52 protein-coding genes, 2 pseudogenes and 1 riboswitch (2 of these 55 only partly in view) are annotated in these 57,671 nt (G+C 53.3%); of the genes and pseudogenes, 17 read left to right on the top strand and 37 right to left on the bottom strand.

Features of this window, described 5'->3' with window-relative positions; translation table 11 throughout:
- Together EBA31_RS17085 and EBA31_RS17080 are read right to left on the bottom strand one after the other, a co-directional pair.
- Positions 1-1,047, bottom strand: the 5' portion of a protein-coding gene (locus EBA31_RS17085) for a heavy metal sensor histidine kinase (protein ID WP_122079814.1). Its footprint begins 411 nt before the window's first position; only the first 1,047 of its 1,458 coding nucleotides appear in the window; the start codon lies at positions 1,045-1,047; its stop codon lies off the left edge, out of view.
- Entirely contained in the window at positions 1,044-1,751 is a 708-nt protein-coding gene (locus tag EBA31_RS17080; RefSeq protein ID WP_020827675.1) for a heavy metal response regulator transcription factor, read from the bottom strand. The genes EBA31_RS17085 and EBA31_RS17080 overlap by 4 nt, the downstream gene beginning before the upstream one ends.
- A gap of 288 nt (positions 1,752-2,039) precedes the next feature.
- On the opposite strand from EBA31_RS17080, the gene EBA31_RS17075 reads away from it, so the two are divergent.
- The 3 genes from EBA31_RS17075 to EBA31_RS17065 are packed head-to-tail and all read left to right on the top strand — an operon-like array spanning position 2,040 to position 7,808.
- Positions 2,040-3,242, top strand: coding sequence for an efflux RND transporter periplasmic adaptor subunit (locus EBA31_RS17075; protein ID WP_122079813.1), 1,203 nt, complete (start codon positions 2,040-2,042; stop codon positions 3,240-3,242).
- Positions 3,235-6,408, top strand: a complete 3,174-nt coding sequence (locus EBA31_RS17070) for an efflux RND transporter permease subunit (protein WP_122079812.1) — start codon at positions 3,235-3,237, stop codon at positions 6,406-6,408. The genes EBA31_RS17075 and EBA31_RS17070 overlap by 8 nt, the downstream gene beginning before the upstream one ends.
- Positions 6,405-7,808 carry an efflux transporter outer membrane subunit gene (locus EBA31_RS17065; RefSeq protein ID WP_122079811.1) on the top strand — a complete coding sequence of 468 codons (1,404 nt, stop codon included), beginning with the start codon at positions 6,405-6,407 and terminating at the stop codon, positions 7,806-7,808. Before EBA31_RS17070 ends, EBA31_RS17065 begins: the two co-directional genes overlap by 4 nt.
- A gap of 49 nt (positions 7,809-7,857) precedes the next feature.
- Here the strand turns inward: EBA31_RS17065 and EBA31_RS17060 are convergent, their stop codons facing one another.
- The 3 genes from EBA31_RS17060 to opgB all read right to left on the bottom strand — a co-directional run bounded on the left by EBA31_RS17060 (position 7,858) and on the right by opgB (position 13,233).
- Positions 7,858-8,775 carry a bestrophin family protein gene (locus tag EBA31_RS17060; RefSeq protein ID WP_041415501.1) on the bottom strand — a complete coding sequence of 306 codons (918 nt, stop codon included), beginning with the start codon at positions 8,773-8,775 and terminating at the stop codon, positions 7,858-7,860.
- A 530-nt stretch (positions 8,776-9,305) separates the two neighbouring features.
- Positions 9,306-10,766: an AMP nucleosidase gene (locus EBA31_RS17055; protein ID WP_046373160.1), complete on the bottom strand. Its 1,461-nt coding sequence runs from the start codon at positions 10,764-10,766 to the stop codon at positions 9,306-9,308.
- Positions 10,767-10,929: 163 nt separating this feature from the next.
- Positions 10,930-13,233, bottom strand: a complete 2,304-nt coding sequence (opgB, locus tag EBA31_RS17050; RefSeq protein ID WP_046373161.1) for a phosphatidylglycerol--membrane-oligosaccharide glycerophosphotransferase — start codon at positions 13,231-13,233, stop codon at positions 10,930-10,932.
- A 291-nt stretch (positions 13,234-13,524) separates the two neighbouring features.
- On the opposite strand from opgB, the gene EBA31_RS17045 reads away from it, so the two are divergent.
- Positions 13,525-14,256, top strand: coding sequence for an ABC transporter substrate-binding protein (locus tag EBA31_RS17045; protein ID WP_122079810.1), 732 nt, complete (start codon positions 13,525-13,527; stop codon positions 14,254-14,256).
- 52 nt (positions 14,257-14,308) lie between these two features.
- Here EBA31_RS17045 and EBA31_RS17040 read toward each other — a convergent pair whose 3' ends face one another.
- The 4 genes from EBA31_RS17040 to tenA are packed head-to-tail and all read right to left on the bottom strand — an operon-like array spanning position 14,309 to position 17,469.
- Positions 14,309-15,244, bottom strand: a complete 936-nt coding sequence (locus tag EBA31_RS17040; protein ID WP_122079809.1) for an ABC transporter substrate-binding protein — start codon at positions 15,242-15,244, stop codon at positions 14,309-14,311.
- A 28-nt stretch (positions 15,245-15,272) separates the two neighbouring features.
- Positions 15,273-16,040 carry an ABC transporter permease gene (locus tag EBA31_RS17035; RefSeq protein WP_122079808.1) on the bottom strand — a complete coding sequence of 256 codons (768 nt, stop codon included), beginning with the start codon at positions 16,038-16,040 and terminating at the stop codon, positions 15,273-15,275.
- Positions 16,037-16,792, bottom strand: coding sequence for an ABC transporter ATP-binding protein (locus tag EBA31_RS17030; RefSeq protein ID WP_116690190.1), 756 nt, complete (start codon positions 16,790-16,792; stop codon positions 16,037-16,039). The genes EBA31_RS17035 and EBA31_RS17030 overlap by 4 nt, the downstream gene beginning before the upstream one ends.
- Complete coding sequence (tenA, locus tag EBA31_RS17025) at positions 16,789-17,469, bottom strand: thiaminase II (RefSeq protein WP_116690191.1); 681 nt, start codon at positions 17,467-17,469, stop codon at positions 16,789-16,791. The genes EBA31_RS17030 and tenA overlap by 4 nt, the downstream gene beginning before the upstream one ends.
- Before the next feature lie 65 nt (positions 17,470-17,534).
- Positions 17,535-17,637: riboswitch (TPP riboswitch) on the bottom strand.
- 157 nt (positions 17,638-17,794) lie between these two features.
- On the opposite strand from tenA, the gene EBA31_RS17020 reads away from it, so the two are divergent.
- The 3 genes from EBA31_RS17020 to gap all read left to right on the top strand — a co-directional run bounded on the left by EBA31_RS17020 (position 17,795) and on the right by gap (position 20,949).
- The gene (locus EBA31_RS17020; RefSeq protein WP_046373166.1) at positions 17,795-18,817 is read left to right on the top strand and encodes an LLM class flavin-dependent oxidoreductase; all 1,023 of its coding nucleotides are present in this window, start codon (positions 17,795-17,797) and stop codon (positions 18,815-18,817) included.
- Positions 18,818-18,885: 68 nt separating this feature from the next.
- Positions 18,886-19,860 carry a GlxA family transcriptional regulator gene (locus EBA31_RS17015; RefSeq protein ID WP_041415496.1) on the top strand — a complete coding sequence of 325 codons (975 nt, stop codon included), beginning with the start codon at positions 18,886-18,888 and terminating at the stop codon, positions 19,858-19,860.
- 78 nt (positions 19,861-19,938) lie between these two features.
- Positions 19,939-20,949, top strand: coding sequence for a type I glyceraldehyde-3-phosphate dehydrogenase (gap, locus tag EBA31_RS17010; RefSeq protein WP_044552338.1), 1,011 nt, complete (start codon positions 19,939-19,941; stop codon positions 20,947-20,949).
- 238 nt (positions 20,950-21,187) lie between these two features.
- Here gap and EBA31_RS17005 read toward each other — a convergent pair whose 3' ends face one another.
- From EBA31_RS17005 to EBA31_RS16990, 4 genes are all read right to left on the bottom strand, one after another.
- Entirely contained in the window at positions 21,188-21,976 is a 789-nt protein-coding gene (locus EBA31_RS17005) for an inositol monophosphatase family protein (RefSeq protein WP_046373168.1), read from the bottom strand.
- Positions 21,977-22,000: 24 nt separating this feature from the next.
- Positions 22,001-23,062, bottom strand: a complete 1,062-nt coding sequence (locus EBA31_RS17000; protein ID WP_122079807.1) for an ABC transporter ATP-binding protein — start codon at positions 23,060-23,062, stop codon at positions 22,001-22,003.
- Positions 23,059-25,287, bottom strand: coding sequence for an iron ABC transporter permease (locus EBA31_RS16995; protein WP_122079806.1), 2,229 nt, complete (start codon positions 25,285-25,287; stop codon positions 23,059-23,061). Before EBA31_RS16995 ends, EBA31_RS17000 begins: the two co-directional genes overlap by 4 nt.
- Before the next feature lie 106 nt (positions 25,288-25,393).
- A complete protein-coding gene (locus EBA31_RS16990; protein WP_020827657.1) occupies positions 25,394-26,422 on the bottom strand; it encodes an ABC transporter substrate-binding protein in 1,029 nt (342 codons plus the stop codon).
- 219 nt (positions 26,423-26,641) lie between these two features.
- On the opposite strand from EBA31_RS16990, the gene EBA31_RS16985 reads away from it, so the two are divergent.
- Entirely contained in the window at positions 26,642-27,682 is a 1,041-nt protein-coding gene (locus EBA31_RS16985) for a LacI family DNA-binding transcriptional regulator (RefSeq protein ID WP_020827656.1), read from the top strand.
- A 288-nt stretch (positions 27,683-27,970) separates the two neighbouring features.
- A complete protein-coding gene (locus tag EBA31_RS16980) occupies positions 27,971-28,375 on the top strand; it encodes a DUF2251 domain-containing protein (protein ID WP_122079805.1) in 405 nt (134 codons plus the stop codon).
- Positions 28,376-28,622: 247 nt separating this feature from the next.
- Here the strand turns inward: EBA31_RS16980 and EBA31_RS16975 are convergent, their stop codons facing one another.
- The gene (locus tag EBA31_RS16975) at positions 28,623-28,934 is read right to left on the bottom strand and encodes a hypothetical protein (protein WP_116690198.1); all 312 of its coding nucleotides are present in this window, start codon (positions 28,932-28,934) and stop codon (positions 28,623-28,625) included.
- 474 nt (positions 28,935-29,408) lie between these two features.
- On the opposite strand from EBA31_RS16975, the gene EBA31_RS16970 reads away from it, so the two are divergent.
- The 5 genes and pseudogenes from EBA31_RS16970 to EBA31_RS16950 all read left to right on the top strand — a co-directional run.
- Complete coding sequence (locus EBA31_RS16970) at positions 29,409-30,026, top strand: dTMP kinase (RefSeq protein WP_122079804.1); 618 nt, start codon at positions 29,409-29,411, stop codon at positions 30,024-30,026.
- An 857-nt stretch (positions 30,027-30,883) separates the two neighbouring features.
- On the top strand, positions 30,884-31,846 hold the full coding sequence (locus tag EBA31_RS16965; protein ID WP_122079803.1) for a patatin-like phospholipase family protein: 963 nt from the start codon (positions 30,884-30,886) through the stop codon (positions 31,844-31,846).
- A 15-nt stretch (positions 31,847-31,861) separates the two neighbouring features.
- A complete protein-coding gene (locus EBA31_RS16960) occupies positions 31,862-32,755 on the top strand; it encodes a nucleotidyltransferase (protein ID WP_122079802.1) in 894 nt (297 codons plus the stop codon).
- A gap of 60 nt (positions 32,756-32,815) precedes the next feature.
- Positions 32,816-34,561, top strand: a complete 1,746-nt coding sequence (locus tag EBA31_RS16955) for a hypothetical protein (RefSeq protein ID WP_122079801.1) — start codon at positions 32,816-32,818, stop codon at positions 34,559-34,561.
- 440 nt (positions 34,562-35,001) lie between these two features.
- Positions 35,002-35,115: pseudogene (locus EBA31_RS16950) on the top strand (patatin); the annotation flags it as partial.
- Positions 35,116-35,534: 419 nt separating this feature from the next.
- Here EBA31_RS16950 and EBA31_RS26830 read toward each other — a convergent pair.
- Both EBA31_RS26830 and EBA31_RS16935 read right to left on the bottom strand, forming a co-directional pair.
- Positions 35,535-36,137, bottom strand: a complete 603-nt coding sequence (locus EBA31_RS26830) for a hypothetical protein (RefSeq protein ID WP_162302904.1) — start codon at positions 36,135-36,137, stop codon at positions 35,535-35,537.
- Between the two features lie 9 nt (positions 36,138-36,146).
- Complete coding sequence (locus EBA31_RS16935; RefSeq protein WP_122079799.1) at positions 36,147-36,506, bottom strand: mCpol domain-containing protein; 360 nt, start codon at positions 36,504-36,506, stop codon at positions 36,147-36,149.
- A gap of 839 nt (positions 36,507-37,345) precedes the next feature.
- On the opposite strand from EBA31_RS16935, the gene EBA31_RS16930 reads away from it, so the two are divergent.
- The gene (locus tag EBA31_RS16930; RefSeq protein ID WP_122079798.1) at positions 37,346-38,293 is read left to right on the top strand and encodes an ArdC family protein; all 948 of its coding nucleotides are present in this window, start codon (positions 37,346-37,348) and stop codon (positions 38,291-38,293) included.
- A gap of 473 nt (positions 38,294-38,766) precedes the next feature.
- The gene (locus EBA31_RS16925) at positions 38,767-39,051 is read left to right on the top strand and encodes a DUF3892 domain-containing protein (RefSeq protein ID WP_122079797.1); all 285 of its coding nucleotides are present in this window, start codon (positions 38,767-38,769) and stop codon (positions 39,049-39,051) included.
- Positions 39,052-39,220: 169 nt separating this feature from the next.
- Here the strand turns inward: EBA31_RS16925 and EBA31_RS16920 are convergent.
- The 13 genes and pseudogenes from EBA31_RS16920 to virB11 form a co-directional block, all read right to left on the bottom strand.
- A pseudogene (locus EBA31_RS16920) lies at positions 39,221-39,485 on the bottom strand (transposase); the annotation flags it as partial.
- Between the two features lie 82 nt (positions 39,486-39,567).
- Positions 39,568-40,029 (bottom strand): Mov34/MPN/PAD-1 family protein, encoded by a 462-nt coding sequence (locus tag EBA31_RS16915; RefSeq protein ID WP_162302903.1) that lies wholly within the window; start codon positions 40,027-40,029, stop codon positions 39,568-39,570.
- A complete protein-coding gene (locus tag EBA31_RS16910) occupies positions 40,004-41,773 on the bottom strand; it encodes a ThiF family adenylyltransferase (protein ID WP_122079795.1) in 1,770 nt (589 codons plus the stop codon). The genes EBA31_RS16915 and EBA31_RS16910 overlap by 26 nt, the downstream gene beginning before the upstream one ends.
- Positions 41,770-42,834, bottom strand: coding sequence for a cyclic GMP-AMP synthase DncV-like nucleotidyltransferase (locus EBA31_RS16905; RefSeq protein WP_162302902.1), 1,065 nt, complete (start codon positions 42,832-42,834; stop codon positions 41,770-41,772). Before EBA31_RS16905 ends, EBA31_RS16910 begins: the two co-directional genes overlap by 4 nt.
- A gap of 23 nt (positions 42,835-42,857) precedes the next feature.
- Entirely contained in the window at positions 42,858-43,931 is a 1,074-nt protein-coding gene (locus EBA31_RS16900; protein ID WP_122079793.1) for a patatin-like phospholipase family protein, read from the bottom strand.
- Between the two features lie 241 nt (positions 43,932-44,172).
- A complete protein-coding gene (locus EBA31_RS27110) occupies positions 44,173-44,793 on the bottom strand; it encodes a DNA methyltransferase (protein WP_369982360.1) in 621 nt (206 codons plus the stop codon).
- 291 nt (positions 44,794-45,084) lie between these two features.
- Positions 45,085-45,222: a hypothetical protein gene (locus tag EBA31_RS27105; RefSeq protein ID WP_238387474.1), complete on the bottom strand. Its 138-nt coding sequence runs from the start codon at positions 45,220-45,222 to the stop codon at positions 45,085-45,087.
- Positions 45,215-46,018 carry a MobC family replication-relaxation protein gene (gene mobC / locus EBA31_RS16890; RefSeq protein WP_122079792.1) on the bottom strand — a complete coding sequence of 268 codons (804 nt, stop codon included), beginning with the start codon at positions 46,016-46,018 and terminating at the stop codon, positions 45,215-45,217. Before mobC ends, EBA31_RS27105 begins: the two co-directional genes overlap by 8 nt.
- Positions 46,019-46,026: 8 nt before the next feature.
- Positions 46,027-47,763: a type IV secretory system conjugative DNA transfer family protein gene (locus tag EBA31_RS16885; RefSeq protein WP_122079791.1), complete on the bottom strand. Its 1,737-nt coding sequence runs from the start codon at positions 47,761-47,763 to the stop codon at positions 46,027-46,029.
- Positions 47,764-48,538: 775 nt separating this feature from the next.
- Positions 48,539-48,844 (bottom strand): hypothetical protein, encoded by a 306-nt coding sequence (locus EBA31_RS16875; RefSeq protein WP_044711683.1) that lies wholly within the window; start codon positions 48,842-48,844, stop codon positions 48,539-48,541.
- 47 nt (positions 48,845-48,891) lie between these two features.
- Positions 48,892-49,194 (bottom strand): TrbM/KikA/MpfK family conjugal transfer protein, encoded by a 303-nt coding sequence (locus tag EBA31_RS16870; protein ID WP_048216031.1) that lies wholly within the window; start codon positions 49,192-49,194, stop codon positions 48,892-48,894.
- A gap of 44 nt (positions 49,195-49,238) precedes the next feature.
- On the bottom strand, positions 49,239-49,637 hold the full coding sequence (locus EBA31_RS16865) for a cag pathogenicity island Cag12 family protein (RefSeq protein ID WP_122079790.1): 399 nt from the start codon (positions 49,635-49,637) through the stop codon (positions 49,239-49,241).
- Positions 49,634-50,653: a P-type DNA transfer ATPase VirB11 gene (virB11, locus tag EBA31_RS16860; protein ID WP_122079789.1), complete on the bottom strand. Its 1,020-nt coding sequence runs from the start codon at positions 50,651-50,653 to the stop codon at positions 49,634-49,636. The genes EBA31_RS16865 and virB11 overlap by 4 nt, the downstream gene beginning before the upstream one ends.
- A 37-nt stretch (positions 50,654-50,690) precedes the next feature.
- Between virB11 and EBA31_RS16855 the strand changes: the two genes are divergently transcribed.
- Positions 50,691-51,698, top strand: a complete 1,008-nt coding sequence (locus tag EBA31_RS16855) for a hypothetical protein (RefSeq protein WP_122079788.1) — start codon at positions 50,691-50,693, stop codon at positions 51,696-51,698.
- On the opposite strand, the gene EBA31_RS16850 is transcribed toward EBA31_RS16855, so the two are convergent.
- The 8 genes from EBA31_RS16850 to EBA31_RS16815 all read right to left on the bottom strand — a co-directional run.
- Positions 51,629-52,015 (bottom strand): hypothetical protein, encoded by a 387-nt coding sequence (locus EBA31_RS16850; protein WP_122079787.1) that lies wholly within the window; start codon positions 52,013-52,015, stop codon positions 51,629-51,631. The two genes, EBA31_RS16855 and EBA31_RS16850, sit on opposite strands and share 70 nt — an antisense overlap.
- Positions 52,008-53,258, bottom strand: coding sequence for a VirB10/TraB/TrbI family type IV secretion system protein (gene virB10, locus EBA31_RS16845; RefSeq protein ID WP_122079786.1), 1,251 nt, complete (start codon positions 53,256-53,258; stop codon positions 52,008-52,010). Before virB10 ends, EBA31_RS16850 begins: the two co-directional genes overlap by 8 nt.
- A gap of 19 nt (positions 53,259-53,277) precedes the next feature.
- Entirely contained in the window at positions 53,278-54,177 is a 900-nt protein-coding gene (gene virB9 / locus EBA31_RS16840) for a P-type conjugative transfer protein VirB9 (protein WP_057067599.1), read from the bottom strand.
- A complete protein-coding gene (locus tag EBA31_RS16835) occupies positions 54,177-54,860 on the bottom strand; it encodes a type IV secretion system protein (protein ID WP_122079785.1) in 684 nt (227 codons plus the stop codon). Before EBA31_RS16835 ends, virB9 begins: the two co-directional genes overlap by 1 nt.
- Before the next feature lie 213 nt (positions 54,861-55,073).
- Positions 55,074-56,138, bottom strand: coding sequence for a type IV secretion system protein (locus EBA31_RS16830; RefSeq protein ID WP_122079784.1), 1,065 nt, complete (start codon positions 56,136-56,138; stop codon positions 55,074-55,076).
- 10 nt (positions 56,139-56,148) lie between these two features.
- Positions 56,149-56,376: an EexN family lipoprotein gene (locus tag EBA31_RS16825; protein WP_057067596.1), complete on the bottom strand. Its 228-nt coding sequence runs from the start codon at positions 56,374-56,376 to the stop codon at positions 56,149-56,151.
- Between the two features lie 11 nt (positions 56,377-56,387).
- Positions 56,388-57,092, bottom strand: coding sequence for a type IV secretion system protein (locus tag EBA31_RS16820; RefSeq protein WP_100194240.1), 705 nt, complete (start codon positions 57,090-57,092; stop codon positions 56,388-56,390).
- A gap of 20 nt (positions 57,093-57,112) precedes the next feature.
- A protein-coding gene (locus EBA31_RS16815) for a VirB3 family type IV secretion system protein (RefSeq protein ID WP_122079783.1) crosses the window boundary here: on the bottom strand, positions 57,113-57,671 show its 3' portion. It continues 2,186 nt past the right edge of the window; 559 of the gene's 2,745 nt are visible here — the last part of the coding sequence; its start codon lies off the right edge, out of view; it ends in the stop codon at positions 57,113-57,115.

Raw genomic sequence — 57,671 nt, 5'->3', positions numbered from 1 at the left:
CCGCCGGTCAACCTGCGCCCGCACCTCTCCGGAAATCTCAATGGTCAAATCGTTTTCCATAAACGAAGGTTCGACATATTCCGCCGTTTTCAGAGATTCTTCCCGCAGCGACACTTCGCTCAGTTGGGTGGCGTATTGCCCGGCCTGAGCGTGGGACAGGAACAGCATGTCGTTGACGATGGAGGTCATGCGTTCCAGCTCTTCCAGGTTCGACTGCAGCAGTTCTTCCAGTTCCTGAACGCTGCGTTCGCGAGCCAGCGCCAACTGGGTTTGACCAATCAGATTGGTGAGCGGGGTGCGCAACTCATGCGCCACGTCGGCGTTAAAGCTCTCCAACTGCCGCCAGGCCACTTCCTGGCGCGCCAGTACGCCATTGAAAGACTCCGCCAGGTTGCGCAGTTCCGCCGGTAAGGTGGCGCTGTCCAGCCGCTGGCCGGTAGTGCCGGGCACCAGACGGTGCGCCTGTTCACTGAGATTGAGCACCGGCCGCATACCGAAGCGCGATATGGCGTAGCCCAGCAGGGCCGCCAGCCCAATCCCCAGCAGCGAAATCACCACCAGCGCCTGGGTGAACTCTCTCAGCGTGCCCATATAGGGGGCAGAATCAATTGCGACCACATAGCGCACCTCTGGGCGAGCTCCCAGCGGCGGCAGCGTCGCGATCAGCATATACAACGGGCAATCGCCATCAGGATTGGCGGCAGTGGCGAAACCGTCCGGCAGTTTTGACCAGTGGGTGCCTGGCGGGGGAGCACCGCCGAAGCGGTAGCGCGGATCCTCGCTGATCACCCAGTATTTCACCTGGTTGCCTTCGCTGTTGGACAGGGTATTGAGCTTTTGTCGCACCATTGGCCAGTCGCGCGCGGTCCCTTTGGCTTCGATAAAGGGGGAGACCAGCGAATGGCGAAAGTGCAGCTCGTTGTGCATCTGGTTTTGTAACGAGGTCAGCAGCGAACTGCGCAGAAACAGCGCCAGCACCAGCATGATCAGCGCCATGGTCAGCGCGAACATCAATGCCATCCGGCTGGAAATGGAAATTTTCATCAGGCGATTATCCGTGGCGCATCGCGATGCAGCGGACGATTTTCCAGCACGTAGCCCATGCCACGCACTGTGTGCAGCAGCTTTTGCGGATAGGGGGAGTCGATTTTGGCGCGCAGTCGCTTAATCGCCACTTCAACCACGTTGGCGTCGCTGTCGAAGTTCATGTCCCAAACCTGTTCGGCGATCATCATTTTGGACAGTATCTCCCCCTGATGGCGAGCCAACAGGCTGAGCAGGGCAAATTCTTTGGCGGTCAGATCGATACGCTCCCCGCCGCGGGTCACTCGCCGCGCCAGCAGATCCACGTGCAGATCGTCGATTTGCAGTTGGGTGACGTCAATGCCGTCGCTGGTGCGACGGCGCAATAACGCCTGGATGCGGGCGACCAGTTCAATCAGCGAGAACGGCTTGGGCAGATAATCATCCGCGCCGTGGCGCAGGCCCTTGACGCGTTCGTCTACCGAACCGCGGGCAGACAGCATCAACACCGGCGTCTGTTTGCTGGCGCGCAGGCCTTCCAATACCGCATAGCCGTCTTTGCCCGGCAGCATCACATCCAGGATCACCGCGTCATAGTCCTGCTGCACCGCCAGGTGCAAGCCCTCAATGCCATCGCCGGCGACGTCTACGGTGTAGCCCAGTTCGCTCAGTGCGCGGTTAACGTAGGACGAGGTTTTTTCTTCGTCCTCAACCAACAGTAATCGCATGGCCACTCCCGTCATTATCACCTGATGATTAATTAATCATGAAACCCGCCACCTTGCCACAAGACATCATGTTCAGTGATGAGTTTATGACAGCCATGCGGTCGTGAAGCTGACGGCTGGCTGACATTTTTGTCAGCTAACGCCGCCGCCAGATAAAAAACGCGTTAACTGACACGAATGTTATCTGCGGGTCACGTTGAGGTCAGTTTGCCGCTCGTACAGTAACCTTTGGCCGCTTTGTGGCGCGCCGCGCAACCCTTGACCCAGCACCTAAAAGGATACGGACTCATGAGCCTCAAAATCGCCTCTCTTGCTGTCGGCGTTGTGGTGGCCGCTACTTCGCTCTCTTTGTGGCTGGTGGTGGCCGCTCGCGATACGCCGCCGACTGCACCGCCGCCACCGCCACGAGTCGGGGTGGTAACGTTGAAAAACGAACCTATACCCCTGACCAGTGAACTGCCGGGACGGGTTGCCGCCTTTCGCAATGCGGAAGTGCGGCCACAGGTCGGGGGCATAGTGCAAAAACGCCTGTTTACCGAAGGGGAACAGGTCAAGGCGCAGCAACCGCTTTACCAAATCGACCCGGGGCTGTTTCAGGCGGAATACGATCGCAGCAATGCGGCCTTGGCGCGAGCGCGGGCACAGCTGCGTACCGCCGCGTTGTTGATTCAACGTTACCGGCCGCTGGCAGAGAGCCGGGCCATCAGTCGTCAGGTGTATGACGACGCCGTAGCCGCTCATCAGCAGGCGGTGGCCGACGTACAGTCTGCGGAGGCGCAGTTGGAAACGGCACGTATCAATCTGGTTTATACCCGGGTGCTGTCACCCATCGACGGCATTATTGGACGTTCGCTGGTGACCGAAGGGGCGCTGGTGACGGCGCAGCAGGCCGAGGCGGTGGCGGCGGTGCAGCAGATAGATCCGATTTATGTGGACGTGACCCAGTCCAGCGTCCAACTTTTGCGGTTGAGAAATGCGCTGGAAAGCGGCGCGGTTGCTCAGGCCGACGGCCCTCAGTCTGCGGCGGTCACTCTGACACTGGAAGACGGCTCTCGCTATGTCCACGGCGGCAAATTGCAATTTTCAGAAATCACGGTGGATCGTTCCACCGGCTCGGTGGTGCTGCGCGCGGTATTCCCCAATCCGGAACGCAAGCTGCTGCCGGGCATGTTTGTGCGAGCCCGGCTGTTAGAGGGCATGGCCGCGCAAGGTGGGCTGCTGGTGCCGCAGCGGGGCATTACCCGCAACCCGCGCGGTGAAGCGACCGCCCTGGTGGTGAACGAGGCGGGCAAGGTTGAGCTGCGCGAACTGACCACCGAACGGGCGATGGGGGACAGTTGGCTGGTGTCGACCGGGCTGGCGGCGGGCGATCGGGTGATTGTCGAAGGCGTGCAGCAGGTCAGGCCTGGCGCACAGGTCAATGCGGTGGAGTGGGCTCCGGCTGCCACAACGCTGTTAAGCAGCACTCGTAAGGAGCCGGCGCATGGCTAAATTCTTTATCGAGCGCCCGGTGTTTGCCTGGGTGCTGGCCATCATCATGATGCTGTGTGGCCTGCTGTCGATTGCCAATCTGCCGGTGGCGCAGTACCCAAGCATCGCGCCACCCACCGTCAGCATTCAGGTCAACTATCCCGGTGCCTCGGCGAAGACGGTGCAGGATACGGTGGTGCAGGTGATTGAACAGCAGATGAACGGTCTCGACAATCTGCAATACATTTCTTCCGAAAGTAATTCCGACGGCAGCATGAGCATTGCGTTGACCTTTGCGCAGGGCACCAATGCCGACACCGCTCAGGTACAGGTACAAAACAAGCTGGCGCTGGCACAGCCGCTGTTGCCGCTGGAGGTACAACAGCAGGGGATCCGCGTCACCAAGTCCACCGCCAACTTTATGATGGTGATGGCGTTTGTCTCGACGAATGGCAGCATGACCCGGCAAGATCTGGCGGATTATGTCGCCTCCTATGTCCAGGATCCGATCAGCCGCACCAACGGCGTTGGGGACTTCCAATTGTTCGGTGCGCCTTATGCGATGCGCATCTGGCTGGATCCTGCTGCGCTGGTGAACTACAGCCTGACCGCCACTGACGTCAGCAATGCAATTCAGGAACAGAACGTTGAGGTTTCATCCGGTCAGTTGGGGGGACAACCGGCGTTGCCCGGCCAGGAACTGAATGCCACGGTGATTGGCCCCTCACGCTTGCAGACCCCGGAGGAGTTCGGCCAAATCCTGCTGAAAACCGATCCTGACGGTTCGCGGGTTCGCCTGGCCGACGTGGCGCGCATTGAGCTGGGCGCGCAGAACTACGCGATTGATAGCTACTACAACGGCAATGCGGCGGTGGGGCTGGGCGTGCGTCTGGCAACCGGTGCCAATGCGCTGCAAACCGCGCAGGCGGTGCGTGCCACGCTGGCGGAGCTGAAACCCTTCTTCCCGCCGGGAATGGAAGCCGTGGATGCCTATGACACCATTCCATTCATTAGCCTGTCGATCGAAAACGTGGTGCGTACGCTGGTGGAAGCGGTTGTTCTGGTGTTTGCGGTGATGTACCTGTTTTTGCAGAACTTCCGGGCCACGCTGATCCCGACGCTGGCGGTGCCGGTGGTGCTGCTGGGAACCTTTGGCGTGCTGGCGGCCTTCGGTTACTCGATCAATACGTTGACCATGTTTGGCATGGTGCTGGCGATTGGCCTGCTGGTGGATGACGCCATCGTGGTGGTGGAAAACGTCGAGCGGCTGATGCATGAGGAGGGGCTTTCACCGAAGCAGGCAACCCGTAAATCGATGAGCCAGATCACCGGTGCCTTGATAGGCATCGCCATGGTGCTGTCGGCGGTATTTGTGCCGATGGCGTTTTTTGGCGGTTCGACCGGCGTGATCTACCGGCAGTTCTCCATCACCATTGTCTCCTCGATGGTGCTGTCGGTGATGGTGGCGGTGGTGTTTACCCCGGCGCTGTGCGCTACGCTGCTCAAGCCGGTAAAGCCGGGAGAGCATGCCGCACGCAAAGGTTTCTTTGGCTGGTTTAACCGCCGCGTCGAGTGGGCCAACCGCAGTTACGCGGCTTCGGTAATGCGCGGTCTGGGCCGCCCGCGTCGGCTGATGCTGATTTATCTGGTGATTGCCATTGCCACCGGCTGGCTGTTTACCCGCATTCCGACCTCGTTCCTGCCGCAGGAGGATCAGGGCATGTTGTTCGCGCAGGTACAGGCACCGGCCGGGGCCACCGCAGAACGGACGCAGGCCACCTTGCGCGGTGCCACGGAGTACCTGTTGAAAATGGAGAAGGACAGTGTGCGTTCGGTGTTCGCTATCTCCGGGTTTAACTTCGGCGGGCGCGGGCAGAACGTCGGCACCCTGTTTATTCGCCTGCATGACTGGGACCAACGGCCGGACGCCTCGCAAAAGGCCGACGCGGTCGCCGCCCGCCTCAACGCCATGTTCGCACGCGACTTTCGCGATACCCGTATCTTTGTGGTTTCGCCCCCGGCCGTACGTGAATTGGGCAACGTGGCGGGCTTTAACTTCCAACTGATGGATCGTGGCGGTATTGGGCATCAGCCATTGCTGGCGGCGCGCGACAGGTTCCTTGCCGCTGCCCGGCAGAGCCCGGTGTTGAACAACGTGCGTGCCAACGGTCTGGAGGATGCGCCCCAGTATGAACTGCTGATCGACCGCGAGAAGGCGCGGGCGCTCAGCGTGCCGATCACGGAGATTAACCGCACGCTGTCGCTGGCCTGGGGCTCGGGTTATGTGAACGACTTTATCGATCGCGGTCGGGTGAAGCGGGTTTATGTGCAGGGAGATGCCTCGTCGCGCATGCTGCCGCAGGATCTGGAACAGTGGTTTGTGCGTAACGACAACGGCGATATGGTGCCGTTCTCCGCCTTTGCCAGCGCCGAATGGACCTACGGCGCACAAAAGCTCAATCGGTACAACGGCGCACCGTCGTTTAACCTGCAGGGCGAACCGGCGGCGGGCTTCAGCTCCGGCGATGCGATGGCTGAAATGGAACGCATTGCCGCCACCATGCCGCCCGGCGTGGGCTACGACTGGACCGGACTGTCGTTTGAAGAACGGTTGTCCGGCGCCCAGGCACCGGCACTCTATGCGATTTCACTGTTGGTGGTCTTCCTGTGTCTGGCGGCGCTGTATGAAAGCTGGAGCGTGCCCAGCGCGGTGATGCTGGTGGTGCCGCTCGGGGTGATTGGCGCGGTGGTGGCCACGTTGCTGCGTGGGCTGGCCAACGACGTTTATTTCCAGGTGGGGTTGCTGACCACCGTCGGGCTGGCGGCCAAAAATGCCATTCTGATCGTGGAGTTCGCCAAGGCGCACTTCGAAGCCGGCGCCAGTCCGGTAGAGGCGGCGGTGCAGGCCGCCAGACAGCGGCTGCGGCCGATCCTGATGACCTCGCTGGCGTTTATTCTCGGCGTAGTGCCGCTGGTGATTGCCAGCGGGGCGGGCTCCGGCAGTCAGAATGCCATCGGCACCGGGGTGATCGGCGGCATGCTGACCAGCACCTTCCTGGCCATTTTCTTCGTACCGGCGTTCTTCGTCATCATGCTGCGGCTGTTTCGGGTGAAACGGCTCAGCGAACGCCGCCGGGCGGAGGATGAAGCGGAGATAACAGCCCCGGCGCCGGGAGCCGAGTCATGATAAAACTTTTGGCTATCATGCTGGCCACTGCCACCCTGACGGGCTGCTCGTTGACGCCGGACTATCAACGCCCCGCTGCGCCGGTAGCGCCAGCCTATCCGGATTATGGCGTCGCGCAGGTCGACGGAACGGCAGCGGCTATCGGTTGGCGTGAGTTTTACCGCGATCCGCTGCTGCAAACGCTGATTACGCAGGCCCTGACGAATAACCGTGACTTGCGCATTGCGGCGCTGAACGTGGAGGCGGCTCGCGCCAACTACCGCATTCAACGGGCAGATACGCTGCCCACCCTGGCGGCGCAGGGCAGTGGTTCGGTACAGCGTACCCCGGGCAGTCTGTCCGCAGGCGGGCAGTCTGCGGTGGGGCGTAGCTATCAGGTCGGGGGAGCGCTGTCGTGGGAGTTGGATCTGTTCGGGCGGCTTCGCAGCCTGAACCAGCAGGCGTTGGAATTGTATTTGGCACAGGATGAAACCCGGGCCGCCGCGCAACTGGCGCTGATCGCCGAAACCGCCAACGCTTATCTTACGCTACGCGCCGATAGCGAACTTCTGGCGCTGGCGCAGGAAACGCTGAGCTCACAGCAGGCGGCCTTTGGGCTGGTGGAACAAAGCTTCCAGCTCGGTGTGGCGACCGAACTGGATCGCAGCCAGGCGGAGGTTGGGGTACGGACGGCGCAGCGTGATTTGGCTCAGTATCGGCGTCAGGTTCGGCAGGACACCAATGCCCTGACGCTGTTGGTTGGGCAGCCGTTGGGCTCGGCGATGAGTTCGCGTCTGGCGCAGGCCAGCACCTTGCCGGACGATCTGTTGCCGGAAACCATTCCGGCCGGGCTGCCGGCAGATTTGCTGACCCGGCGGCCGGATATCCGAGCGGCAGAGCATCAGCTGCGCGCCGCTAATGCCAATATCGGCGCGGCGCGGGCGGCGTTCTTTCCGACCCTCAGCCTGACCGGTTTCGGCGGCACGGCCAGCGCCGGCCTGGACGGTTTATTTTCTGCTGGTTCCGGTGCCTGGAGTTTTGTGCCGCAGCTCTCGCTGCCTATCTTCTCCGGCGGCTCTTTGCGTGCGGGATTGGATCTGGCGGAGGTGCAAAAACGCATTGAGGTGGCGCGTTATGAGCAGGCGATACAACAGGGATTTCGCGAAACCGCCGATGCGCTGGCCGGTCGCGACACGCTGGATGAGCAAATCCGGGCGCAAACGCAGTTGGTGGCGGCCAATCAACGCGCTTACAGCTTGTCGCAGCAGCGTTTTCAGCAGGGCGTGGATAACTACCTGACCGTGCTGGATTCCCAGCGTTCTCTGTATGCGGCGCAGCAGGTGTTGGTCGATACGCGCCTGGCGCGATTGACCAATCTCGTCGATCTTTACCGTGCGTTGGGCGGCGGGTGGCGCGAATAAGGGTTTTGCCAACAGGCGCGGCCTTCACCGCGCCTGACGTGGTTGCCGGTTAACTGAGCTGGTAACGGCTGTCCGGCCGTGCGGCCGCCGGTAAATCCGTTTCGTCGTTCATTTCGCGCAGGTTGATCTCAATCGCGTTGCACATGGCATTCAGCGGCAGGTCATTGGCGGCGGTGCCGAACGGATCTTCCAGTTCCTCTGCCAGCGAGTCCAGCGAGATGAAGGTGTAGGAGATAAACACCGACACCAGCGGCGTCATGTAATGCAGATCCGGCACCAGCGCGAAAGGCAGCAGGGTGCAGAACAGGTAGACCGTACGATGAACGATCAGGCTGTAGGCAAAGGGGATCGGCGTATTGGCGATGCGTTCGCAGCCGCCGAGGATTTCCGACAGCCGGTTGAGGTTTTGGTCGATGCTGTGAAACAGCATGTCCGACAGCTGTGCCGATTGTCGTTTTTCGCCCAGCCATTGGCCCATCATCAACAGCAGCCGGTTGCAGGGGGACATGCTGTTTTCTATCGCTCGCAGATCGACGTTGGGCAGCAGCCGTTGCAGGTCGGCGCTGCTATCGGTGCCGCGCAGCTGGTGTTTCAGGCAGTAGCTGAACGCGATCAGCAGGGCGGCAAACTCGCGCGCCGCCTGATCCTGCTGCGGTAGCAGACTCTTGATCTGGCGCAGCAGCGAGCGCTCAACGATCAGCAGGCTGCCCCACAGCAACCGCGCCTCGGTGAAACGCGCATAGCTGACGCTGTTGCGGAAGCCGAGAAAGATAGCGATCGCCACGCCCAGCAGGCTGAAAGGCGCCAGGGTCAGTTTGACCCCCAGATGTTCGTACCATTGAAAACACAGCACGGCGACGATGGACATCGCCACGTTAAGGCTGAGGCGAAACAGAATTTTGGATAGCACTGAACCGTGCCAGACGAAGAGCCGCCTGAACCAGTGTTGCTGAGGTCTGACAATCATATGTGTGGTGATGTCTGGGGAATGAGAGCCGCTGTTGTAACAGATTTGCGGTCGGTACATCAACGTTCTGAGTATGAAAAGTTAAAAAGCCCGCCGAAGCGGTAATGCCGTTCACTTAAGCATGACGGGCATTTTTTATTCGGTCCCTGAAGGCTCAGTGCAGGCAGAATTGCCGTCAATATCCCGCATTTCTCTGCCACCGCAATGAACGGCAATGGGAGGGGCCGTAGGCGCGGCCCCTCCACCCGCGCCCTCGCTTAACACCCTCTGTCCGCTACGCGGATACCCTCGCTGCACCCGCGTTGTCGGCCGTGATGCGGCGTGATGAAGTGAGAGTCGTTGGCGCAGCCAACCGTCTGATAGGGCAAAGGCGCGGGTTGCAAGGGACCGCGCCTACGGTCCCTTGCTCGGTCGGAGTTTAAGAACCTCATGGAGCTTTACCCGGTTATCGACCGAAAAAACATCGAACTGGCCTAAAAAACACCTTAAGTGAACGGCATTGTGCCGAAGCGGGCCCAGATCCTTCGTAATCAGCGGAACGGCGGCTCGTTAAAGGTACGCAGCTTGCGGGAATGCAGGCGATCGCCCTCGGCGCGCAGCAGGTCGATAGCGCAGATACCGATCTGCAGGTGTTCCGAAATGGCCCCTTCATAAAAGCGGTTGGCCTGGCCGGGCAGCTTGATTTCACCGTGCAGCGGTTTGTCGGACACGCACAACAGCGTGCCGTAAGGCACCCGGAAACGGTAGCCCTGAGCGGCGATGGTGGCGCTTTCCATATCTACCGCGACGGCGCGGCTGAGGTTAAAACGCAGCGCCGAAGCGGAATAGCGCAGCTCCCAGTTGCGATCGTCGGTGGTGACCACGGTGCCGGTGCGCAGGCGTTGTTTTACCTCTTCGCCGGGCATGCCGCTGACCATTTTGGTGGCGTCATACAGCGCACGCTGTACTTCGGCAATGCTGGGGATCGGGATATCCGGTGGCAGCACCGAATCCAGCACGTGGTCGTCCCGCAGGTAGGCGTGCGCCAGCACGTAGTCGCCAATCGACTGGCTTTCGCGCAGGCCGCCGCAGTGGCCGATCATCAGCCAGGCGCTGGGGCGCAGCACCGCCAGATGGTCGCAGATGGTTTTGGCGTTGGAGGGGCCGACGCCGATATTGATCAGCGTGATGCCCTGGCCGGTGCGCGAGATCAGGTGGTAGGCCGGCATCTGGTGGTTTTTCCAGGCCAGGTCGGAGACCGCCTGATCCGGTGCGGTGGTTTCCGGCGTGATATAGATGCCGCCGGCGCTCGACAGCGCAATATAAGGACTGGCCGGATCGGCTATTTCGGCGCAGGCCCAGCGGACAAACTCATCCACATAGCGGGTGTAGTTGGTGAACAGCACGAAGGGCTGAAAATGCTCCACCGGGGTGCCGGTGTAGTGCCGCAGCCGCGCCAGCGAAAAGTCGGCGCGCAGGGCGTCGAAGTGCGAAAGCGGGAAGGTGCTGGTGGCGTGAAACAGGCCATCGGCGGTCTCATCGCCAATTTGCGCCAGCTCGGTGGTGGGGAAATGCTGCGCCAGGCTGGCGCTCATCGACCGATCCAGCATCAGGTTTGAACCGTCGATCACGTAAGGGAACGGTATTTCCTGCTGTGACGGCCGCACTTCGATATGCGCATCGTACTCCCCGGCCAGCATGGTCAACTGTTCGGTCAAATAATGGCGGAACAGATGCGGGCGGGTGATGGTGGTGGTATAGCAACCGGTGTGGGTGAAACGGCCATAGGCGCGGGTTTTGGTTTGACCGGGCGATTTTCCGTCCCAGCTGACGCGCAGCTCAGGGTAAACAAATAGCCCTGCCGCGCGGGTCTGCGCGTCGGGTAGGCTGCCATGGCTGATAAAGTCACCGACCGCCTGGCGCAGCGCCTCAACCGAGGCGACATACAGCGCTTCCAGTTGTTCGACTGCCTGAGCGGGGGTGAGGCCGGTGCCGGATTGCTGACTGCTCATACTCTCTCCTTGGTTCTCCCGGCTATGCGGCGGGGAGGCATACGGATGCCGATATCAATTCACAGCAACAGGTTAGCCGAAGATGGGCGCAAAAGCTTTGGAGAAACGGCAGGGGGCGAATAAATTCGCCCCGAATAACGCGGGCGCCGCATGCAGCGCGATGTCAGGAAGCGGGGGCAGCCTGTTCCACTTTCAGCGAGACCAGGCCAATACCCAGTTTCTTCGGTACAAAACCGCCGCTGGCACCTTCTTGTGGCTCCGTGGGGGCCGGCGGCGTGATGCTGATGTTTCTGGCTCCGGCAGGGTTGTCGAAGCGCAGCGTCACGGTGGTGTCCTGTTCGCTGAGCGTCACAAACTGTTCCTGATTGCCGACGCGCACCGAGATAGGTTCGCCGACGTTTTTACCGTAGGCGCGGGCGCGCAGCACCAGATCGAATGCTGATGGCAGGGGATCGACGTAATCAATATTCACCGTCGGCGCCAGGTTGGCGTCTGACCAACGGCCCCAGTCTTCGACGCTGGAAACGCCGGTGATCGCCTTCACCTGTTCCGGCATGCCCGGCAGCATAAAGGCGATGGCGTCCGCGTGGTATTTAACGGCGGCGTCGTCGACTTTCAGCTTGTCGACGGCGCTTTGGTAGGCGGCGATGCTATCGTTTGGCGGGCGCTCAAAGTCTATTTTGCCGCGATAGCTGCCCCCTTTGGCCTGCACGATGTGCGGTGGGGCGGCCAGGCTGCCCGACGCGACGCAGGTGTCGGTGCTCAACGCCAGTTCTGGCGACCACACCCGACCGATTTCATAACATTTGTCGACCCAGACGAATTTCTCGCCTGCGCCCAGCCCGGCAAGCTGTTTTTTCAGCGGTGTGGACAGGTAGACGTTAAACATCGGCTCAATTTTGTTGTCCGTCACCTTCAGAATAAACGGCACCTTAAAGGTGATGCCGGAGAAGGTAAAGCGGTTGCCCCGATCGTCGAGACTGTAGTTTGTGATGCTGTTCGGGAAGCCCCATTGCTTGACCACCGCCGGTTTCCAGGCGTTGATTTTTTCGTCGATATTCAAAAACAACGTCGCCAGCGTTGGGCTGGACAGGCTGCTGCGACCGAGGCCAATGTAGTTATCGCCACCCATCACGTCCAGCACGGTAGCGCCGTTGTCCAGCGTGCTGCGCTTCTCGTTATGCAGCGCGGTCTGCGGGCGGGTGCCGTCGATAATAAAGAACAGGTTGCGGCGTTTCTGCTTGGTCAGGATGTCATAGGCGGTATTGTTCATCGCCAGATGGTCCGAAGACACCACGATAACGGTATTTTTGAAGTACTCGGACGCCTTGATTTTGTCGATCAGCGCGGCGATATGCTGTTGGCTGCAGGCCACTGCGCTCAGCGACCGATTCTCTTTATTCTGCCAACGGAACGACTTTTTGCTGCAGCTGGCGGAGATAAAGCCGTCCGGGTGATGGGTGTCCACGGTCAAGGCGAACAGCGAGAACTTTTTGTTCTGCTTCGACAGCTCGACGAACTTGTCGAACACCACGTCCAGCACGGTATCATCGTACCAGCCCCAGTCATTTTTGTAGCCCGGGTCGCTGACCTGTCCGCGTAATTCCTTAAAGCCGTAGGCATGGTCAAAACCGTGCGATTTCAGGAAGGTGTCTTTGCCGGCGAAGGCCAGCTCGGCGCCCTGATAAAAGTAGTTGTCGTACCCGGCGGATTTCAGCACGTCGCCCAGGCAGACGTTTTCCGGGTAAAAGGTGGATACCGCGCTGGAGGCGTTGCCGTCAAAGGGGGCAAACAATGGGATACCGCACTGTGAGGACACCATACCGGCGATGGTGTAACCGGTGCCGGGCAGCTGTTGGGTATTGCTGAAGTCGATGCTGTTTTCGCGGTGCTGGTTCAGTTCGTCGGTCAGGCCGGGGAAGGTTTGTTGGTCGAAGTAGGTTCTCTCCAGGCTTTCAGCATAGATATACACCAGGTTCGGCGCTTTGCCCTGTACGGTTTTCTTCGGCGCTTTGTAATAGGTGTCAAAGTCGGCGGTATCGCCGCTAATCTGGCTCTTCACCAACAGCGAGATGTCCTGAAAGGCGGGAGTAGTGCCGACGGAAAACAGCGCCAGCAGCACGGCGAGCACGCTGTAAACCACGCTGCTGCTTTTCGCCTTGCGCCGTACCAGACTCCAGGTCAGCAGGGTGAAGATCAGCGCCAGCACCGCCAGCAGGCCGACAAACGGCAGCAGGTATTTACCGACGCCGGCGCCCTTCAGGCTGCTGGTGAGGGTGTAGATCACCGCATCGGTAATGCCGTCACCGGTAAAGTAGTTGCTGGCGATCAGCACCACGTTGAGGATCAGATAGCTGCCCAGCAGCGTCAACAGGGTGGCCAGCCACCAGCGGTTGGCGGCGGCACGGGTGCGGTAGATTAAAATTGAGGCTAAAAAAAGTGCAAACGAGATTAATGCTGAAACCATCCACCGTACCCTGTCTGATTAAAAAGGAGATCTTAACTGCCCTGGCAAACGCCGCCGACCCAAGCACGACGCGAAAGAGGAAGGGTATAGCGCATTGAAAGCGCCAGGGTCAATGCGTGTTTGCGCTGCCCTGGCGTGGCAGAGTGCGATCGGTCGTTTTTGTGACAATAGTGTGACATGAATCACGCCAGCGAGGCGAAAAGCGGCTAAATGTTGCTCATCCGAGGTTTGGCTCTAGCCTTAACGGAGAGCGTTGACGAAACACCTACACCCTTTTTTCAGGAGAAAGCCATGCATAGCATTCCCGCCGCCGTACTCGATGATTTGGCCCCGCAGGGGATCCTGCGTGCGGCCATCAATCTGGGCAATCCGGTGTTGGCGCAGAGGGGGCCAGACGGCGAACCTCAGGGGGTATCAGTGACGCTGGCCAGCGCGCTGGCCCGCGAGTTGGGCGTGGCGCTGGAGTTGGTGACCTATGATGCCGCAGGCAAGGTTTTTGCCGCGTTGGAAACCGGAGACTGGAACATCGCCTTTATGGCCATCGAACCGGTGCGGGCGGCTCAGATCGCGTTCAGTGCGCCTTATGCGATCATTGAGGGGACCTATCTGGTGGCCCAGGCGTCTCCCTGGCAACAGGTTGCCGAACTTGATCGGCCCGAGGTGCGCATTGCCGTAGGCCAGGGAGCGGCTTACGACCTGTATCTGTCGCGAACCTTAAAGCAGGCGCAACTGGTACGTGCCGATACCTCCGCCGACGCGATCGCCTTGTTCCTCGAACAGGGGTTGGATGCGGCCGCGGGCGTGCGTCAGCCGTTGCTGGCTGCCGCAGCGCAAAACCCGGGGTATCGGGTGCTGGCCGGGCATTTCACTGCCATCCAGCAGGCCATGGCGGTTCCGCGACAAAAAGCGTCGGGGGCGGCCTATGTGCGTGATTTTGTGGAGCGGTGCAAGGCGAGTGGCCTGGTGCTGCAGGCTTTGCAGCGCAGCTGTCAGGGTGACGTTACCGTCGCGCCTTCTGCCTGAGGGGGAATGGCAGGGGCGCGACATACGGCGCCCCTGATAAAGCGAATAACCTTTAATTCAGCTCCACCGCGTATTGCTCCACCGGCGTGATTTTTTTGATCAGCTTGTTGTCGAACAGGAATTGTTCGTAGGCTTGATAGCGCGCTTTATCCAGCTTCGCCGGATCGGTTGCGAACAGCGGCAGGCTGGCTTGCCAGGCCTGTTTGTTCAGCTCGGTATTGAGTTCCGGATGGGCTTTGGCGAACGCCAGCCAGCTTTCCTGCGGATGGGCGTGCAGATAGTCGCTGCCTTTTTTCAGCGCCGCGAGGAATTTTTTGATTTTCGGCTCGGCCAGCGAATCGCGATTGGCGACGATAATCAGCTCGTCGTAGCTCGGCACACCGTAGTCTTCCACGTTAAACACCACCGGATCTTTGCCCTGCAGTTTCAGCTCCAGCGCTTCAATGTTGCGATAGCCGCCGATTACCGCATCGACCTGGCCCGCCAGCAGGGCGCTGGTCAGTTGGAAGTTAACGTTAATCAGTTTGGTTTCATTGGGGTTGAGGCGTTCATGCTCAAGCATGGTCGCCAAGGTGGCTTGTTCGATGCCGCTGACCGAATAGCCGATTTTTTTACCCTTAAGTCCTGCTGGGGTGGTGATGCTTTTATCCAGCGTCATCACGGTATTGAGCGGTGAGTTAATCAGGGTGCCTACGCGCACCAGCGGCAGGCCCTGATCGGCAAAAAAGTGCAGCTGCGGCTGGTAGGTGATGGCCAAATCGGCCTGTTTTGCTGCCACCAGGCGCGGCGGCAGCGCCGGGTCGGAAGGGGGCACAATCTTGACGTCCAACCCTTCGGCCTTGAAGGCGCCGATCTGCTCGGCCACCATGATGGGCGCGTGGTCGGGGTTAATATACCAGTCGAGCACCAGCGTCAGTTTTTCCGCGGCATTGGCCTGGCTTGCCAGCGTGGCGCCGAGCAGCAGCCCGCAGACGGTATTTTTAAGCATGGTTGTTACCCTTGTTGTTGTGAGGCGATCAATCATTTTCCGGTGCCCAGTCGATCAGGCGCAGCAATAGCGCGTCTACCGTCACCCATAGCAAGACGGTCATCAGCACCAAAATAAACAGCGCGGCAAAGCAGATGTCGGTCTGCATGCGCGCGTTGGCGTTAAGCATGACGTAACCCAGGCCTTCCGCCGAGCCAACCCATTCGCCGATGATGGCGCCGATAGGGGCGACGGCGGCGGCCATCCGCAGCCCGGAACCGAAAGCCGGTAGCGCTGCCATCAGCCGCACGTGACGCAGTTGGGCCCAGGGAGAAGCACGTAGGGTACTAGCCAGATCGAGATAATCGTTATTGACCCGGCGCAGCCCATCGAAGAAGGCGGAAGTCACCGGGAAGAAAATCACCAGCACCGCCATCACCACTTTGGCGCTCATACCAAAGCCGAACCACAGCACCAACAGCGGCGCCAGCGCAAACACCGGTATCGCCTGGCTGGTCAGCACCAACGGCATCAACCAGCGCTGCAGGCGCGGCGAAAAGATCATGCACAGCGCCAGCGTGGCACCGAGTAAAACCCCGGCCAGCAAACCGCAGGCGATCTCCGAGGCGGTGATCAGCGTGTGATAAGCGAGGTACGCCCGGTTGTCCCACAGCGCCTGTGCCACCGCCGAGGGGGAGGGCAACAGGAAGGCGGGGATATCGCCCAGCGTGACCAGTGCCCACAGCAGCAACAGGCCGGCGAACACCGTCAGGCTGCGACGCATCCGCGACAGACGGCTTTCAGGGAGGGTTTTCATCCGGCGGCCCTCACCAGTTGCAGCAGCAACTCGCTCTGGCTTTTCAGCAGTTGAGGATTGTCCGGCGCTCGCGGCGGTAAGCCCTCGATAACATGACTGTCGTCCAGCCCCGCCGGATAACGGGACAGCACCAGCAGGCGGTGGCTAAGGCGGCAGGCCTCCATGGGGTCGTGGGTGATCAGCAGCACGGTATGCTGCGCCAGCAGTTCGGCGGCCAACTGCTGGATCATGGCGCGGGTGATGGTATCCAGCGCGGAGAAGGGTTCATCCATCAACACAATCGGCTGGCGCTCATACAGCGTGCGGGCAATAGCGGCACGTTGACGCATGCCACCGGACAGCGCGGCAGGCAAGCTGCGGCCATAGCCGTTCAAGCCCACGCGTTCCCGCAGATGTTCCGCCCAGGCGCGGTCGACCTTTTCGCCGCGCAGCCGCGCACCGAGGCTAATATTCTCGTCAATTGTCAGCCAGGGATAGAGCAGATCCTTTTGCCCCATATAAGCGATACGTCCGGCGATCGGTAGGCCATCGCTGCCGATAACCGTACCGGAGGTGGGTTTCGCCAGCCCGGCGATGATCTTCAGCAGGCTGGTCTTCCCCGCGCCGCTGGCACCGAGCAGGGCAACGAAGCTGCCGCCGGCGATATCGAAATTCAGACCATCGAAAATCACCTGCTGACCAAAGCGCAGGGTCAGATCCCGTACCTGAATACCGGGCCGTGCATTGCCGTGCTGCGTGTCGCCGAGGCTCATTGGGCATTCAACCCCATCTGCCAGAAGGCGGATTCCAGGCGGGTGGCGGTGGTGAAAATCGCCGACAGTTCGTTCAGGCGGCTTGGGGCACCCCGCTGGAGGCCAACGTTTTCCAGCAGGTCGAGGGAGGCTTGTACGCCGCTCAGATAGGCGGGATCACCATAGTTGCGGATCCACGAGGCATAGGGATTGCCTTCCATCACGGTGTTGGGATCGTTGAGCAGGCGCAGGCCGATTTCGGCATAGCCAGCGACGCAGGGCATTAACGCTGCCAGCAGATCCAGAGCATCTCCGGCGTGGCCGATATCGAGCACATAGCGGGTGTAATTGAGGGTTTCCGGCGCTTCGGGTGCGGCGGCTATCTGCGGTTCGCTCAATCCCCAGTCGGCACAATAGGCCAGGTGCAGGGGCAGTTCGGCGACAATCGCATTGAGCGAAGCGGTAGCGGCACGCATTTCCGGCAGGGTGCGCAGTTTGCTGACCAGCAGGGCATAGGCGCGGGCAAAGTGGATCAGGAACAGATAATCCTGCGTCAGGTAGCGGCGAAAAGCGGGTTCCGGCAGCGTACCGGCGGCCAGTTGCTGAATAAAGGGGTGTGCCACATAGTCCTGCCAGTGACCGCCGGCCTGTTGGCGCAGCTTTCCGTAAAGACCGTTATCGAATAAGGGAGTAAACATGGGACCTCCAAAAGTGAGTGGAGATCCGGGCGCGCTGAGGTGAGGTATGAACAGGCAACCGCCGTGAGGGGATTGCCGACCGTCCCTTCGCTGGCATGACCCAGATCAGGTTCAAAGGGTTCGGCTTGCGCCATCTCAGCCCGTAACAGGACACCCCTCGGAGGAGCCTGTTATACGATATTTACTTTTTGATTACAATGCTCAGGCAGTGTGGCGTCGTGGCGTAAAAGGATCCGTTTAGTGCGATCGGCCACGATATTTCTGGCCGGAAGGGGGCGATTTTTGTCACTGTAATCCGGTCATTAATGAATCTAAGGATCACCCCATGAAGAAAATCGGCTTCCTTTCTTTCGGCCACTGGACGCCTTCGTCGCAGTCGGGCACCCGTTCGGCGGCAGATGCGCTGCTGCAATCCATTGATCTTGCCGTGGCGGCAGAAGAGCTGGGGGCGGATGGGGCTTATTTTCGCGTACACCACTTTGCCCGCCAGCTTGCCTCGCCATTCCCGCTGCTGGCAGCCATCGGCGCCAAAACCCAGCGTATTGAGATCGGCACCGGCGTGATCGACATGCGCTATGAAAATCCGCTTTATATGGTCGAAGATGCCTGCGCCGCCGACCTGATTTCCGGCGGGCGGCTGCAACTGGGCATCAGCCGCGGTTCTCCCGAACAGGTGATTGATGGCTGGCGTTATTTTGGTTATACGCCTGCCGAAGGCGAGACCGAAGCCGATATGGCGCGCCGCCATACCGACGTCCTGTTGGAAGCGCTGCGTGGCGAAGGCTTTGCTGAACCTAACCCGCAACCGATGTTCCCGAACCCGCCGGGCTTGCTGCGGGTAGAACCTTTCTCCGCCGGGCTGCGCGATCGCATCTGGTGGGGCGCCAGCTCAAACGCCACGGCGATCTGGGCGGCGAAGCTGGGCATGAATCTGCAAAGCTCAACGCTGAAAAACGACGAAACCGGCGAGCCTTTCCACGTGCAGCAGGCCAAGCAGATCCGCGCTTATCGCGATGCCTGGAAGGCCGCGGGTCATGCACGCCAGCCGCGGGTGTCGGTCAGCCGAAGCATCTTTGCGCTGATGAACCAGCAGGATCGCAGCTATTTCGGCAACAGCGGCCAGGACAGCGATCAGGTGGGGTATATCGATCAGCAGACTCGCGCGGTATTCGGCCGTAGCTATGCCGCCGAGCCGGAACTGCTGATCAAGCAGTTGGCGCAGGACGAAGCGATTGCCGAAGCCGATACCTTGCTGCTGACCGTGCCCAACCAGCTAGGCGTTGACTACAACGCCCACGTGATTGAGTCGATCCTGACTCATGTCGCGCCGGCGCTGGGCTGGCGCTGATGAGAGAAAACGCTTCTCAAAGCGGGAAGCGTTATTGACTTATTTTGTCGATTTTGTATTTTAAGGCCATGCATACATTTCTGATTATCGTCCCCGAAGGGGGCATGCTGTTCGAATCGGCGGGGATCGCCGACATCCTGATGCAGGCCAACCGCTTGCGGCCCGATGACGCGCCGCTCTACCAGATGGCGATAGTCACCACGCAAACTCACCGGGTGGTGCATGGCTCGTCCGGTTTGAATCTGTTGGCCGATCATCGCCTGGCGGATCTCGACCCTGAGGTGGAACGCGATACCATCATCGTTACCGGCAAAGGGGCGACCGAGGAAGAAAGCGCCTTTGTGGTGGATTGGCTCCGACGTGCGGCCCCCAAGGCGCGGCGCGTGGCGTCCGTTTGCGGTGGGGCGATGCTGCTGGCCGAAGCCGGTCTGCTGGACGGCCGCCGGGCAACCACCCATTGGCGGCTGCTGGAAACCTTGCAGGCCCGTTTCCCCAAAGTGAAGGTCGAAAATGGGCCGATCTACGTGCAGGATGGTGCGGTCTGGACCTCTGGCGGCGTCAGCTCCGGGTTCGATCTCACGCTGGCGCTGGTGGAGGACGATTACGGTTTCGTGCAGGCCCGCGAAGTGGCGCAGGATCTGGTGATGTTTTTACGCCGCCCCGGCGGGCAGGCGCAGTTCAGCCGTTACCCACTGAATCAGGCCAAAACACCGGGCCCGATCCGCGATCTGCAGAGCTGGATCCTGGAGAATCTGGCCGAGGATCTTTCCGTTGAGAAACTGGCCGAACGGGTTGCCATGAGTCCGCGCAACTTTACGCGCGTGTTCACGCGCGAAACCGGCATTTCACCCGCCAAATTTGTCGAAGAAGGGCGCTTGTACATCGCCCGCCAGCGCCTGGAACAGAGCTCACAAGGCATTGAACAAATCGCCACCAGCAGCGGTTTCGGCAATGCTCTCAATCTGCGCCGCGTTTTCGAACGGCATTTGCAACTGACCCCCACCGAATACCGCGATCGCTTCCATTCACGCACTTTGGCGTAAATTGATCTACAAACGTCATTTACGACATGCTCCCCGCGGCTTAAATTTACACCAGAGCCAATAACGAAGGAGTAGATCATGGTCAAAGTAGGCATTAATGGATTCGGCAGAATCGGCAGGAATGTTTTGCGTGCTGCGTTAGGTCGCAGCGACTTTGAAGTTGTGGCGATCAATGATTTGACCGACAGTAAAACGCTGGCGCATCTGCTGAAATACGATTCGCTCTCGGGCCGGCTGGCGGCCAGCGTCGAGGCCGGTGAAAACCAGCTGCTGCTGGACGGCAGGCCAATTCATGTCTTCTCTGAAAGAGATCCGGGCGCCATTCCATGGAAAAGCGTGGGCGTTGACGTGGTGATCGAAGCGACCGGTTTTTTTGCCGACAAAGCCAAGGCGGAAGTGCACATCACCCGTGGCGGCGCCAAGCGAGTGATTATCTCTGCGCCGGCAAAAGACGACGATATTACGATAGTGATGGGCGTTAACCAGGATCAGTACGATCCGGCCAAGCATCGGGTGGTCAGCAACGGCAGTTGTACCACCAACGGTTTGGCGCCCGCCGCGCAGGTGCTGCATCAAGCCTTTGGTATTGAGTACGGCCTGATGAATACCACCCATGCCTACACCAACAGCCAGGCGCTGCACGATCAGCCGGAAAAAGATTTACGGGGCGCCCGTGCTGCCGCGGAGTCGATTGTGCCTTACTCCAGCGGTGCGGCGAAAGCGCTCGGCAAGGTGATCCCGAGCCTGGATGGCCGCCTGACCGGTTATTCGCTACGAGTGCCGGTGCCGGTGGTCTCTATCGTCGACCTGACGGTCACGCTGAAACGCGAAGTGACCAGCGAAGAAATCAACGCCGCTTTCCGCCAGGCTGCGGAGTCAGGGCCACTGAAGGGCATTCTCGGTTACAGCGATGAGCCTTTGGTGTCGAGCGATTATAAAGGCGATCCGCGCTCGTCGATTATTGATGGGCTTTCCACGCTGGTGATCGGCGGCAAGTTGGTCAAGGTGCTTGCCTGGTACGACAACGAGTGGGGGTTCTCTAACCGCCTGGTCGATCTGGCGGTACTGATGGAAAAACGCGGGTTGTAAATGCCTCGCGGTCGAATATGTTCGTCCTTTCACTCAGGCAATAGCCCCCATCAGGGGGCTATTAAGGTCGTTGACAAAGTGCTCTGTTGTTTAATGGTAGGGGCGCTGCATGCTGCGCCCAATAGCATCATCAATGGGTTAAATCGGGTCGAACATGTTCGACCTCTACCGGTTTAGCCTTTTCGAGTGTTTGTCAGTAGTCTGAATAGCCCCCATCAGGGGGCTATTCAACGTCAATTCAGAGCTGTGCAATACGCATTAACTCTTCTTTCGCCCCAGGGGCCACCGCCAGCACCGGCCCGCCGCGCAGTAAACGTTCCCCTTCGGTATTGAACGGGTGGGTCCAGCCACCGGCTTCGTTCACCAGACAGTAACCTGCCAGACAGTCCCAGGCGTGCATGTAGGGTTCGTAATAGCCCACCAGCCGTCCTGCCGCCACCCAGGCCAACATCATGGCGCCGGAACCGTTGCGGAAGAAACTGCCGCCCACGGCGGTGATTGCGGCGGCAATTTCGCCGACGCGTTCCGGTTTAACATAGCTGTTGGCGCCAAAACCGGTGACGTGGTTTTGCATGGTGCGCTTGGGATCCACCCGCAGTGGTTTGCCGTTGAGGGTAGCCCCCGCGCCGCGCGCGGCCTTAAAACACTCCTGCTGGCAGGGGGCAACAATTACGCCGATCACCGGCTCGCCCTGATGGATCACCGCCACGGACACGCACCAGTTCGGCATGCCGTTAACGAATGGGCTGGTGCCGTCGATCGGATCCACCACCCAGGTGTAACCGGAATCGCCGGGTTGCAGGCCAAACTCTTCGCCCAGAAAACCGTCTTGCGGGAATTGGCGGGCGATGTGTTCACGGATCAGCAGTTCAACCTCGCGATCGGCAATCGAAACCACGTCTTGCGCATCGCGTTTGGTTTCAATCACCAGGCTCTCGCGGCGGTTAAAATAATCCAGCGCCTTGGCTCCGGCTTCGCGGGCCGCCTGTTCTGCCAGCGTCAGGCGCTGAGTAATCTGTTCGTTCATCTTCATTCCTTAACGTTGTTAGGATCACTGGGCAATCAGTGCCAGACCCTGAGTTTTGAAGTCAATGGCCACGCGGGTGGTCGGTGCCAATTGGCGTTCCATCTGCACATCGACAATAAACAGCGCGCCGAGATCGGTTTTTACTTCATATTCGATATGGTCCCCAAGCCAGGTGCTATGGGTGACTTCGCCGTTCAAGGCGCCGCTTTGCTCCGGCAGTAGGGTGATAAACTGCGGGCGTACCGACAGTTGCGCTGCGCCGGGACGCGCCTTGCCACCCGGTACCCGGTACTGGCGGCTGCCGAGGGTGATCAGCGCTTCGCCGCCGACCACTTGTTGTATGTCACAGGGCAGGATATTGGCCTCGCCCATAAAGTCGGCGATAAACACCGACGCCGGCGAATGGTAAAGCTCCTGCGGCGCGCCCTGTTGGGCAATATGCCCTTCTTTCATGACGATAATCTTATCGGAGACCGCCAGGGCTTCTTCCTGATCGTGGGTCACATAGACCGCCGTGAAGCCGAGGCGCTGCTGCAAATCGCGGATCTCGGTGCGGACGCGGCGACGCAGCCGTTCGTCAAGGTTGGATAAGGGTTCGTCGAGCAGCAGCACCTGCGGTTCCAGCACCAGGGCACGCGCCACGGCGATGCGCTGTTGCTGGCCGCCGGAGAGCTCAGAGGGCAGGCGTTGGCCCATGCTTTCCAGACCGACCAATTTCAGCCCTTCACGTGCCCGATCCTGTGCCTCTTTGCGCGACAGGCCGCTGGCGAGCAGGCCGTACATCACGTTATCCAGAGAGTTCATGTGCGGGAACAGCGCGTAGGATTGAAACACCATCGCGACGTCGCGCTCGTTGGCGGGCAGATGCGTGACCTCCTTGCCGCCAATCAGAATACGGCCTGAGGTCGGGTGTTCCAGACCGGCCAGCAGGCGCAGGGTAGTGGTCTTGCCGCAGCCGGAAGGGCCAAGCAGCGTCACCAGCGTGCCGGGCTCGACGGTGAGTGAAAGCCCGGGCAAGGCGGTGAAATCGGCAAACTGTTTGGTGACGTTCTCAAACACCACCGAGCCGGAACGAATGGCAGTCATACGGCATTCTCCTGATGTAAGGCCGGTGGTGGCGTCACCGGCGGTGTGGTAATACGGATGGCACGGCGCAGGCGACGTTCGCCCACCAGCAGTTGGAAAGTGAGGATCACCGCCAGCATCACCACGATAAGCACGGAGGAGTAGGCGATGGCCACGCCGTATTCCCCGTTTTCGACCAGCCCGACGATGTAGGAGGTGGCCATGTTGTACTGGGCGCTGACCAGGAAAATCACCGCGCTGATGGAGGTGATCGCGCGCACAAAGGCGTAAACCAGTGCCGCGCTGATGGCCGGTTTCAACAGCGGCAGGATCACTTTGCGCAGGGTGCGGAAACTGCTGGCGCGCAGGGTCAGCGAGGCTTCATCCAGGCTGCGATCCAACTGACTCATGGCGGCGATCCCGCCCCTGACACCGACCGGCATATTGCGGAACACAAAGCAGGCGACCAGGATCAGGGCGGTGCCGGTGATTTCCAGCGGCGGCAGGTTGTAGGCCATGATGTAACTGACGCCGATCACCGTGCCGGGGATGGCAAAGCTGAGCATCAACATAAACTCGAAGGTCTGGCGGCCGGCAAACTTCTGCCGCACGATCAGCCAGGCGGTGAGCAAGCCGACGATGGCCGTGAGCGGGGCGGCGATCAGCGCGATTTCCAACGTGGTCCAGAACGAGTTCCAGGCGACGCCGGTCCAGACGATCTGGCCGCTGTTCCAGTGGAAACCGAAGGCGCGAGCGTAATGGCCCAGCGTCAGGCTGCTGTCGAGTCCCCATGACTGCACGAAGCCGCCGATCAGGATCATGCCGTAGATGACCAGCGTGAACAGGCCCCAGGGGATCACCAACGCGTACACGCCGTAGCGCAAGCCCCGCGGCAATCCACAGTGGGTGCCGGAATCCCCTTTGCCGGTAACGGTGGCGAAGCTTTTCCCAGCCAACCACAGGCGCTGCAAAATAAAGGCGCTGAGGGTAAAGCACAGCAGGATAATCGCCAGCACGGCGGCGCGGCTCGGATCGTTTTGCGCGCCGACCACCGAGAAGAAGATTTCGGTCGACAGCACGCCGTGGCTGCCGCCCAGCACCATCGGGTTACCGAAGTCCGCCATGCTTTCGATAAAGCTGATCAGGAAGGCGTTGGCCAACCCGGGCGCCATCAGCGGCAGGGAAACGTAGCGGAAAGTGCGCCAGCGGTTGGCGCGCAGCGTTTGCGAAGCTTCTTCCAGCGAGGGGCTGACGCCTTCCACCACGCCAATCAACACCAGAAAGGCAATCGGGGTAAAGGAGAGCACCTGAGCAATCCAGATACCGGTCAGGCCATAAAGCCAGCGGCCGGGTTCAATGCCGAACACCCCGGCGAGCAGCTCGGTCACCACCCCGGCACGGCCAAACAGCAGCATCAGCGCCAGACCGATCACGAACGGCGGCGTAATGATCGGCAGCACCGTCAACATGCGCAGCCCTTTTTTGAACGGCAGCGGCGTACGAGTGGCGGCCAGGGCAAAAGCCAGGCCGAGCAGCGTGGATCCGCTGGCGGTCATCAGCGCCAGCGTCAGGGTGCGCCAGGCGGTACCGCAGCTGCCGCCCTTCAGGCAGCTCAGGCTCCAAATGGCCGGATCCTGCATATTGGCGATCAGGCCGTCGGGCTTGAACGATCCGTCCGCGTCCTGCACCGAGGCGACAAACATGCTCAGCACCGGGTAAAGCACGAAAGTGGTGACCAGCGCGACCAGCAGCACAATGGCGGCGACCACAAAGGCATCGCCCTTCAGCACGCCGCGTTCGGCCAACGCGAAAGAGAACAGCAGCAAAAATGTGGTGATCAGTAAAATAGCGCCGGCGCCAAAAGCGGGCTGGCCGTCGCTGAGTGCGCCGAACAGGTGTTCGCTCCACTGCCAGTTCCAGCCGCTGTAACCAATGGCATGGCCTTCAAACAGCAGAAACACCACACCGACCAGGCTGGCAGCGATCAGCAACTGCGAGCGAAAACGGCCAATTTTCAGCAGGCGAGCCAGTGCGCAAACCAGCAGCATCAGCAGGGCAATCGCCAGCCAGGGGCGTTGAAACGTCAGTATTTGCCACAGAGCGGGTGCACTCGCCTGATCCTGCCACAGCGTAGTTAGCCAGCCAAAGTCGAAGAACCCGGCTTCCTGGCTGTACCAGGGCAGCAACAACAGTGCCAGTGCGCCCAGCACGAGGGCCCCGTCAAGGCGGCGGTTTTGAGCATTCATCTTAACCTCGAGAGTTCATATGTCCTTCACCGCGCCCTGCATGGGCGAGCGTGACCTCGCCCGGTTTATTACAGAGCGCATCGCATGCGGGAGGGAAGGGCTTGAATTACTGGGCGCTGGCGCCGATCTCTTTATCCCAACGGCTGAGCAGGGCCTTGCGTTTTTCTGTCGCACCGTAGGTTTTAAAGTCGTAGTCGATCAGCTTGATGTTTTCGAAGCGCGGTGCGTATTCGGAAATAGCCGCGTTGCGATTTGACGGCAACTGGAAGGATTTAGCGTCTTTCATGTGCGATTGGGCGTCGGCGCTGAGCGCCCAGTCGTACCACACCTTGGCTTCCTTGAGGTTGCGCGCGCCTTTCACGATCGACATGGAGCCAATTTCAAACCCGGTCCCTTCGCAAGGTGCAACCGCCTTGATCGGGAAGCCATCGACCTGCATCGCGACGGCATCGTGCATAAAGACGATGCCGACGGTGGTTTCGCCGCGTGCCGCCGCTTTCACCGGTGCCGAGCCGGATTTGGTGTACTGCGAGATGTTGGCGTTAAGCTTTTTCAGGTAATCGAAGGCCGGCTCTTCCCCCATGATTTGCACCAGCGTGGCGAGGGTGTTGTACGCAGTGCCGGAAGAGTTCGGGTTGGCCATTTGGATTTCGCCTTTGTAAGCCGGATCCAGCAGATCGCTCCAGCAGGCGGGCACCTTGAGTTTTTTCTCTGCCAGCAGTTTGGTGTTGTAGCCCCAGCCCAGTGCCCCGGCGTAGACGCCAACGGTACGGTAGCCGGCACTTTCGGCCTGTTTGCGCGCCCAGTCGTGCTGCTGATCCAGCAGCGGTGACTGATAAGGCTGGGTTAACCCCTCGTCGGCGGCCTGCATATGCGGATCGCCGGTGCCTGCCCACCAAATATCGGTGCGCGGGTTGCGGGCTTCGGTACGAATACGTGCATAGGCTTCCCCGGCGGAGAGGCGCACCATACTGACTTTGATATCCGGGTGCTGTTTCTCAAACAGATTGGTCATTTGCTCACAGACCACCACGTCGGCGGAGCAGATCATATTCAGTTTCCCGGCAGCCTGAGCTGGCAGGGCAGAGAGTGCTGTGCCGGCGGCGAGGACCGCCATCAGAGTAACGCGTTGCATGGTGTTCTCCTTGGTTGTGTAGGGTGGCGATACGTTGTCGCCTATTCTTTTTGCACGTGTGTGCAAATAACTAGAGGATAAAAATTGCGCTGTCAATCGCGTGATGAAACAATTCAACCTACTCGTCACAAAAATGAAACAAATTGACCGCTAAAAATTTGCACAGCTTTGCAAAATGCGGCAAACTTTTCTCAGAGCGCGTAACGGATGGAAGTGAAGATGGCGATGGACAAGGCGATGATCAGTGCGAAAGACGTAGCGGAACTGGCCGGGGTCTCCCGTTCGGCGGTCTCGCGGACTTATACGCCCGGCGCAAGCGTGTCGGCGACAACCCGCGAAAGGGTGATGCGAGCGGCCGAAGAGCTGGGTTATCACGTTAATCATTTGGCGCGGGGACTGGTGCGCAACCGCAGCGGCATTGTCTGCCTGATTGTTTCGGAGCTGGCGACGCCTTATCGGGCCAGCCTGGTGCGATTACTGACCCAGCATCTGCAGGATGCGGGAAAAATCGCCATGTTGATTAACACCGATCGCTCCGATGACAGCGTGTCCCAGGCATTGCAGCAGGCGATTAACTTCCGCGCAGATGCTTCTTTTGTGCTCTCCGGCATGCCGGACAGCGGCATCGCCCGCCTGTGCCACAAACACGGACAGCGGCTGGTGCTGATCAACCGTAACGATACCTTGCCCGGCTCGCTCAGCATCCGGCTGGATAACGAAGAGGCGGCTGGCAGGGTGGTGATGGCGTTTGCCCGTGCGGGCTGCCGACGCATTGCCTTCGCCAACTCATTGGCCGGTACGCCAAGCCTGATGGCGCGTGAGCGCGGTTTTCTGCAGGCGGCGGAAGCTGCGGGGCTGGAGGTGAGCGTCGAGCGTTTTGGCACCACCTCTTATGAGAGCGGCCAGATCCTGGCGCACCGCTTGCTGACCCGGCGTGAGCGCCCTGACGCGGTATTCTGCGTCACCGATTTGCTGGCCTGCGGTTTTATGGACGAGGCGCGCCATCGTTTTGGGCTACGCATTCCGCAAGATCTATGCGTCGCGGGCTACGACGATATTCCGCAGGCGGCGTGGTCCTCTTATAACCTCACCACCTTTACCCAGCCGGTGGCGTTATTTGCTCAGGATGCGGTTTCCTGGCTGATGGCGGAAGAACAGAAGGAAGAAAATACGATGCCGACGCTGGGCCAGGAGATACCGGGTGAAACCCGGCTGTATCATGCCGATTTCGTCTGGCGCGGCACCATTCGCGGTGCCTGACACAAACCCGTTACCCATTCGGGCTTGTCAGTGTCGATCGTTCTACAATGTTCTCTGCATGCGAAGGGTAGCTAGAACGAGCCTCAAAAAGTTTGCGCGGAGTGGGATCGTATTCAAAAGGGCTCTGACAGTCTGCTTTGTGCCAGAAGCAGACCTTTCTAAAGCAATTGTGTGTCAACAAAGTGGGCGCAGGTCACGGGCTTATTTCATCGCAGGGATGTTATGGTAAATTGCTTGTCAGTTTGAATGCAGCCTAATCAAACAACCAGGGAAAGGAGAGTAATCGGTATGACGATTTTAGTGACGATACAGGCTCAACTCATTGTTGGAGAAGCGCTGGTGATAAAAAGCCTGGCTCCTGAGGGTATGCTGGCCGCCGTATTTGAAGACGACGGCCAGACCGGGTATTTCTACGCGCTTGATGAGTCCGTTGAAGGAAACCCGATTCAGGATGCAGTGTATATCTACAATGTCGAGGATATTTCAGACGGCCACATTCCTTCTGACGTTAAAATCGGCTGGTCAGAAGACAGTCAGAAGTGCGTGCTCCTTATCAACGGATATCCGCATGGAGCGTTCGATTTCGTTGGGAAAAATGGGTACTGCAGAAGTGGATTTCCTCCCCCGATAAACAAGGTATGGTCTGTGTCCGGCCATGAGTGGAGCGATTCGGTGGATGACTTTTTCCGGTGAGTTACGGCGGGCTTAACGCCTGCCGTTATTATCTATCCATATTGAAAATGTCACTCTGAAGGGGGCGGACGATTTCCTGGACTTTCAGGAGATAAACTATGTATTCAGAATGTCCGCTTCTCGCTCATAGCGGACCTGACAGCCAACTGGTCTGACAGCTTCGTGCCAGAAGCGGGAGTTGATTCTCTGAATTAATACTTGTGTTATGGCAATTCCGGGTTCCCGATAGGTTTCCCCGGAAATGAGATTAAAGCGGTACGAAGGCTTCAACAACATGCTGGAAAACGTAAGGGTCAGAAAGTAGTTCAAATTCTTCGTCGTCCGGGTAGGTGACCGCCACATGATAGTTTTCTCCGGCAAATGCCTTCACCGACTTTAGATCCTGCCAGTAAGTAGCCAGAAAAAAATGTTCCCAGCCACCCTGAGTTTCCCTGCGAACGAACGCGCCTTTGTTCCCTGATATGCTCCTTGAATGTTCTATTCCTGTTTTCTCAAGGTGCTTTGCAAAGCTTTCTGCATGTTCAAGTGGAACACAACCGTGCCAGGTCCTTACAATCATTAGCTTTCCCTCTTGTGATGGTAAAAATATAACCATACCACTGGAAGGTACTTCTTGGTGTAATTCACGAAAAGTATTCCCTCGTGAATGAATGTTATCGAACACTCCTCACTCCGGTTTATCATTCTGCTCCTTCCTCAAAGCTGCCCATCAACGCCGGTCTGCTTTAAAAACAGGCTTGGTGGGGGATGCTTTCCGTTTTGTCAGCGGATCCCTTAAACTACCTCGCGCAGGTCACAACCTATGGGCTATGACCATGCACGGCCGTAATTCTGGGTTTTTAAACGGGTGAGTTAGCGCCATTGCCGGAATGTTCATCGGCGTCTGTTGATAAAATCCCTCGATCCGATTCGCGCTGACGCGCCAGGTGCCCCGACGAACCAAGAGGGAGGGCAGCTATTCATACCAAGGAAGTAAGATGTTTTTGCCAGATTCAAGCTTTACTAAAACCGTTTATCAATCGTCATTTGCAGAATGAGTCGTCAGCTGTTTGTTGCTCTGGATGGGCCCAAGGGCGCCGGTAAAACCACACTGTTGGAAGCCATTACGAAAATACTAAGGGCAGACAACAAGAAGGTGATCCGACTTTGTGAGAAAAAAAGCGATCCCTACAGGGCGGAAACCATGGCCCTTGTTAACAAACTCGCCAGAAATCCCACTCTGGATTTGGAACTGGAGGTCTGTGCGCGCTTTGCGGAGAGCCGTGCATGGATTTCCCAGCATGTGCTGACTAAACAGCCACCGGACAGCATTATCTTGATGGATCGCTGGTATCCCTCGGATGCCGCGTTTCGTCGGATGCTTCCATTTGCCGAGATTTTACAGCTCAACATTGAACGAAACGTGCGAGCGCCAGACCTGCATGTCGGGGTTGTTACTGCGCCTGAGATCTCATGGGCGAGAGCGGCGGCTCGGCCGCGTGGGCTAAGCAGTACGGTGATTCATAAGCTGGAAGAGCATGTTGCTTGTACCCATGCGTTCGAGCGAGAAATTGCAAACCACGGCTGGTTTTTATGCCGTAATGAAGGCCTGCTCGAAGACGCAACGATGCAGGTGATTACTGAGATCTACAAAGTGTCTGGATGCCCATAGCCATCGGTTTGGCGGGCAGAGCTTACGCTACTCTTCAACTCTGCGTGAGCCTCAGAAAAGCTATACTGCTTCCTGGCCGAAAGCACTGAACACCGTTAACGCGGCATCGTTATGGATAAAATCGGATTCTGTCAAAGATTCAGTAATCCCGAACAGCAAAAAGCCCGCTTAAGTTTCCTTAAGCGGGCTTCTCTAATATGGCTCTCTGACTGGGATCGCCTTTGCCATTAACTGGCTAATAAACAAGCTAAACCTGAATCATCACTCTGTCAAGACCACCAGAATGACCACCAATAGTAGCGGGTTAAGTAAGGCTGGGTTGAGTGTACCTCGGATATGCTGTTCGTTACTTTGGTGTTCCTTGGATGGGGTGGATATGAAAGTTATCTATTCGCAGAACCGTATGGGTACAGCAACTGACGCACGTAACGAACTAAATACTGGTCGGACTCTCCGCTTTTGAGTGAAGCCACAGTTGTGGATATTATTAAAGTTGCAAATGCGTCAAAATAGATCAATGAATCGTATAGGTTTAGGCCCTAATGTGTAATACGTCCTCAACTCCTGGTGTTAGGTAAACTACAGAATGACCACGCTTTAAGCATCGTTGCCCAATACTCTGCAACAGATGAGGGAGGCAGTGGTGTGAGTCAAGAGGTATTTTATCTACCTTATCTCGATGGAACGTGACTTTAAAAGTCCTAGCTCGAACAAGTTAGCCTACTATGCGATTTGATGGAGATTCATCTGCTCACGCTGTTGGTTTATGCAGGCGTCGGACTACTTGAAGTCACCAGATTTTATAAATTGTTTGGTATTAGTTGGATATCATCGTAGAGAACAAGGAGTGCAAAAGAATGACTTACTCTGTTTCGCCGTCATCACTGCTCACCGAGTACGGCAACGACAACATATGCCGTGTTCTCGCACTTGATGGTGGCGGTGCAAAGGGCTTTTATACGCTGGGTGTCCTCAAGGAAATTGAGGCTATGCTTGGGTGCCCGTTATATAAGAGGTTTGATCTTGTATTTGGTACTAGCACCGGTGCGATTATTGCCGCGCTCATCGCTCTAGGATACGAAGTAGATCAAATACACGCGCTGTACACCGAACATGTACCACGAGTTATGTCTAGCCGGTCGGCTGCGGCAAGAACAATGGCGCTCCAAGATTTGGCTAAGGAAGTTTTTCAAGACAAGACATTCGAAGATGTCCTGATGGGTATTGGCATCGTCGCAACTCGATGGATGACCGAAAGACCAATGATCTTCAAAGGTAATGTTGTGCAGGCCCATGGTCGCAAGGGAACCTTCAGCCCAGGATTCGGGGTCAGCATCGCTGATGCAGTGCAAGCGTCTTGCTCGGCTTATCCGTTCTTCGAAAGAAAAGTGATTGTTACCGCAGCAGGAGATAAGGTTGAGTTGATCGATGGAGGTTACTGCGCAAATAACCCAACCTTGTTTGCAATCGCTGATGCCACTGTCGCTTTGAAAAAAGATCACAAGGATATCCGGGTTATAAATGTCGGTGTTGGTATCTATCCAGAACCTAAACCAGGACTCCTTATGCGGATTGCTAAGAAATGGCTCGCAGTCCAGCTGCTTCAAAAAACATTAGAGATCAACACACAATCGATGGATCAACTACGCGACATTCTATTTAAAGACATTCCGACGATTCGGATCAGTGACACATTTGAACGGCCTGAAATGGCGACAGATTTACTTGAGTACAAATTAGATAAACTAAATACCCTTCGACAGCGTGGTAGAGAGTCTTTTGGAGCTCGTGAGGCGCAATTAAGGGAATTTCTGATATGAGAGAGGTGAAATAATATGGGAATACCTGAATCACAGCTCGATACATGGTCCCACCAAGGATCTATTACGCAATCTGCTTCAACTTATAAAATTATAAAAAATGCATTAGAGAGCGCAAACGCTGAGTATCATGGAAAGAATTTTAAAGTTTTCCTTCAGGGCTCCTATGGAAACGATACTAACATTTATGCTGAAAGTGATGTTGATGTAGTCATATGTCTTGATGATGTCTACTACAGTGACCTCACACAGCTTTCACCAGAAGACAAAGAAGCGTACGACCGCGCATTTGTTCCCGCAACCTATTCATATAATCAATTCAAGCAAGATGTGCTTAGGGCCCTCACAGAGCGCTTTGGGGCTGATGTTAAGGTGGGAGATAAGGCCATAGTTATAGCGGCAAATGGAGGTAGGCGCAAAGCTGACGTTATTACATCAATGCAGTTTCGTCGTTATTGGAAATTTAAGGGGGATTACGACTCACAATACGATGAGGGCATCTGTTTCTTTAATGGCGATGGTGAACAGATTGCCAATTACCCCAAGCAGCATTCAGAAAATCTCACCTTAAAACATCAGGCCAGTAATAAATGGCTAAAGCCAATGGTGCGAGTACTGAAAAACCTTCGAAGTAAACTGATTGCTGACGGAAAACTGAAATCAGGGCTTGCACCTTCCTATTATCTTGAAGGGTTGCTCTACAACGTGCCAAACGAAAAGTTTGGCACTAGTTATGCTGATTGCTTTGTCAATACTATGAATTGGATACAGACAGAAGCAGATAAAGACAAGCTGCTATGCGCCAATGAGCAGTATTACTTGTTTTGGGAGGGGACACATACCTCATGGGAGAAAGACGATGCGGAAGCGTTTATCGACGCTGCAATAAAAATGTGGAATGAATGGTGATGTGAGTCGATAAAACTGCTGGTCTTACGGCACGGCAAATAGCAAGCAGGAGAAATCAAGGTGGCAGGTAGCATCATTAACCTTTTTATGTGGGGATATCAGGACAGCTACAGAATTGACATCCAGATTCTGGCACGTAATGTACTGAAAAAATTGGGGGCACCAGCTGATGCAGAAGTGCTGCTTGTTGGTGCTCGCCGCCCCGGTAGTAAAAATGCGAATCCGATATGCGTAGAACCAGAAGATGGTAAGTGGCATCTATCTTTATTTAAAGGATTGCTGGATTCAGTTGAATCGATTTACAAGAGTCATCGGTTACAGAGCATGATTTTTGGTGATGAGCCAAGCATGCGCGACAAGCCAGAGTGGATGCGTCGCGACTCAGTGCGAACATCGGTTAGTAAGGTACTTGAAGCTTTTGATACCGAGCATAACGTAATGTCATTTTGCGGAGAGTCTAGGCGAATAGACGACTATTATGTCACTCCAGTCATACAGATTCCACACGACACTTTCGAGAAATTCCCTCCTTTGCTCTCCAAGTCTGTTGACGAAAACCAACAAGGACATGGATTTCGCAGTCTGATACATGCAGCGATGTATGCGATTCTTCGTGAGGCTACCGAGGAATTACATAACCCTGAGCCAGGGCGATTTACCCATGGCAGCATGAGAGATGCCGAGGAAATAATACGGATTGCTGCAAAAGACTTTCTGCACACCGCAGGCCTTTCGATCGAACGAAGATACATTCATACTGATCTTTTCGATGCTTTGAACCTTGTCTCCTCTCTTATGTACGAGGGGACGAAAGGCATAGGCCAGCTTATTCTCGTCGATCCAGATAACGATGCAGTTGAGTTCCTGGCGAAGTTTGTTGAGCCAGTTCCCTTTCGTGAACCACGATGGGTCCGGAAAGTCTTGCAGATGGCGGCATCAGGCGTCGGCATTATCGCAAATAGTCAGTACATCTATGGACTTGGGAGACTAAAGGAGTCACACGCCCCCAGTGCACAGGATGCGTTCACGGTAGATTTTATAGATCATTATCACTGGCAGTTCTACTGTGGTAACCAAGCACTTCTTCTCAGTCAATATGCTGTGCCCAAACTTCCACAGGAGCCCTTTGACAAGGCCGCCTTCCTGGCAAATTACGCGAGGCTATTTCCGTTGTCGTCACAAGATAGCGGATTGCACTTGTGGAACCTTCTGATGACCCAAAGCAGTCAGGAGCATGGGAGCATGATTGTCGTTGCGGAAGATGCGGCCAGCGAGGCGAATCGACTTTGCAAGCAAGGTACTAGCATTGTGCCAACTAGGCTCACTGAATCACTCCTTCGAAGTGTCAGCGGTATCGATGGAACAATACTGCTTGATCCTGCTGGTCTCTGTCATGCTATCGGGATTATTCTTGACGGTGAAGCGACCGATGAGTGTACGCCATCAAGGGGGTCTCGGTATAATTCCGGCGTGCGTTACGTACAAACTAGCAGCTCTCGAAGGCTTGCGATCGTCGTGTCGGATGATCGGACGGTCGATATCATTCCTCCAATCAAGCGACTGTGTAGTCGTTCAAGAATAGAACAATGTGTCGTAACACTGGAGGCGGCAACGCTCGACAACTATCATGATTCTCGGAATTGGTTAAACGAGCATCGCTTCTATATCAACGCTGAGCAATGCGCTCGAATTAATACCGTACTCGACAAGCTAGATGCCCTTCCAAAAGAAGTAGGTCTTATCTATTTTAAAACTGAGAGATTTGAAGTTGAATCTGAGATGGACGAAAGCTATCTCATAGACTGATCGAATACCGCAACGTGATGTAAAATATAGGTACCCCATGCCAATATTGTGGCCTAACGCTTGTTGGCGTAGCCAGGAATGTTCTCGTAGTCAGCCTTATCGTTAGGAATTTGCTTGCCTATGCCGAGGGGCTTCACGTTAGATCAGGCGGGCCTAAAGAGTTTGGTACATCGGACTACGCTGGCAGATAGTGCCTTGAGATGTTACATAGCGCAAAGAGCCATAAAATTAGGGAAAGTTAGTTTATTCTTCTTCGTTTCAGGTGCGGGCTTCCCTTTAATTGGAGTTAAAATTTATAATTTTAATTATTTAAGGTTAAATCAATGATTTGTTATAAATAAAAGTGTTTTATACTAATTGTAAAAGCACTGATTATTTGTACATTGAAAAGAAAAAACAGACATATCTTATAGATATATTCTCTGGTGATGAGGTTGGCAATGTCTGAATTGAACGTAGTCAATGACCATGGAGTTCGGTTACTCAGCCTAAATGGTGGTGGGGCAAGAGGGATGTTTACAATCAGTGTGCTTGCTGAGATTGACAGGATACTTGCCTCCAGTCACCCTGACCAGGAAATCAGAATTTGCGATTAGGCATAAAAAATGGTAGTGATATAAAAAGTATAATAGAGAAGTAAACGGTAGATAAAATTTTTGAATTTTACTCATCTTTCAGATGTTAGTTATTTTTTCAGTGTGGTTAGTGTGTTAAAAGAAATTTAATATAATGGCTATCTTGTAGTGTCTAATGGGGTGGCGAAAAAAACACCACTCTGATTGCCCTCGAAATTATATACAAGTGGTGTCTCCCATAGCGTTCAGTCTCGATAAAATAGATGAGTGTGCAGGGGGGATCTAGGGAAAGCGGCTACTGAAAGGAGTTTACCCATAGTTAATATCTCCGTGGCGCAAATTGTTTTTTATTTTAAAAAAGACTATGGTTGATTATGGTAATTTAAGTATCCCGATAGCTAATAAAAAGATATATCAGAGTCAGTGTTGAGTGATATTCTTTTTATTGATATCCTTCCCACAGACTTTCTATCTGTATAATATCGACCAGAAAGTTGAAGCGCATTGTTATTTTCGATTACGTCGAATATGGTCGACCCAATATACTCGCTCCAGTTAGGGTTTTTAGGGGTTGATTTATATACATAGTACAATTTGTTGTTATCCAGTTCCTTAGTTGGCGTTGCTTCTAGTGTAACAGATTTAACTGTGGGGCCGTGCATTTCTATCTTTGTTACAAGGAGTGCTTGCTTTATTTTTGCGCGAACTTCAAATTCATTATTTGTTTCTGTGATTACATGTCCTACCCAAATTCCATTCAAGTCAGGATACATGTCTTTCTTGAAAAATCTTATTGTTCCCCATATTAGTCTTGATATCTTTGATGAAAGGAGAAAAAAGTTTATGACAATGGATGCTAATGATGATATTGATAGCAATTTGAACAGGCTTAAGTCAGAAGACAGAACTGTATTAAAGATCCAAAATGAAAGTATTGTGACAAGCAGAGAAATTATTGATACCGTTTTTAACAACCAGTCAAATCTTATTATTCTAAACATTTTGCACCATTATAATATGTCTTTGTAAATAGAAATCATATTCTTACCGTTGCTTTTAGAATTTAACAGCGCAATATAAGCTTCTCTTAGATTCGCTCCCACACCAGCCGAAAATGTAATTTCGTCAAAGGAATAGGATTTTATCTTATCAAAAACAAGGTTAAGATTAACTTCATTTTCTGTTTTTGCTGTAACACCATCTGCGGCTTGGAAAATTATCTCAAATCCATTGGACGATAGCATTTTAGATATTTTTTTTGTGGTGTCATTTAATTTGTTGCTTATGTGCATCAGCCTTTCTTCTGAGTTGGATAAGTATGATGCGGTTATTTTTCTTCCAACATCATCGCCATCTATCGCTATGTACATATTAACTCCAAACTGTCATGAATTTTTATCTTACTGATTATTATATCAACTCTGAATGCTTAGTTGCAAATGAATTTATTTACTTAAAAACGTTGCTGTGTAAGTCATATCTATACTCGACACAAAATGTGGTTTCCATTTTGTGTTTTTTAATATTAATAAGTTTAATCCTGCGTCTTGTTAAATGAATCAAGTGTGTTGCGGTTTTATATGTTCATTATGTGGATTGATTAAATTATTCTGCTTGTAATCTACACTTAAAATATAATTATTAACTCTTTACACTAAATATTTCTCATGAGATTGGCATTAAAATCAAGTGAGATAATATACTTGTGAAGCCCTTTTAGAATGGTTCCATGGTTAGAGCGCTGTGGCCAGTTTCAAGAAACCTCTTACCACAGAACTAGGTGGTGAATAGACTGTATGCTGCGTTCAATAATGAGGCTGCCCGGCCCCGGTTGTAAGTGATGCCGGAACGAGACAATTAATTTAAGAACAAACCGCCCCCGGTTACCAGGATCGTCTCGCCCGGCAGGAAAGCATGCTCACACCAACATGATGCTCCTGTCAGTGCCTGTCCTCGGCTCAACACCACCAAATCTACTTTTCACCACTGCGGTGTAAGGGGCGCTAAGCCCGGATATGCAGGGGCAAGTTTTTTCTCCTGTGCGCTTTTCGTTCTTCATATCTGCTTCCGGTTAATCGTTTCCCAACACAACCCGTCCCGCAAGGGTAAATAGCACGCATGCTGCGCCCTTGCAGGGCAGAACGATGCCGGGAAAGCGAACCGTCAGGCGACACAAAGACGAAAATCACACGACTGATGGAGAACAATCATGACTATTTCCCTGCATACCACCCGGACAAGCGCTCCTAACACCGCAGCGGCGACCAGCGTATCCTCGCTGGACTCGTCAGGCTCCTCAAAAACGAAATTTTCTAAAACCAGAACCGACATTTACCAGACTGTTACTGACAACATTATTGCAGCGCTGGAAGCCGGTGTGAAACCGTGGTCTTGCCCGTGGCAACGAGTGCCGGGTATGTCTGGGGTGCCTTCCAATTTCGCAACCGGTATCGCGTATAGCGGAATGAATATCATGCTGTTGTGGTGCAGTGCGTCAAAACAGGGCTTCGGTGATTCACGGTGGATGACCTACAAACAGGCGCAGGCAGTAGGCGGGCAGGTTCGAAAAGGTGAACACTGCACGACAGCCATTTTCTATACAACCTTAGAGAAAGAAAACGAAGACGGCGAAATCGACCAGATCCCAATGTTGAAAACCTTCAATGTGTTCAATGTTGAACAAATTGATGGCCTTCCGCTGACCACTGAAACAGTTAACCCAGAAGCAACCTTTGCCCCGTTGTCGGAGGCTGAAAATCTGTTCCGAAATAGCGGCGCAAACATCATCGAGAAAGGGCAAAGCGCCTTTTTCCAACCATCAACTGATGAAGTCCGGCTACCGGAGCGCCATCTGTTTTCAGATGCGGCTAATTTCTACGCTACCGGCCTGCATGAGCTGGTTCACTGGAGCGGTGGTAAAAAAAGGCTTAGCCGTGAAATGAAAGGAAAATTTGGCAGTGGGGATTATGCGTTTGAGGAGTTGATCGCCGAGTTAGGAAGCGCGTTTCTGATGGCGGATCTCGGGATTGTCGGAAAGGTCCAGCACGAAAGCTATATTGCTTCCTGGCTGAAAGCACTGAAGAACGACAAACGATATATTTTCAAAGCCGCTAGTGTGGCATCAAAAGCGCATCGTTATTTGATGGATAAAGCTTGAGGGCAGGGTAAGAAACCATAAAGGAATGCGGCTTTGACCATATATTTCTATGGGAAGAGTCGTGGTGGTGTTAAAGGTATAACCTCCCTGCGAATTTTTCGTGGCACGGTGTGTCAGGAAAAATTCGCAGGCTGCGGGGGCGGGCGGCAAACAGCCCGCTCATCGCTTTAGATGTATTGGCTCAGACTTGATCTGGCCGTGAGAACACGATTCAGCATGACAGTTGGCAACAAGCGAGGAGCTGAAGTTAGAACTTATCCCCTCACAATGAAAAATAGCTACGAAAGTCGTGGCTATTCAGTTGGCTTATTTTTGATACGCAGAGAACTGTAATGGCAAACCGGGAGGCATGGCGTTTTTTGATCTGTGATAACTTTCAGCGTGTTATATACCGGAACAGGTTGATATGACTAAGTTCAACCTGCATATATTCTGGAGAAGGCTATATGGGATAGCGTATCAGGAGATACACAATGACTCTGTATTATATTTCGGCAGTTCGCATGGATGCCAGTAACCAGCACATTGAGTATGTGAAAATCATCAAAGGTGGTAAAGGCGAGGCTGATACAACAATCAATTCTAGGCAGTTTGTTGCAGAATTGATCAACGACGGAGCAACAAAATTTAAAACCATCACCAGAAAAGATGGTAAGTGGGTTAACGGGGCAGATGTTCACGTTATCGATGACATTTACCTTTCGACAGACCGTAATAGTACCAAACGCGATAATCTGGGTAACTTGCCGAAGTTTTAAGCGTGCACAATACCCCTTGCCCTATGTTCGAGAAGCATATGAGATCATTCTCCGGAGACGGCGAAGTCGTAGTCTCCGTTTTATTGCTTTAACAGAAGACTAAAAACTGCTGAATCACCGGCGCTATTCGCCTGGAAAGCAGGCTTTGCCATGGGTACATAATTTTTCTTGTAATCGAAAACTGCGTGGGCATATAGCTAACGAGCTCACGCTTTATCGCTGTTTTTAAAGCTTTTTTCGATGACGTATTTCAGCCCCCTGCATTCTAGTCTCAGATCGGCGAACATCTGCTTCAGACGACGATTCTCATCTTTAAGATCTTTGATTTTCTTGATATCAGCGGCTTCCATCCCGCCATATTTCGCCTTCCAGTTGTAGTTGCTGGCTTCGGAAATAGCGGCCTCTCGGCAAACATCCTTGACGGTCCTCGCCGAAAAATCTGCCGGTTACCAGAATATGCAGCCAACATGAAGCCGGTTATTCCTGATTATGACTGGAGCATATTCGGGGCCAGGGTCATAACAAAGTTATTTCTGATTCGCTTTTCGTTCCATTTGGGAGATAGGTGTGAGCAGTTATAATTAGCTCACCTTTCGAACCTGATTTGACAATGACAAGGACCGCGAAGTTTGCCCCAACATTTTTATCCTGAACAATTTGAAGCATGGACCTGTCGTCCTTACTGCTGGGGTACGGTTCAAAAGATGGGTGGGAGTGCCATTCACCGATATAGTTAAATATCTGATAATTATGGCCTGTTTCGTTAAAAAATTTACTGAACCCACTGATTGCTTCTTCAAGCCGTCTGACAAAGTAGGCAAATGCACCACAACGATGTACTGTCATTTCACGTACTATAAATTTATTAGGTCCAATATGTTCCCCCATTAAAACCCCACCAATTTCGCGGCGCCCGGCTTTAGATAGAGCGTCCATTATAACTGCCTGTTGTTCAGCCGGAAGTATCAGGTTCAGCACGTTCCTCTCCTTCATAAATTTGCAGTATCGCTTGTAGGGCAGCTAAACGATCCTCCTCACTGGCGCTTGTGTCATCGGTATCCCATCCAGCTCCAGACACATGGACTGGATGCGTGTCAAAAGGTTGCTCAAAAATCCACTCACAACGCATGCCGAGTAAATATAGAGAGTAAGGGAATACGCTGGGATCTCTTGATAATGCTGTATCAATAGCAAGCCTGGTTAGCGCTGTAGCGATAAATCCAACATCACTGTCATATGCGGTCAGAGGCTGTTCTTCACTGCCATCGTAATTTTGGGCGCTATCAAAAGGCGCTTTAGGAAGAGTTGAAAGATGACTATAAAATGCGTCGCGAACGGCCAAAGGGTTTGGGTCATAACCCGGGCGGGAACGAGCAATCATTCCCCCGTACCCTCCTGCAAAGATTTCCCCCCAACACAGCGGTATCTTATAGCGTTTCGCAAGAGCGGATAACTGAAGAAAAACCTCGGGGTTTGCTGTTGCGTCAATAAGCAGATCGCATTTTGAAAGGTCATTAAGGATGGAAGCCATAAATACCGAGGATTCTTGTCCCGCCAGACGAATAATACTTGCATCGACTTCAATGCCCGCAGAAATCAGTGAAAGTGCACTTTTTACGCCCTCTACCTTATGTTCGCCAACATGATTCCAGTAAAGCTCGTGACGCACTATATTGCTGGTAGCTAGGTAATCATCATCAACTAACAAAAATCGCTTTATTCCTGACCGGGCAAGCGATGTTGCGATTTTACTACCCATTGAGCCTAGGCCAATTATTCCGATTCTGATCTTCGTCAGCCGTTGTGATTCCTCTGATAACCTAAGCTCTGTGGATGAAGGCCAAATAATACTGAATTCGTGTATAGTGGGTTCATCACCAGGGTTAAGGTAAAAAGTTCTCAATGACGATCCATCACGGCCTAGTAACACTATCGTTCTGGCCTTGTACTTATTATCTTCCTGAACCAGAATGTCTACTGTATCAAAGCCCTCATCTGATATCGCCTGAATTAAATCTTCTGCAGATTTAATTTTCAATTTCAAGTCAAATCCTTCACTTTTGAACACCCACCCTTCTCCGGATAGTGAAAGTAAGTAAGTGAATGATCCAAGACTTTGTGGAACGTCTGCGACGTTTTTTAAATTATTCTCTGTATCGGAAATCTGAGTGATGAATGTTATAGCCTTGTCAGAACTGAACAGGGTAGATGTTTTTAAACTGGCGCTGGATAGAGGGGGGAGATTACTCCAAGTTTCCATGATATCGGTGGTTAGTATTAAGCGCCGGATCGAACCCCGCAAAATCTGGCCTTCTGTTAAACGATGTGCTGAAGGGACTGAATTTGGTAGTTCGGGATGCTGCTCTGTATTCAGTAACTCAAATGCACTGAGCACCATATCCGCCCCGGTTATGTCAGGCTGCCAGTTATCAGCTCGCCATTGCAGACACAGTGACCCCCCTTCACCATATTGGTGGTTTGACCACCTCTCGGAACGATCTCTGGGACGGATATAGGGTGGAGAATCTGGAAACGAGTCCGGATAAGTCATCTTCCCTTCATAAATACGACCATGAATAGTCATGTTTATTTCTACTGACAACTTACCATCACTCTGAAAGCGCAAAGCCATATTTAGCCACTCTTGCTCACTCTCAAGGCGTTTGAGCTCCTTCTGCTCACGCAAAAAGCGCGCAGGATTCTCCAGTAACCAACTCATCATGCAAACCCCGCTGATTTATTAGGTGTGACGGGGTGAGCGGGGAAGGATAGAGATGCCGATGCGCTGACAGCTGGGCGCATGAGAGATTTGGACATGTTGGTGTCCTGAGCGATTTCTGTACTGAAATAATCAGTGTTGAAAACCTTATCCCAGGCAAGCGCGGCTTTTTCACGAGTGCAGTTATACTCTTCAAGCACTTCAAGTGCATTTAGCCCCTCAGTTAGGCATTCTTGAAAGAAAATTACGGCCTCATCGTTTTCTTCTGCAAGATTCTTATCTGCAAACACTGGATGCCCGATGCGCTGGCTATATGTAAGCTGAGATTTGATGACCTTCCACGTTTCACGTAAAGCATCATCATCTCGGCCCGCCTGACAAACAAAATGATCTACAACTAATTTCGAAATACAAATACCGCTTGTGGTTTTCTTTTTCCATGAGGCACGGGAACGAGCCATTTTCTTGGTCAGCTTTGTAACACGGCGAAGTTGGCTGGTATCAGCCTGACCAGTTTTAAGCTCTGAAGCAACAGCATTGTTGTACCATCGTGTAACCTTGCGGGCATCAGATTTAGTCCACTCATCGCCACTGGCGAGCTCATATTCAGTTGTTTCGTTACCCCAAAAGTCCTTTGTGATAAATGAACGGTATACTGGGATATCGATGTGATAACCATCAGGATAGAATTGGCGGACGCAATTTGTCTTAACAACAGCATCATAGGCCAGCCTGTCGTCTTTCAACGCTTTTCGAACTCGCTTTCGTGCATCCTGCGCACCAAGATAATTACCGTCTCCATCTTTAAGGTCTTCTTTGTTGAAATAAATTCCGTCATCGATGTCGTAATCACATAAATCGTCCTGCACCATGGTGCGCATCGCATAAGAACCTTGAGAGCTAAAGTCTTTTGGCAATGGATGGGAGGAGCGAGTCAGGCCATTTTCGAGCCGTTTTCTTCCATTATCACGACGGTCACGCATTTCAGACTGGTCGGTATTTGACAGAGTTACTTTTTCTGAATGATACCCTTTCATTTCTTTATTGCAGTCAATTAACGTCATGCTGATCTCCCAGAGATTTAAATTTAGGTATTAGATTTAATCGACAGGGCGGTTCGAAATTCTTTCATGTGATTATTCGATTCGGCCAGAGCCCATGCGTGATCAACGTCGGACACTGCCTGCCGGGCTAATGCATTTAGTACTCTTGGGCGTGCGTCATCCATATTTTCGAGATATTTGTGTAGCTCCCCAGAGGGGCACTGAGCTGGCATTCGGTATGCAAAACTGCCATTGCCTCTCAACTCGGCAATTTTCCGAGCCATATAATCGCAAGCAACCGCCTGGGCATTCATACTCGCAGTGATTGCTTTGAGGCCGCCAGACCATCCCAAAGCACCACGGTGCAACATACTGCTACTAGCAAGTTCCTCACCTCCCTGGACAGGAAGAGTGCCCAGCATGAATAAGTGCACAGGGCGTTCAGTCTCGCCCCTGAACTGGAGAATTTCATGGGCTTCGATCATACCTACAGCACCTGGATTATTAGCCCAGAGCCCACCGTCAACGTAATCGACGATTGCTCCGCCAGAGCCTGGCTCCTCAAGGCGTGCAATTGATCGGAGGATAGGTGCAGCACTAGTTGCCATACATACATCAACCAGTAGTCGATCATTGTCTCGTCCATTTAGGCGAGCCATATGCGGTGTTTTAAATACAGTTGAGGAGTGACGATTTAAATCTAAAGTAGTGATGGCTAAACCAATCCCTCGGCGTTCATAAACTTTGCCTATAGTTTCTTCACCAAAGGTATCTTTAAGCACTTTGCGTAAGGCAAAGTCACCTGAAGCTAGTCCCGAGCATAACCCGCGAACGTATTTACCTACAAAAGGAAGGGCACGAAGTCGCTGCCGTGGGAAAATATCTTTACCGTAAGTCTGGTAAAGCTCAAGAACCTTCTCAAGATGAATACCAGCGGCTAATGCGCAGGCAACGATCCCTCCTGTACTGGTACCTACCAGTAGATCGAAGGCAGAACCAGGGTCAGACTGTTTAAAACCTGTCTGACTTAGCCTTTGAGAAAAAGTCTGTAAGTACGTGGCCTGATAAACACCACGCATTCCACCACCGTCTAAGCACAAAACACGAAATGGGTTCATTTGCACTATATATACCAAAAGAGAAATGGGTTAATTACTATATATAGTGATCCCAACCTTTTTTCAAGTCATGCTGGATATAATCACATACTGTGACCTGCACCCCGTCAGTTAACACTAAGTGCTGTGAGCTACTTCCGTTCCTGGTACAAAGTTGCCTGCCAGATTAGGTTATGGCCCTGAGTCATAAAAGTGTTAGTTCAAATCTGAGCTAATACTTTTAGAGGCATTTAACCCGATTTCAACAATTAATGTGCCTTTCTGCATCGCCAGAACGAACCGTGGTACTCCGTGCTGCTGCAATACGCCTACGAGCAATGTTCACATAATCCTCTTCTCGCTCGATACCGATGAAACAGAAACCTTCCATCGCCGCAGCTTTGCCGGTACTTCCACTTCCCATAAAGGGATCAAGTACAGTGCCGCCTGTGGGAGTAATCAGGCGGCAAAGGTAACGCATCAGCTCGGTGGGCTTTACACATGGATGATTGTTACCCTCACCACGGTCCTTTCTGCTGGCTTTTGCACAATAGAAGAATCGACTGGCGCTGCTAATTTCTAACTGCTGAAGGCTATCCCGGAACCAGGCAAGCACTGCGTCACTGCCATCATGGATAAGATTGGCGGGCCAGCGGCCATCGGGGTTTCCTTGTTTGGGGGAATCACCATTACCTTTATTTCTGCCTCGCCACATATGGTTAGGATCGGAACCTCCCGGTCCATTTGGATAATCATAGGGTGATTCCCCTTCTGCCAGAGGGATCCTGCATTCCCTAATGTTCAGATCGCCGGTACCATACACGCCTACGTTGGATGCTATGGACCCCTTGAATGGCTTGCGGGCAAGGGTAATCGGCTCCAGTGCTGGTTTTAACGTGTGATGAGATTTAGGAAAGCCCGAACCGTATACCTAGCCCAGCATTCCGTCACGTCCAAATGCCACGTCCAGCAATTTGAGCTGATCCGGCGATAAACTTTCAATGAGTACCTTGGCAGCATTGCTGGTCTCATAGAGAAATACAATCATGTCACGTATTTCAAACCCCGCATCCTCAATACGCGCTGCCATCCGGTGTTGAGTGCGGGAACCCGCGAACGACAGCAGATGACCACCGGGTTTGAGTACGCGCAGACATTCTTCCCAGATCGCCAGTCAAGGGACATCATAGTCCCACATTTTACCCATGAATTTAATACCATATGGCGGATCGGTCACAATGCTGTCCACAGAGTTGCCCGGCATATTGCGCAGTACGTCAAGGCAGTCGCCATGAGTCAAAATGTCATGCATGGCGTTCCCTCCCGTCATCGCCATCAACTGATGAAGAGGGGCCCTCGTGCCCATCACTGACGCTATATTCCAGTTCATCAAGGGTGCGGAAGAGAAACATTTCTCGGTTCTTTGCATCAAACGGGACGGGAACATTGTTCCTCATCACCGTCCTGATACTGTCAAACAGCCTGACCAGCGATTCTTTAGTTTTACCATCCGGCATAACATACATCGCATAGTGCCAACGTCCGGCGTCGCTGGCGGCGAGATGACTGTTGATAATGCTGATGTAACGAGCGCGGGTTTTCATCGTTCGCTCTGTTTCCACCGCAACGATGGCACCGCTGCTTAAGGTAATAATGCCATCTGGTCGGTGGCGGACACCTGTGTGGCGCGTTATAAACTCTCCCCGGTCGCCGTTAAGCCAGTCTTTACCACCTTTTTGCTCAAGGGCGATCCTCACTCGCTGGTTTAACAGGCGATGTTCTAGCGTCCAGTGTTTAAGTTTTCCCGGCTCAAAATAGGCGGGGAAAACCTTGTCATTAGCGCTAACCACCATTGCCAGCCCCTGCATGGTGATCCCCCACAATGATTTTTTACCGGTCAATACCGGATATTCGTGTTTAATCAGGAGGCCCATCTCAACCGCTTTATTGAGCAGTTTATACATCGCATGGTTATGTTTTCCTTTATAGCCGACAACTTTTTTTAAGGTCCGCAAATCAGAGAACGTTTCTTCCTTGAGAAAATACAGCAATGCCCGCATTCTCCGTTTTGCGGCTTCATTTCTTTCAGCAACGTTATGAACAAGCATTGATAGCCTCATAGGTTAATGGAGGGTTTGTGGATTGGGCTTTCTTTTTCGCTATGCAGGTTTCTTTTATGTTCAAACGAAAACAGGTCGATATATTGCTTTTTCGCTGGTATGTGGAATAGTTTGGTTGCCTTCGCCAGATCATTCTGGGTAAAAACAAAACCAACAAATTGGGGTAGGTTAAGCAACATGTTGCTGTCTATATAATATCGCTCAGCCTGGCGGATCATCCTGTCTGTTTCCATTTTCTCCGTTAGGGAAATATCTGTTTTAACTTTCCTCATTTCATCGTCTACCAGAATAGAGCCGGTCATCCTTGCCACCCAGTCAGCAGTGTCCGGATCGCGAAGGCGATAAACCAGCATAAACTTGCAGTTCTCAATGACCGAACCGGCTACAGCATCACCCTCCAGATCTGCGGGACAGTCATACAAATCTTTTACCGACTGGTGGGCCATGATGATATGCACACCTTTGTCCCTTGCAGCGCCAAGCCCCTCAAGCGCAGGGCGGGAAAGATGATACTTGAGTTCATCAAGGAAAATAGCGACAGGACGAGGTTTGCCTTTTATCCGGTCACGCGTTTCGGCTATCTGAATCAGGCGAGTTAAAATCATTCGCTGAGCCGATATGATTTTCTGATTACGCATCGAGCCGATGATGTAACAGCATCCGCCTTCATCAAAAATGGTCTTTAAGGAAAATCCGTTGCGGGCATTAATGGAATTCACTAAAGCGATTTCCTCAAGCTCGCCATAAAAAGCAGGCACATCTTCACTGATGGATTTCACAAAGTCAGTGTTAAATAAATCACGTAATGTCATTCCCTTTTCATAAATAGCTGCCGTATTTCTGGCTGCTCGGCGATCGGCGATACGGTAAAAGTCAGCGCCTTCGCCTTTTTTACCCAGGCTGAAACCGGCATTAAATAGTTCCTCCAGTTGTTCATGAGAAATATCAGCCAGTAAATCAAGCTGAAAATTAAGGTCATTCAGGTTAATAATGACAAATTGCTTTCCGGCTTTCTGACAAGCCTCCCGCAGTACATGCGGTGCCCACTCATCATTTTTAGGGTCTTCGACAAATACGCCTTCACCTGAAAGTATTGCCTGATAAAGCAATACACAGGCACTGACGCCTTTACCAGAGCCTGTGGTGCCGATAAGGTCAGCGTGTTGAGTTTGAAATTCTTCGGCGGTGATATATTGCGGCTGGTTGTCTTTATCCAGCCCGATAAAAATACCGTTATTCAGGTCAATATAATCCAGCGGATTATACGCAATGCTGTCAGGTAACATGTCTCTGACTTCACGAACATCCGTTCTGACATTTCTTTCCAGCTTGCTTTTTTTAATCATCCGATGTTTCAGACTGTCGATTTCACCCGTCAGCAGCCTTCGGATTGCAATATGAAAAGCCAGACCTGCAAGCGTAAATCCGACAGTCAATATCCAGAGTGATAATCTGAGCAGGATGTCATTATCGAGCACTTTAAAGAAAAAACTCAGCCCCTGAATGGTCAGTGGTGACAGGGTGCCAAATATGAAAAAGAAGGTGGATACACCCGCTACCGATTTTAACCAGAGGGGGGCATTTTTTCTTTCTTCACGTGGCAGATGAAAGATGAATGGCAGCGTCAGCCCGGCAAATACGGACAATATTACCGGGTTGTGTTGTAGCCAGAGCAGAAAAAAAGAAAAGGCATCCGAAAAGGCATTCAGCCTTTGCATCAGATGGATTCCCATCGCAGTGATCTCCGGTCTGATTTCGGTGTGAAGGGAGCATCACATGGACGTCATCGATGGACGTCACACCCCGCGCCCATACGCGACGCCTATTGGTGACGCCCATAAAAGGATGAAAAGCAATGAACGTCTCCGACGCTCATGCCCGTTATCCGCGCTTTCAGAAAACAGCCGACGCATGGTCGTCAGTCTCCTGAAACGCGCGAATGACGGGCAACGGCCTGTGACATTACGCTCGTGCTGGACGCTCTCACTGCATATCACATGGGGGTAATGTCGCGGCTGGACGCCTCGCCAAAACCCCCAGGGTCAAAGGCGGCACACCGTCGCCCGCTACGCGCGACCAACCCCTTTAAGACGCGCGTTTTGCCTGTTTTTTCTCGCAAGCGCCAAAAAACGGGAACGCTGCTTTAAAGGGGTTGGTCGCGCCTGATCGGTAATATCCCCGCTGGGGCGGGAAATATTACCTGGCTTGACGGTGTGCGGGGCAAGCCCCCCACAAAAAACGGCACGTGGGCGTGCCTTTTTGCTCGCTGGGGCGGCAAAATTTTTGCGGCTCCCCCGGCCGGCTTAATTCGCTGTGGGCGAATGTTCGCAGGTGGATGCGGTGCCTGAAAATTAACAATTTCTGCGAAATTGAATTTTCTGTCCGCGTTCCACTGGCTTATTTCACGGCTTAACAATTTCTCCAAAATTGAAGCCAGAAATTAGCCAGCCTGAACCCCGCCGTCTGTCAATCTGTGGCGCTGTGAAGCATATTGTAATTACTGGTGGTTCACACCTGTTCGCGATATATTTCAGCCCGGCATTCCTGTTCAGCCTTTAATACCTCCCGGTAGGTTTCATCATCGACTTTCGTTCCCTGATTTTCGGCGTATCGTCTGAGTTTGTCAGCATCCTGTTCATTAAGACGCGAAAGATGATGTCGCAATAAACTGATCAGTCTACTTTCATAGATCTCATAGTAAAGGCCGCATCCCTGATTCGCTTCCTCAGAGAACTTTCTGTACACGGCTCCGACCGATATTCTGTCATGATGCATTGAGTGGATGTTGGAAATAAAAAGGTTTTCTTTATCCATATTTATTTCTCCCCAAAAAATGTACTAACATAATGATCGGGTGGTTATTATCCTCTGAGCCTGCCAAATCTGGACAGGATTTTATTCACCGCCTCCGGGTCGGCACTGACACATTCTCCGAGGAAAGCTTTTCTGGCATTCAGTGTATGACCGGGTAAAAATCCGTGTTTATTCTTTTTGACGATATTAAAGAAAGTTTTTTCAGCTGAATGGCACTCACTCCCTCCACTGTTTCCGGTCGCTTTCCCGTACATACAAAGCACGACTTCGCATGGGGCCGCGGCGAAGCAATAAACAGGGGGCACAATGGCAATGCACAGCATTACCATCGCAATGGTGGCGTATTTCATGATGAAGTCCTTACCATAATTTCTGTACCAGGATATCGGTATATTTAATGTGAAAAATAAATATAGGTATCGCTACATGCCAGGCACTGAGTTGCAGGTTGATATTCAATAACACCTTTTGCGCCATGCTGGCGAAGCCAGCTTGTTGCAGTAAAGAATGCTGTGCCTGATGGTGCAGCAACAACAATACGCGTCGAATGCGCAACTGCGTAAAATACGTCGGGGGTCCAGAGTGTCTCGTTAAACTGCGTTGAGTGAACGGACAATAACCACTTCCCATTAACGACTGGGGAAGGATTAATAACGGGGTTGTCATTCCATTGCGATAAATTGATATTCACTGACTCGCCCGATTTATCCCATTCAACAGATACCGGTGGGGGTGGTGACGAACAGCCGGTAAGCACCATTAAAAATAACAGTATATTGATGGTTTTCATTATGCTTTCATCTCCTCGAAGAAGGCATTACGGTGCAGTGGCCGGAAATAGATATCATTCATCCGGCGCACGTTGCCGTCTAAATCAATACTGACAATAACATCCAGACTGTCCAGCACTTTGCGTAATATAAACGTGTAGGGCAGCCGGGCGCATTGTGGGTTTTCATAACAGCGAGTAATAAAACCGTCTACCGCTTCTATTGCTGAACCCGCATGAAGGGAAGTCATACTGCCTTCATGGCCGGAGCCGGTTATTTTGAGAAAATCCCAGGCTTCACCACCGCGCACTTCGGTTAACAATATACGGTCGGGATTCATGCGATAATTCCAGCGCAGAAGACTGGCTGGCGTCACAATCGAGCCTTTTTCATCTGCTGATTCGGACGGATAGAAGAGGTGGACATAGTTTTTATGAACAAAAAAGGTGATTTCCGGATTATCTTCAATGGTCGTAATACGCAAATGGCGAGGAATAAAACCAATCAGCATCTTCATGTAGGTTGTCTTCCCGGTACTGGTTTCCCCGGCCACTGCGATAGTTTTACCGTACTCCACGCACTTCTCCATGAAACGCGGGATATCTTTGGCGGTATACAGGCCCAATAATTCCTGGTCGTGTGTCTGAGTGGTTTCTGCGCCTGTTACCCTGTTGTAAAAACCGGCATCAATGTAGCTCTGGTGGGGAATTTGTACCTGTGACGGCTTTCGGATAGTTATGGAGACGGTGTTGCGCTCACAGGCCGGAGGGACAATAACCTGACAACGTTCACCGGATTCCAGCGTGGCTGACAGCCCCGGTTTGATATCTTCAATATTGTCGCCTTGATGCTTTGCCAGGCATCTGGCGAAGTTATAGCACCCCTCATAATCCAGCGAAACACTGTGCAGCTCCCAGACACCATCAATTTTGGTAAATAGCTCGCCCGGGCGGTTGACGGCGATTTCTGTTAGTCCAGGATGAGCAATAAAATCGCCAAAAAATCGCTGTGTATAGCGGTCGAGAGAGATGTTTTTCATGTGATATCCTTGTATCGGATACATTTGTGGAGGGAGTATGTCGAAGACGAAAGTACTGTTCGCTTATTGCCATGAACTCGGGCGCTGTTTGTCCATTGATGAAGCGCGAACGGAATTTTTTTCCAGAAAGCCGGAGGAAAGGAAGCGGTTCACTTTTTCATGTAGCGATCGCAACTGTGATGTCACCATTAGCGGTGTTAACTATCACGTCAAAGCTGAAGATGGTGAGAAATTCAAGGCTGCGCACTTCCGTTCACCTCATCCTCACAAGTTCGGATGTGAATGGCTCGAATTCACCGAGGATGCGGATCAGGACCGGCGTCCAGACGAGTCAGAGGTTGATTTCACAGAACGAAAAGCAAAGCAAAAGCTGACGGACTATATCAACTGCTTTGACCCTTCAATTAATGATCCTGATGGCGAACCATCCGATCCTGTGAAGCTTGTTACACCTGTTCACACAAGAAAAACGGTCGGGGATGATGATAAAACGGGGACAAATGAAGAGCCCCGCTGGAGTCGCTACACGCGAACCAACCAGCTTCAGCGACTTATCGATACATGGCAGGAAGCGAAAGAAACGCTGCCTCAGGATGAGTTCAGGGCATTGAGACTCAGGATCATGCACCACGATCAGGTCTATCTACATGAATATATAACGCATATACAGCGTGGATTGGCAAATCCGTATTCGGGCGTCATCTATGGCGGTGGAACCCTAATGCATCGGTATGGTCGAGGTTTTCTGATTAATTTCTTTGATAAACATGAGGGGAAGCCTGTTCGTCTGTATGTCAGTAAAGATCTGATGGCGAAAGGGCGGTTTGGTCATTATATCGATGAGATTCTGGACACTAAAAACGTCAGATATTTCCGTATATTTCTACTCAATCCGGTTGTTTCCGAGCGGGAAAACAGCACAGGAAAAAGCGTTATCAACCTTGAAATATCAAAGCTGCGTCAACTGGCGATTTACTACGAGCTGAACTCCAGCAGGGAAGATGAATCTTCATCGGTGGAGACGGAGGGGGAAAGCCCGGCGTAGCGGGCTAATGTCGTCACAAGAATGAGTATATCGGTGACGTCAGGCAGCGATATCTGCTTATGTGCCAGCCGGATATCGTCCGGGGAAAAGGGCGGTGCATCTAAAGGGCCTTCACTGATGGTGATACAGAACGTTTGTCCTTCACCTGAGCCAATACTGAGCTCTGCCAATGCGCCGCTTGCACGATAGCATGTCATGACTATTCTTCTGATTCCGGTAAGGTGTGACAGTAAGTCGTTGACGACAGCATTGCTGAAATCGTCCCTTACGATGATGTCTGTCGCCGTGACACCAAACAAAAACTTTCGATTATTCACTCTTCATCCTCAGCGTGTAGATGCCTGAAAAATCAATATCCTGCCCTGTGACCAGGTTGATGATTTCACCCTGATTTTTGTAGAGAGTCGGTGGGATATTAATGTTGTTTTCTAGCGTGGTACGTGCCATATCTGCCATAGCCTGACGGCTGTTTTCTGTATAGTCGGTATTCCGATCTTTCTGACCGGCGCTGTTGGATGCCCATGCGCCAATATCAGGGATCATACCGACCAGTAATGCGCCTCCAAATCGCTCCCTGAAATGCGAGTCTATCCAGCCATCAACGCCAGCCTCGCCCAGTTCTCCGGCAGCATTCGTATCGACCAGCGGAATATCAAGGAAAGGGGGCTGGCGGGTACGCAGTTTCGTGATGATGATGAAGGCGCGTCCCTGTCCATGCGTCATTCCTGTTTCTGCGCCAGTCTGGTACATCCCCGTGGCGGTGGTCCCTTTTTCTATCAGCTTTGTATTACCGCTGGCGCTCCAGATGTCTTCGGCGATCGTGCAGCGGATTTTTCCAGCCCGATCTGAGACAAAACGGTAATCCAGTGAGCAGGGAATAGCGGTATTTTCCGGCACGTACAGATCGGGATTATAAGGAATTCGCCGGACCGCTGTCGGGGACTGTTCCGGCTGTAGCGACGAGGTGTTTAGCGGCTGACCGGTATCAGAAGATTGTGTCCCTGACGGCTGCCTGGCTGAGGATACCTGCGTCATTTCCTGATGCCGGGTCCGTACCGGATTTCGTACCGCTGAACCTGAACCCTCCCGGCGCACCAGAAAACGGGCTTTATCTAAGTCGGGCAGAGCCTCCGATCCGTTGGGTGTCGTACTACCAGGGTTGTTGTCCGCCGGTTCTGGTGTTTTCACGTCGATATAGTGCGTACCCAGATCGGTACGCTGTCGAGAATCGGTCCGATCTGTCGGGGCCACAGTTTCCTGAGGCTTTTCTTCACCTGGCTGCCAAAGAAGATTGTGGTATATCCAGTTACCCCCCCACGCCAGTGCAATCAGGGCAACGGCAGCGAATGCCAGAAAAGCGGTGGCTTTCCCCTGCTGGCGCTTTTTCAGTTTATTGACAGCCGGCTGTATTGGATCGTTATTGTCATCATCCTGCCAGGTGTGAAGCACAGCTTCACGCTTGGCGCGGGCCTCGCGCTCAAGCGCAGCAATATCATCATCCTTCTGTGTCGGACAGGACCTGGATTCATCTGGCACAGGATGCAGATGTTCGTCATTCATGTGTACAGTTCCTCAGCTGTTAATGGGTTGCGGTTTTTTCCACTCGCTCAACTTGCGGGGAGACTGTGGCACCATCTGCGACCTGAACCCTGCCGAAACCACGATTTTCCAGGCCGACCACAGCGCCACCGGAACGCAGGACCAGACGGGGGGTAACCTCCTGAATGACCAGTACGGTGAAGTTGCCTTTCCTGCGGACACTGCTGTTAACCACATGCTCCTGGCCGTTTAGCTCTTTCGTCAAAGAGGGTATGGATTTAGCTGGGGAAAAGCCCACGAACGTAAAGCGACCATCGTCATAGGCGAAGTCCGGAACGATACGTGTGCTATTGCTCCCCGGATATTTGAGATAGTCCCAGTTTCGTGGCGTCTGCGCGGCGTTAAGAGCCTGCTGGATATCGGCCTGCTGTTGTTTCTGCTCTCGTTCCCGCGCTTTGGTTGTGACTTCACGGCCCGCTTTTTCGTGTGCTTCATCGGGATAGCGATAACTCACCTGAAAAGCAGGCTGCTGCGATGATTTTTCATCGATGACGTTTAGCTCGACGTTATACAGCCGCCGAGTGGTAACGATTAGCATGTTGGTATGCCAGTCGTGACTGTTGGGAGGAATGACCACCTGCGCTGTATTACCGTCCACTCCGGGGGCACCCTGAATCAGGGCTACCGGGCGGATACTGACCCGGTTTGCGTCTGTTGTGGCTTCCCATGCGTCCTCAAAACCTGGTTTAGCACTGATAACCGCTTCGTCATTGTCAAAGATGAGCGTGGTTACGAAACCGGGTCGGGTATTGACGACAGTGACGTTAAACGGGTTATAGACAACCTGCTGGAGACGGGCGTCGTAGCGGCTTGCTTGTGGTATTGCAGCACCCCAGGCTATACCGCACATCGCCAGTGCGAAAAGGATGATAATTTTCATTATTCAACTCCTCTGATTTCACGATCTGCCTGCCAACTGGTCACCGTAAAACCGAACGGGTTAACTTCCCGCTCTGTATCGCTCATTTCCTTACTTGGGTCGGAGTGGAATGTCAGGTGGGCATCCCAGTATTCTGTACGCGTACTGCTATCAGCGAGGCGGCGGATAGTTTTTTTGTAACGGAGGGTGGCGACTTTATCGGGGGCAGTGCCTTCGGTGATCTGATTAGACAGGATGTCGATATGTACGGTGTGGGCCTCATTCTGGTACACCTTATCCGGGGCGTCTTTTCCTGAATAAAGTGTCAGATAATCATCATTAACCTGAGGGCTGTTATAGACCTGTACCGTTGAATAATCGTCCTGTAGGGCAGGGTAAATGTAACGTTCACGCACTCTGACGTAACTTGAGGTCATCGCCTTCTGATAAGCTTCTTCCGCTGTCAGACTCGTTTTTGACGCTCGGGTGACGTGTTCCACCCGTCCGGTATGATTATCTACAGCGTACAACTCAATAACTGTCTGTTTCAGCGGTAATAGCAGCACCACAGTGGTGAGTGCCAGTATGGCAATGAGTAAGCCCGCGCCGCCAACCATAAACCCGGCCTTCGTGGCGCGTTTGTCCCGCTCAATCATTTTCTGCTCAAAGGTGCGGGAATCAGCAATGATTGACTGTTCACTCATGATTGTTTAACTCCGCCATAATCTGAGGCGTGTTTACCGGGATGCCATGCCCACTAAAGGCCAGGGGATGGGGTGACTGTGCACAGCCGTAAAGCGCGCACAGTAAAATCAGCGCAATCAAGCGTTTCATGGGATGTTTCCTCAGTGGGTTGGATAGAGGGTAGTGTTAGCGCCGGGGGGATTGACGGAAATAGTATGCAAGGGATGACAAGTTTAACGATGAAATTTCTGAACGGTTGTTTCTCTTGATTTTGCCAGCCGCCGGGCCTCGTTCCTGGCGATCATTTGCTCAATGGCATACTTACGTGCCTGAGCAGCTCTGTATCCCGGGCCGCTGCCGGGTTTATCTGTACTGGCATCTCTCCATCCCTGAAGATTGTCCTGAATTGCGCGGGTTGTCTGCTTCCCGGCTCCTGCGGCTAATTTCCCTGCACCAAACGCCGCTGCGCCTATACCCACGGCGGACAGTCCCTGCATGGAGACAGTCGCTCCCGCCCCGGCTAGCGCTCCGGCCAGTTTTGCGGAAAGGTATACCATTATTGCCGCGCAGACCCCAGCGAGACAGACCTGAGCACCTAGCTCCACAATATTAGATTGTGCAGATATTTGTGTGGCAATATCTAAACGGGAGTTTAAATAATTGACAACCACTCGTAGCGACAATGCAGAAAACAGAACCGTTAATATGGCTGCGAAAATATTTTGCAGCCAGTTGTTAAACATGGGACGTAAAAAGCCATACATGAGACAAAAGATAAATACGGGGGCTGTGATGCTGAGCAGCAAAACCATAACCTCTGCGATCATTGCAACAAAGGCTGTAATAGTCATTAATACGAATATTCCCAGCCAGACATAAAATTGAGCTGTGATGCCCTCGTCTTTTATGTACGTTGAATTATCCATGTCGTGTAACGTTTTGCCTAATACCTTCGCTTTATCCCATAAGCTATCCAGTAGTTGCCATATATTATCGTTGCCGGAAAAGCCGTCTTTTAAGCCATTGATAGCGTCAATGACCCCGTCGAGATAACCGCTGACATTGGCCACAAAGGACAGGATGATGGCCATTCTTATGATGTCCCACATGACGTCCTCCATGGGTGTGGACAACTTACCTGCCAGGCTCTGGTATCCACGCCACATGATATAAAGTGTCGCTGACGTTGCCGCCAGTCCCAGCATCATGGCGGAGTATGACATCATCAGTCCCTTTGTTGCGTCGGTGACTCCCCCTATCAGGTGTTTTTCAACACCGATAAATACACCACCAGGCATATTAACCTCACTATGAATTCAGGTTGGGAGTGGGGGCATTTAACTGTTGAATCTGAAAATGAGCTTCATTGGCATTTTTACAGTTTTCAGAGGCATCGCCGGTTTTCAGGCATTTTTCATATACTGTTTTCAGCTCATCGGGATGATCTTTGTACCACTGGGTAGTTTTGGTTTCGTCTCTGCAGCCGCAAATGATGAGGAATAAAATGGACAGGAACGAAAGGGTTAATAAACGCATGTGAAACTCCTTTAACGGTTTAAATCGGAGGTTGGTGCAGTTAACTGCTGCTGGTTCCACTGTTTGAGACGCTCATCCTCCAGCACTTTCCCGCGTTTTTCTGCCGCCTTCACACTCATTTCCCATTGATCAGTGAGCGTGTTCAGCATCACTGATTTCAACTGAATACTGTTGGCAAGGTCCTGCGACTCCTTTGAGTCTTTAGAGAGTGCAATCCGGTTTGAAAGATTATTGATCTCACCCAATGTTTGGCTGACCTGATCCTGGATCTCGTCAGTCTGCTCAAACTGAATTGCCTTATTGATAACCTGTTGTTTGCAGATATCGGCATAGCTTCCGGACTGCGCCGCGTTGCACGTATCGAAAACCCGGTACTTTGCGTATAGCGCATCGAACTGCCCGGCGATGCCACCAGAAAGTAGCAGGTCGTTGAGTGTCTGGCCCGGCTTACGCAGTTTTTCCAGATCTGATTTAAGACTCTTCGCCTGATCAACGAAATCAACAATATTCCGTACACCGGTGGCCGTTGCTAACTGGTCTTTATATGCCTGAATTTGGCTCTCATAATGCTGCGCTGTTTGTATCCAGCGTTGTGCCTCTTTCAGCCATTCGAGCTCACGTAGTGGGTCAGCATCCACCAGAACAGGGATACCTGCGTGTGCCATCGGGCTGATGATCACACACGCAATAATTAATGCATGAAAACGCCGTTTCATCATGAATCTCCTGTGGATTTTCAGAGTGCCTGAGCCAGGTAAGTATCCAGCCATTCATGGGGCTGCATTCCTTCCCGGTAGAGAGAGTCGAAGATTTCCAGGTTGTCGGCGCTGCCGCTCATGACTTTTGTGTACCTGCCGATCCCGGAAAGATCGAGCGTCACACGTGCAGCAAAACGCTTTATGTCGCCGCGTCTAAATTGATTTTTTACCACTACATACTGACGGGCCTGCGGATCCAGGGCTTTCACGACGTCGAACACCTCCGGTTCAAACTTCATTCCGTCGACATAGTGTGCCCGGTCGGCACTGGGGTTAGCTGCCAGAATCTGCGTCCCACACTGCTCGATCACGGCAGGCGCAATTTCATCCCTGATAATCTCCGCCGGGGACTGTGTTCCTACAACCAGCATTCCGTTTAGCTTGCGGATAGTTTTCAGTCGGTTATAGGCAAAATCCTTAAAAACCGGATCCCGTAGCCATTTCCAGAACTCATCCATGAAGATAACCAGTCGACGTCCGTCGAGTAGGCTGGTAATGCGGTACAGCAGATAAAAGGAGATCGGCGCACAGATGTTC

Origin of the sequence: Serratia sp. P2ACOL2, assembly GCF_003691565.1 — a bacterium.
Taxonomy (GTDB): domain Bacteria; phylum Pseudomonadota; class Gammaproteobacteria; order Enterobacterales; family Enterobacteriaceae; genus Serratia; species Serratia liquefaciens.
Note: the sequence above shows the minus strand (reverse complement) of the source record. Positions and strands in the feature narration are given on the sequence as shown.

Excerpts from the sequence above, each read along its gene's own strand:
- EBA31_RS17080 (WP_020827675.1), bottom strand. The coding sequence starts at position 1,751 with ATGCGATTACTGTTGGTTGAGGACGAAGAAAAAACCTCGTCCTACGTT.
- EBA31_RS17075 (WP_122079813.1), top strand. The coding sequence starts at position 2,040 with ATGAGCCTCAAAATCGCCTCTCTTGCTGTCGGCGTTGTGGTGGCCGCT.
- EBA31_RS17070 (WP_122079812.1), top strand. The coding sequence starts at position 3,235 with ATGGCTAAATTCTTTATCGAGCGCCCGGTGTTTGCCTGGGTGCTGGCC.
- EBA31_RS17065 (WP_122079811.1), top strand. The coding sequence starts at position 6,405 with ATGATAAAACTTTTGGCTATCATGCTGGCCACTGCCACCCTGACGGGC.
- EBA31_RS17060 (WP_041415501.1), bottom strand. The coding sequence starts at position 8,775 with ATGATTGTCAGACCTCAGCAACACTGGTTCAGGCGGCTCTTCGTCTGG.
- EBA31_RS17055 (WP_046373160.1), bottom strand. The coding sequence starts at position 10,766 with ATGAGCAGTCAGCAATCCGGCACCGGCCTCACCCCCGCTCAGGCAGTC.
- opgB (WP_046373161.1), bottom strand. The coding sequence starts at position 13,233 with ATGGTTTCAGCATTAATCTCGTTTGCACTTTTTTTAGCCTCAATTTTA.
- EBA31_RS17045 (WP_122079810.1), top strand. The coding sequence starts at position 13,525 with ATGCATAGCATTCCCGCCGCCGTACTCGATGATTTGGCCCCGCAGGGG.
- EBA31_RS17040 (WP_122079809.1), bottom strand. The coding sequence starts at position 15,244 with ATGCTTAAAAATACCGTCTGCGGGCTGCTGCTCGGCGCCACGCTGGCA.
- EBA31_RS17035 (WP_122079808.1), bottom strand. The coding sequence starts at position 16,040 with ATGAAAACCCTCCCTGAAAGCCGTCTGTCGCGGATGCGTCGCAGCCTG.
- EBA31_RS17030 (WP_116690190.1), bottom strand. The coding sequence starts at position 16,792 with ATGAGCCTCGGCGACACGCAGCACGGCAATGCACGGCCCGGTATTCAG.
- tenA (WP_116690191.1), bottom strand. The coding sequence starts at position 17,469 with ATGTTTACTCCCTTATTCGATAACGGTCTTTACGGAAAGCTGCGCCAA.
- EBA31_RS17020 (WP_046373166.1), top strand. The coding sequence starts at position 17,795 with ATGAAGAAAATCGGCTTCCTTTCTTTCGGCCACTGGACGCCTTCGTCG.
- EBA31_RS17015 (WP_041415496.1), top strand. The coding sequence starts at position 18,886 with ATGCATACATTTCTGATTATCGTCCCCGAAGGGGGCATGCTGTTCGAA.
- gap (WP_044552338.1), top strand. The coding sequence starts at position 19,939 with ATGGTCAAAGTAGGCATTAATGGATTCGGCAGAATCGGCAGGAATGTT.
- EBA31_RS17005 (WP_046373168.1), bottom strand. The coding sequence starts at position 21,976 with ATGAACGAACAGATTACTCAGCGCCTGACGCTGGCAGAACAGGCGGCC.
- EBA31_RS17000 (WP_122079807.1), bottom strand. The coding sequence starts at position 23,062 with ATGACTGCCATTCGTTCCGGCTCGGTGGTGTTTGAGAACGTCACCAAA.
- EBA31_RS16995 (WP_122079806.1), bottom strand. The coding sequence starts at position 25,287 with ATGAATGCTCAAAACCGCCGCCTTGACGGGGCCCTCGTGCTGGGCGCA.
- EBA31_RS16990 (WP_020827657.1), bottom strand. The coding sequence starts at position 26,422 with ATGCAACGCGTTACTCTGATGGCGGTCCTCGCCGCCGGCACAGCACTC.
- EBA31_RS16985 (WP_020827656.1), top strand. The coding sequence starts at position 26,642 with ATGGCGATGGACAAGGCGATGATCAGTGCGAAAGACGTAGCGGAACTG.
- EBA31_RS16980 (WP_122079805.1), top strand. The coding sequence starts at position 27,971 with ATGACGATTTTAGTGACGATACAGGCTCAACTCATTGTTGGAGAAGCG.
- EBA31_RS16975 (WP_116690198.1), bottom strand. The coding sequence starts at position 28,934 with ATGATTGTAAGGACCTGGCACGGTTGTGTTCCACTTGAACATGCAGAA.
- EBA31_RS16970 (WP_122079804.1), top strand. The coding sequence starts at position 29,409 with ATGAGTCGTCAGCTGTTTGTTGCTCTGGATGGGCCCAAGGGCGCCGGT.
- EBA31_RS16965 (WP_122079803.1), top strand. The coding sequence starts at position 30,884 with ATGACTTACTCTGTTTCGCCGTCATCACTGCTCACCGAGTACGGCAAC.
- EBA31_RS16960 (WP_122079802.1), top strand. The coding sequence starts at position 31,862 with ATGGGAATACCTGAATCACAGCTCGATACATGGTCCCACCAAGGATCT.
- EBA31_RS26830 (WP_162302904.1), bottom strand. The coding sequence starts at position 36,137 with ATGTTTAGAATAATAAGATTTGACTGGTTGTTAAAAACGGTATCAATA.
- EBA31_RS16935 (WP_122079799.1), bottom strand. The coding sequence starts at position 36,506 with ATGTACATAGCGATAGATGGCGATGATGTTGGAAGAAAAATAACCGCA.
- EBA31_RS16930 (WP_122079798.1), top strand. The coding sequence starts at position 37,346 with ATGACTATTTCCCTGCATACCACCCGGACAAGCGCTCCTAACACCGCA.
- EBA31_RS16925 (WP_122079797.1), top strand. The coding sequence starts at position 38,767 with ATGACTCTGTATTATATTTCGGCAGTTCGCATGGATGCCAGTAACCAG.
- EBA31_RS16910 (WP_122079795.1), bottom strand. The coding sequence starts at position 41,773 with ATGATGAGTTGGTTACTGGAGAATCCTGCGCGCTTTTTGCGTGAGCAG.
- EBA31_RS16905 (WP_162302902.1), bottom strand. The coding sequence starts at position 42,834 with ATGACGTTAATTGACTGCAATAAAGAAATGAAAGGGTATCATTCAGAA.
- EBA31_RS16900 (WP_122079793.1), bottom strand. The coding sequence starts at position 43,931 with ATGAACCCATTTCGTGTTTTGTGCTTAGACGGTGGTGGAATGCGTGGT.
- EBA31_RS27105 (WP_238387474.1), bottom strand. The coding sequence starts at position 45,222 with ATGCATGACATTTTGACTCATGGCGACTGCCTTGACGTACTGCGCAAT.
- mobC (WP_122079792.1), bottom strand. The coding sequence starts at position 46,018 with ATGCTTGTTCATAACGTTGCTGAAAGAAATGAAGCCGCAAAACGGAGA.
- EBA31_RS16885 (WP_122079791.1), bottom strand. The coding sequence starts at position 47,763 with ATGGGAATCCATCTGATGCAAAGGCTGAATGCCTTTTCGGATGCCTTT.
- EBA31_RS16875 (WP_044711683.1), bottom strand. The coding sequence starts at position 48,844 with ATGGATAAAGAAAACCTTTTTATTTCCAACATCCACTCAATGCATCAT.
- EBA31_RS16870 (WP_048216031.1), bottom strand. The coding sequence starts at position 49,194 with ATGAAATACGCCACCATTGCGATGGTAATGCTGTGCATTGCCATTGTG.
- virB11 (WP_122079789.1), bottom strand. The coding sequence starts at position 50,653 with ATGAAAAACATCTCTCTCGACCGCTATACACAGCGATTTTTTGGCGAT.
- EBA31_RS16855 (WP_122079788.1), top strand. The coding sequence starts at position 50,691 with ATGTCGAAGACGAAAGTACTGTTCGCTTATTGCCATGAACTCGGGCGC.
- virB10 (WP_122079786.1), bottom strand. The coding sequence starts at position 53,258 with ATGAATGACGAACATCTGCATCCTGTGCCAGATGAATCCAGGTCCTGT.
- virB9 (WP_057067599.1), bottom strand. The coding sequence starts at position 54,177 with ATGAAAATTATCATCCTTTTCGCACTGGCGATGTGCGGTATAGCCTGG.
- EBA31_RS16835 (WP_122079785.1), bottom strand. The coding sequence starts at position 54,860 with ATGAGTGAACAGTCAATCATTGCTGATTCCCGCACCTTTGAGCAGAAA.
- EBA31_RS16830 (WP_122079784.1), bottom strand. The coding sequence starts at position 56,138 with ATGCCTGGTGGTGTATTTATCGGTGTTGAAAAACACCTGATAGGGGGA.
- EBA31_RS16825 (WP_057067596.1), bottom strand. The coding sequence starts at position 56,376 with ATGCGTTTATTAACCCTTTCGTTCCTGTCCATTTTATTCCTCATCATT.
- EBA31_RS16820 (WP_100194240.1), bottom strand. The coding sequence starts at position 57,092 with ATGAAACGGCGTTTTCATGCATTAATTATTGCGTGTGTGATCATCAGC.